At 73.7% G+C, this 56,791-nt stretch carries 47 protein-coding genes (1 of these 47 cut by a window edge); 22 read left to right on the top strand and 25 right to left on the bottom strand.

The window, feature by feature from the left end:
• Window positions 1–162, top strand: the end of a protein-coding gene (locus ACZ4QV_RS26945; RefSeq protein WP_361156913.1) for a TetR/AcrR family transcriptional regulator. Its footprint begins 525 nt before the window's first position; the window shows 162 of its 687 coding nt (coding positions 526–687); its start codon lies beyond the left edge, outside the window; its stop codon occupies window positions 160–162.
• Here the strand turns inward: ACZ4QV_RS26945 and ACZ4QV_RS26940 are convergent.
• Window positions 141–1,184: a helix-turn-helix transcriptional regulator gene (locus ACZ4QV_RS26940; RefSeq protein ID WP_361156911.1), complete on the bottom strand. Its 1,044-nt coding sequence runs from the start codon at window positions 1,182–1,184 to the stop codon at window positions 141–143. The two genes, ACZ4QV_RS26945 and ACZ4QV_RS26940, sit on opposite strands and share 22 nt — an antisense overlap.
• Window positions 1,185–1,303: 119 nt before the next feature.
• Here ACZ4QV_RS26940 and ACZ4QV_RS26935 point away from each other — a divergent pair, with 119 nt between their 5' ends.
• Complete coding sequence (locus ACZ4QV_RS26935) at window positions 1,304–1,726, top strand: VOC family protein (RefSeq protein WP_361156908.1); 423 nt, start codon at window positions 1,304–1,306, stop codon at window positions 1,724–1,726.
• Here the strand turns inward: ACZ4QV_RS26935 and ACZ4QV_RS26930 are convergent.
• Complete coding sequence (locus ACZ4QV_RS26930; RefSeq protein WP_361156906.1) at window positions 1,708–2,805, bottom strand: citrate synthase 2; 1,098 nt, start codon at window positions 2,803–2,805, stop codon at window positions 1,708–1,710. The genes ACZ4QV_RS26935 and ACZ4QV_RS26930 overlap by 19 nt on opposite strands.
• A gap of 604 nt (window positions 2,806–3,409) precedes the next feature.
• Here ACZ4QV_RS26930 and pdxH point away from each other — a divergent pair.
• Together pdxH and ACZ4QV_RS26920 are read left to right on the top strand one after the other, a co-directional pair.
• Window positions 3,410–4,039, top strand: coding sequence for a pyridoxamine 5'-phosphate oxidase (gene pdxH, locus ACZ4QV_RS26925; protein ID WP_467763553.1), 630 nt, complete (start codon window positions 3,410–3,412; stop codon window positions 4,037–4,039).
• 706 nt (window positions 4,040–4,745) lie between these two features.
• On the top strand, window positions 4,746–6,086 hold the full coding sequence (locus tag ACZ4QV_RS26920) for a PAS domain-containing protein (protein WP_467763552.1): 1,341 nt from the start codon (window positions 4,746–4,748) through the stop codon (window positions 6,084–6,086).
• Window positions 6,087–6,183: 97 nt separating this feature from the next.
• On the opposite strand, the gene ACZ4QV_RS26915 is transcribed toward ACZ4QV_RS26920, so the two are convergent.
• Window positions 6,184–6,942, bottom strand: coding sequence for an SIS domain-containing protein (locus ACZ4QV_RS26915; protein WP_361157145.1), 759 nt, complete (start codon window positions 6,940–6,942; stop codon window positions 6,184–6,186).
• 371 nt (window positions 6,943–7,313) lie between these two features.
• Here ACZ4QV_RS26915 and ACZ4QV_RS26910 point away from each other — a divergent pair, with 371 nt between their 5' ends.
• The 3 genes from ACZ4QV_RS26910 (at window position 7,314) to ACZ4QV_RS26900 (ending at window position 10,962) form a co-directional block, all read left to right on the top strand.
• On the top strand, window positions 7,314–8,006 hold the full coding sequence (locus tag ACZ4QV_RS26910; RefSeq protein WP_467763517.1) for a metal-dependent transcriptional regulator: 693 nt from the start codon (window positions 7,314–7,316) through the stop codon (window positions 8,004–8,006).
• A 969-nt stretch (window positions 8,007–8,975) separates the two neighbouring features.
• Window positions 8,976–9,848, top strand: coding sequence for an alpha/beta fold hydrolase (locus ACZ4QV_RS26905; protein WP_361157143.1), 873 nt, complete (start codon window positions 8,976–8,978; stop codon window positions 9,846–9,848).
• Window positions 9,849–9,981: 133 nt separating this feature from the next.
• Window positions 9,982–10,962 (top strand): NAD-dependent epimerase/dehydratase family protein, encoded by a 981-nt coding sequence (locus tag ACZ4QV_RS26900; protein ID WP_467763516.1) that lies wholly within the window; start codon window positions 9,982–9,984, stop codon window positions 10,960–10,962.
• 436 nt (window positions 10,963–11,398) lie between these two features.
• Here ACZ4QV_RS26900 and ACZ4QV_RS26895 read toward each other — a convergent pair whose 3' ends face one another.
• The 4 genes from ACZ4QV_RS26895 to ACZ4QV_RS26880 all read right to left on the bottom strand — a co-directional run bounded on the left by ACZ4QV_RS26895 (window position 11,399) and on the right by ACZ4QV_RS26880 (window position 15,776).
• Window positions 11,399–12,136, bottom strand: a complete 738-nt coding sequence (locus tag ACZ4QV_RS26895) for a hypothetical protein (RefSeq protein WP_467763515.1) — start codon at window positions 12,134–12,136, stop codon at window positions 11,399–11,401.
• A gap of 197 nt (window positions 12,137–12,333) precedes the next feature.
• Complete coding sequence (locus ACZ4QV_RS26890) at window positions 12,334–13,998, bottom strand: transporter (protein ID WP_361156894.1); 1,665 nt, start codon at window positions 13,996–13,998, stop codon at window positions 12,334–12,336.
• Window positions 13,995–14,786 (bottom strand): ABC transporter ATP-binding protein, encoded by a 792-nt coding sequence (locus tag ACZ4QV_RS26885; protein WP_361157140.1) that lies wholly within the window; start codon window positions 14,784–14,786, stop codon window positions 13,995–13,997. The genes ACZ4QV_RS26890 and ACZ4QV_RS26885 overlap by 4 nt, the downstream gene beginning before the upstream one ends.
• Window positions 14,787–15,104: 318 nt before the next feature.
• A complete protein-coding gene (locus tag ACZ4QV_RS26880) occupies window positions 15,105–15,776 on the bottom strand; it encodes a bifunctional DNA primase/polymerase (protein WP_031001746.1) in 672 nt (223 codons plus the stop codon).
• 659 nt (window positions 15,777–16,435) lie between these two features.
• Between ACZ4QV_RS26880 and ACZ4QV_RS26875 the strand changes: the two genes are divergently transcribed.
• Window positions 16,436–17,827, top strand: coding sequence for a transcriptional regulator (locus ACZ4QV_RS26875; RefSeq protein WP_361156891.1), 1,392 nt, complete (start codon window positions 16,436–16,438; stop codon window positions 17,825–17,827).
• Between the two features lie 122 nt (window positions 17,828–17,949).
• Here the strand turns inward: ACZ4QV_RS26875 and ACZ4QV_RS26870 are convergent, their stop codons facing one another.
• Entirely contained in the window at window positions 17,950–18,606 is a 657-nt protein-coding gene (locus ACZ4QV_RS26870) for a hypothetical protein (RefSeq protein ID WP_467763514.1), read from the bottom strand.
• A 180-nt stretch (window positions 18,607–18,786) separates the two neighbouring features.
• On the opposite strand from ACZ4QV_RS26870, the gene ACZ4QV_RS26865 reads away from it, so the two are divergent.
• Window positions 18,787–20,226: a hypothetical protein gene (locus ACZ4QV_RS26865; protein WP_467763513.1), complete on the top strand. Its 1,440-nt coding sequence runs from the start codon at window positions 18,787–18,789 to the stop codon at window positions 20,224–20,226.
• 85 nt (window positions 20,227–20,311) lie between these two features.
• Here the strand turns inward: ACZ4QV_RS26865 and ACZ4QV_RS26860 are convergent, their stop codons facing one another.
• From ACZ4QV_RS26860 to ACZ4QV_RS26830, 7 genes are read right to left on the bottom strand one after another with little or no spacing between them, the layout of a single operon-like run.
• Window positions 20,312–21,394, bottom strand: a complete 1,083-nt coding sequence (locus ACZ4QV_RS26860) for a FecCD family ABC transporter permease (RefSeq protein ID WP_361634029.1) — start codon at window positions 21,392–21,394, stop codon at window positions 20,312–20,314.
• Window positions 21,391–22,452: a FecCD family ABC transporter permease gene (locus tag ACZ4QV_RS26855; protein WP_467763512.1), complete on the bottom strand. Its 1,062-nt coding sequence runs from the start codon at window positions 22,450–22,452 to the stop codon at window positions 21,391–21,393. The genes ACZ4QV_RS26860 and ACZ4QV_RS26855 overlap by 4 nt, the downstream gene beginning before the upstream one ends.
• Window positions 22,449–23,078 carry a dTDP-4-dehydrorhamnose 3,5-epimerase family protein gene (locus tag ACZ4QV_RS26850; protein WP_361156882.1) on the bottom strand — a complete coding sequence of 210 codons (630 nt, stop codon included), beginning with the start codon at window positions 23,076–23,078 and terminating at the stop codon, window positions 22,449–22,451. Before ACZ4QV_RS26850 ends, ACZ4QV_RS26855 begins: the two co-directional genes overlap by 4 nt.
• A complete protein-coding gene (gene rfbD, locus ACZ4QV_RS26845; RefSeq protein WP_361585047.1) occupies window positions 23,066–23,953 on the bottom strand; it encodes a dTDP-4-dehydrorhamnose reductase in 888 nt (295 codons plus the stop codon). The genes ACZ4QV_RS26850 and rfbD overlap by 13 nt, the downstream gene beginning before the upstream one ends.
• Window positions 23,950–24,966: a dTDP-glucose 4,6-dehydratase gene (gene rfbB / locus ACZ4QV_RS26840; RefSeq protein ID WP_361156876.1), complete on the bottom strand. Its 1,017-nt coding sequence runs from the start codon at window positions 24,964–24,966 to the stop codon at window positions 23,950–23,952. The genes rfbD and rfbB overlap by 4 nt, the downstream gene beginning before the upstream one ends.
• A 53-nt stretch (window positions 24,967–25,019) precedes the next feature.
• The gene (locus ACZ4QV_RS26835; protein ID WP_361156874.1) at window positions 25,020–26,087 is read right to left on the bottom strand and encodes a glucose-1-phosphate thymidylyltransferase; all 1,068 of its coding nucleotides are present in this window, start codon (window positions 26,085–26,087) and stop codon (window positions 25,020–25,022) included.
• Window positions 26,084–29,656 (bottom strand): ABC transporter ATP-binding protein, encoded by a 3,573-nt coding sequence (locus ACZ4QV_RS26830; RefSeq protein ID WP_467763511.1) that lies wholly within the window; start codon window positions 29,654–29,656, stop codon window positions 26,084–26,086. Before ACZ4QV_RS26830 ends, ACZ4QV_RS26835 begins: the two co-directional genes overlap by 4 nt.
• Window positions 29,657–29,903: 247 nt before the next feature.
• Here ACZ4QV_RS26830 and ACZ4QV_RS26825 point away from each other — a divergent pair, with 247 nt between their 5' ends.
• Genes ACZ4QV_RS26825 through ACZ4QV_RS26815 form a run of 3 tightly spaced genes read left to right on the top strand, consistent with a single transcriptional unit; the run spans window position 29,904 to window position 33,452 of the window.
• The gene (locus ACZ4QV_RS26825; RefSeq protein WP_361585040.1) at window positions 29,904–31,067 is read left to right on the top strand and encodes a nucleotide disphospho-sugar-binding domain-containing protein; all 1,164 of its coding nucleotides are present in this window, start codon (window positions 29,904–29,906) and stop codon (window positions 31,065–31,067) included.
• Window positions 31,064–32,431, top strand: coding sequence for an enterochelin esterase (fes, locus tag ACZ4QV_RS26820; protein ID WP_361585037.1), 1,368 nt, complete (start codon window positions 31,064–31,066; stop codon window positions 32,429–32,431). The genes ACZ4QV_RS26825 and fes overlap by 4 nt, the downstream gene beginning before the upstream one ends.
• Window positions 32,432–32,471: 40 nt before the next feature.
• Window positions 32,472–33,452, top strand: a complete 981-nt coding sequence (locus ACZ4QV_RS26815) for an ABC transporter substrate-binding protein (RefSeq protein WP_361156863.1) — start codon at window positions 32,472–32,474, stop codon at window positions 33,450–33,452.
• 171 nt (window positions 33,453–33,623) lie between these two features.
• Here the strand turns inward: ACZ4QV_RS26815 and ACZ4QV_RS26810 are convergent, their stop codons facing one another.
• Window positions 33,624–34,973 (bottom strand): ABC transporter substrate-binding protein, encoded by a 1,350-nt coding sequence (locus tag ACZ4QV_RS26810; protein ID WP_361585034.1) that lies wholly within the window; start codon window positions 34,971–34,973, stop codon window positions 33,624–33,626.
• A 180-nt stretch (window positions 34,974–35,153) separates the two neighbouring features.
• Between ACZ4QV_RS26810 and ACZ4QV_RS26805 the strand changes: the two genes are divergently transcribed.
• Together ACZ4QV_RS26805 and purU are read left to right on the top strand one after the other, a co-directional pair.
• Window positions 35,154–35,603 carry an SCO4402 family protein gene (locus ACZ4QV_RS26805; protein ID WP_467763510.1) on the top strand — a complete coding sequence of 150 codons (450 nt, stop codon included), beginning with the start codon at window positions 35,154–35,156 and terminating at the stop codon, window positions 35,601–35,603.
• 108 nt (window positions 35,604–35,711) lie between these two features.
• On the top strand, window positions 35,712–36,584 hold the full coding sequence (purU, locus tag ACZ4QV_RS26800) for a formyltetrahydrofolate deformylase (RefSeq protein ID WP_361156859.1): 873 nt from the start codon (window positions 35,712–35,714) through the stop codon (window positions 36,582–36,584).
• Between the two features lie 38 nt (window positions 36,585–36,622).
• Here the strand turns inward: purU and ACZ4QV_RS26795 are convergent, their stop codons facing one another.
• Window positions 36,623–38,122, bottom strand: a complete 1,500-nt coding sequence (locus tag ACZ4QV_RS26795) for a zf-HC2 domain-containing protein (protein ID WP_467763509.1) — start codon at window positions 38,120–38,122, stop codon at window positions 36,623–36,625.
• Window positions 38,119–38,730 carry a sigma-70 family RNA polymerase sigma factor gene (locus ACZ4QV_RS26790; protein WP_361156857.1) on the bottom strand — a complete coding sequence of 204 codons (612 nt, stop codon included), beginning with the start codon at window positions 38,728–38,730 and terminating at the stop codon, window positions 38,119–38,121. Before ACZ4QV_RS26790 ends, ACZ4QV_RS26795 begins: the two co-directional genes overlap by 4 nt.
• 396 nt (window positions 38,731–39,126) lie before the next feature.
• Between ACZ4QV_RS26790 and ACZ4QV_RS26785 the strand changes: the two genes are divergently transcribed.
• Window positions 39,127–39,501 (top strand): STAS domain-containing protein, encoded by a 375-nt coding sequence (locus tag ACZ4QV_RS26785; protein WP_031001764.1) that lies wholly within the window; start codon window positions 39,127–39,129, stop codon window positions 39,499–39,501.
• A 161-nt stretch (window positions 39,502–39,662) separates the two neighbouring features.
• On the opposite strand, the gene ACZ4QV_RS26780 is transcribed toward ACZ4QV_RS26785, so the two are convergent.
• Both ACZ4QV_RS26780 and ACZ4QV_RS26775 read right to left on the bottom strand, forming a co-directional pair.
• Window positions 39,663–40,778 (bottom strand): sensor histidine kinase, encoded by a 1,116-nt coding sequence (locus ACZ4QV_RS26780; RefSeq protein ID WP_361585322.1) that lies wholly within the window; start codon window positions 40,776–40,778, stop codon window positions 39,663–39,665.
• Window positions 40,779–40,882: 104 nt separating this feature from the next.
• Window positions 40,883–41,536 (bottom strand): response regulator transcription factor, encoded by a 654-nt coding sequence (locus ACZ4QV_RS26775; RefSeq protein ID WP_361585029.1) that lies wholly within the window; start codon window positions 41,534–41,536, stop codon window positions 40,883–40,885.
• Window positions 41,537–42,103: 567 nt separating this feature from the next.
• On the opposite strand from ACZ4QV_RS26775, the gene ACZ4QV_RS26770 reads away from it, so the two are divergent.
• Complete coding sequence (locus ACZ4QV_RS26770; protein ID WP_361585026.1) at window positions 42,104–43,141, top strand: M64 family metallopeptidase; 1,038 nt, start codon at window positions 42,104–42,106, stop codon at window positions 43,139–43,141.
• Here ACZ4QV_RS26770 and ACZ4QV_RS26765 read toward each other — a convergent pair.
• Window positions 43,083–44,201: a hypothetical protein gene (locus ACZ4QV_RS26765; protein WP_467763508.1), complete on the bottom strand. Its 1,119-nt coding sequence runs from the start codon at window positions 44,199–44,201 to the stop codon at window positions 43,083–43,085. The two genes, ACZ4QV_RS26770 and ACZ4QV_RS26765, sit on opposite strands and share 59 nt — an antisense overlap.
• Window positions 44,202–44,532: 331 nt before the next feature.
• Here ACZ4QV_RS26765 and ACZ4QV_RS26760 point away from each other — a divergent pair, with 331 nt between their 5' ends.
• From ACZ4QV_RS26760 to ACZ4QV_RS26750, 3 genes are all read left to right on the top strand, one after another.
• Window positions 44,533–46,206, top strand: a complete 1,674-nt coding sequence (locus ACZ4QV_RS26760) for a serine/threonine-protein kinase (protein WP_467763507.1) — start codon at window positions 44,533–44,535, stop codon at window positions 46,204–46,206.
• Window positions 46,207–46,433: 227 nt separating this feature from the next.
• Entirely contained in the window at window positions 46,434–48,098 is a 1,665-nt protein-coding gene (locus tag ACZ4QV_RS26755; RefSeq protein WP_361156843.1) for a succinic semialdehyde dehydrogenase, read from the top strand.
• A gap of 72 nt (window positions 48,099–48,170) precedes the next feature.
• On the top strand, window positions 48,171–50,015 hold the full coding sequence (locus ACZ4QV_RS26750; protein ID WP_361585017.1) for a GMC family oxidoreductase: 1,845 nt from the start codon (window positions 48,171–48,173) through the stop codon (window positions 50,013–50,015).
• A gap of 31 nt (window positions 50,016–50,046) precedes the next feature.
• On the opposite strand, the gene ACZ4QV_RS26745 is transcribed toward ACZ4QV_RS26750, so the two are convergent.
• Entirely contained in the window at window positions 50,047–51,072 is a 1,026-nt protein-coding gene (locus ACZ4QV_RS26745) for an LPXTG cell wall anchor domain-containing protein (RefSeq protein ID WP_361585014.1), read from the bottom strand.
• 902 nt (window positions 51,073–51,974) lie between these two features.
• Entirely contained in the window at window positions 51,975–52,331 is a 357-nt protein-coding gene (locus ACZ4QV_RS26740; protein WP_467763506.1) for a chorismate mutase, read from the bottom strand.
• A 272-nt stretch (window positions 52,332–52,603) separates the two neighbouring features.
• Between ACZ4QV_RS26740 and guaA the strand changes: the two genes are divergently transcribed.
• From guaA to ACZ4QV_RS26725, 3 genes are all read left to right on the top strand, one after another.
• Complete coding sequence (gene guaA / locus ACZ4QV_RS26735) at window positions 52,604–54,190, top strand: glutamine-hydrolyzing GMP synthase (RefSeq protein ID WP_361156835.1); 1,587 nt, start codon at window positions 52,604–52,606, stop codon at window positions 54,188–54,190.
• Window positions 54,191–54,315: 125 nt separating this feature from the next.
• A complete protein-coding gene (locus ACZ4QV_RS26730; protein WP_361156832.1) occupies window positions 54,316–54,900 on the top strand; it encodes a Uma2 family endonuclease in 585 nt (194 codons plus the stop codon).
• An 88-nt stretch (window positions 54,901–54,988) separates the two neighbouring features.
• Window positions 54,989–55,156 (top strand): NAD(P)-binding domain-containing protein, encoded by a 168-nt coding sequence (locus ACZ4QV_RS26725; RefSeq protein ID WP_361156829.1) that lies wholly within the window; start codon window positions 54,989–54,991, stop codon window positions 55,154–55,156.
• Here ACZ4QV_RS26725 and ACZ4QV_RS26720 read toward each other — a convergent pair.
• On the bottom strand, window positions 55,101–55,730 hold the full coding sequence (locus ACZ4QV_RS26720) for a TetR/AcrR family transcriptional regulator (RefSeq protein ID WP_361585006.1): 630 nt from the start codon (window positions 55,728–55,730) through the stop codon (window positions 55,101–55,103). The genes ACZ4QV_RS26725 and ACZ4QV_RS26720 overlap by 56 nt on opposite strands.
• Window positions 55,731–55,834: 104 nt before the next feature.
• The gene (locus tag ACZ4QV_RS26715; RefSeq protein WP_361585003.1) at window positions 55,835–56,632 is read right to left on the bottom strand and encodes a maleylpyruvate isomerase family mycothiol-dependent enzyme; all 798 of its coding nucleotides are present in this window, start codon (window positions 56,630–56,632) and stop codon (window positions 55,835–55,837) included.
• Between the last annotated feature and the right edge of the window lie 159 nt (window positions 56,633–56,791).

Below are 56,791 nucleotides of genomic sequence, written 5' to 3'. Positions count from 1 at the left end.
GGGCTCGGTCTCGCCACGCTCCTCACGGACGACAAGCCGCGCCGGGACCGCGTGGTGACGCAGTGGGCGCGCATTCTGGACACGGTGCTGAACGGGGACGGGCCGCCGTCGGGGGACGGCCGGCCGCCGTCGGGGGATGGTCAGCCGCCCTGGCCGGGCTGATCGTCGGCGTCCGCGTACGCGCCCAGACGGCGGGCCAGCGCGCGGACGAGGTCCCGCAGTTCCGTGGGGCGTTCGATGACGAACGGCCGGTCCAGCGCGGCCAGTACGGGCGGAATCCAGTCCAGCCGCTCGGCCCGGATACGGACGTGGACCCAGCCGGACCCGTCATCGGACCCGTCGCCGGACCCACCGTCCCACCCGCCGGCGGGCCCGGCCTCGGACAGCGCGGCGATCCCGGCCGGGAGCCGGTCGCGGAGGTGCCCGACGGTGGCCCGGACGCGCACCGACACGTCGTGGGTCCACGGCGTACGGGCGAGATGGTCGAGGACGGTCGCCGCCGGATCGAAACCGTCCGGGACGTCGAACGAACCGGTCAGCAGGCGGACCGAGGTGATCCGGTCCAGCCGGAAGATCCGCAACTCCCCGCCGTCCCGTCCTGCCCCGGTCAGGTACCACCGCCCGGAGTGCGCCACGAGCCCGTACGGCAGGACCGTACGGGCGCTGTCGTCGCCCGCGCGGTCGGTGTACGCGAACGCCACCGGCCGCTGCCCGCGTACGGCCTCGGCGAGTTCGAGCAGCACCGCCGCCCGCGGAGGCGCGGCGGGACGGGGACGGTCGGTGAAGTCGGCCGTCTCCAGCAGCGCTTCCAGCCGCCGCCGCAGGGTCACGGGCAGCACCCGCCGCACCTTCGCCGCGGCACTCTCGCCGGCCGCCGCGGAGGCCCCCGAGACGGCTCCCGGCCCGCCGCGCTGCCCGGAGAGGAGACCGAGCAGCACGGCCAGGGCTTCCTCGTCGGTGAGCATCAGCGGGGGCATGCGGTAGCCGGGGGCGAGCCGGTAGCCGCCGTAGCGGCCGCGCACCGCGTCGACGGGGATGTCGAGGTCCAGCAGGTGGGCTACGTAGCGGCGGACGGTGCGCTCGTCGACGCCGAGGCGGGCGGCGAGGTCGGGAACGGTACGGGTGCCGCCGCCCTGAAGGAGCTCCAGCAGGCCGAGCACCCGGGCGGTGGTCGAAGTGGTCACGTTCGCAAGTCTTGCGTCTATACCGGGCGGAAGCTGTCCGGTATTGCTCCTAGCGTGGGCGATGCCCGGCGACGCCCGTCGTTCCGGGCACCTCTCCCTCCCCGCCAGGAAGCAGCACCATGAACTTCGTCTCCCTCCGCGTGATCACCGACGACGTCGCCCGCCTCGTCGCGTTCTACGAGCGCGTCACCGGCGTCCCGGCAGCGTGGGCCACCCCCGAATTCGCCGAACTCGTGACGCCGGCGGGCACGCTGGCGATCGCCGGCAGCCGCACGGTGGCGCTGTTCGGCGAAGGAAGCGCGCGGGCCGCCGCCAACCACACGGTGATCACCGAGTTCCGCGTCGACGACGTCGACGCGGAACACCGGCGTCTGGCGTCCCACGGCTGCACGTTCGTCCAGGAGCCGACGACCATGCCCTGGGGCAACCGCTCGCTGCTCCTCCGGGACCCCGACGGCAACCTGGTCAATCTCTTCACGCCGGTCACCGAGGACGCCGTACGGCGCCAGGAGCGCCCGGCCCGTCACACGGGCAGCGTGTAGCCCTCCACCGACTCCGGCCCGCGCGGGCCGGGGCCGACGTACGTGGCCGACGGCCGGACCAGGCGGCCCGTGCGCTTCTGCTCAAGGATGTGCGCGCTCCAGCCCGCCGTGCGGGCACAGGTGAACATCGACGTGAACATGTGCGCCGGGACCTCCGCGAAGTCCAGCACGATCGCCGCCCAGAACTCCACGTTCGTCGCCAGGACCCGGTCCGGACGCCGGTTGTGCAGCTCCTCCAGGGCGGCCTTCTCCAGCGCCTCCGCCACCTCGAAGCGCGGCGCGCCCAGCTCACGGGCGGTGCGCCGCAGCACCCGGGCCCGCGGGTCCTCGGCCCGGTACACCCGGTGGCCGAAGCCCATCAGCCGCTCGCCGCGGTCCAGCGCCTGCTTCACGTACGCCGTCGCGTCCCCCGTCCGCTCGATCTCCTCGATCATGCCGAGGACCCGGGACGGCGCCCCGCCGTGCAGCGGCCCGGACATCGCGCCGACCGCGCCCGACAGCGCGGCCGCCACGTCGGCGCCGGTCGAGGCGATGACACGGGCCGTGAACGTGGACGCGTTCATGCCGTGCTCGGCCGCCGAGGTCCAGTAGGCGTCGACCGCCGCGACGTGCTTGGGGTCCGGCTCGCCGCGCCAGCGCTTCATGAAGCGCTCGACGATCGTGCCGGCCTTGTCGATCTCCTTCTGCGGCACCATCGGCAGCCCCTGCCCGCGCGCCGACTGCGCGACGTACGACAGCGCCATCACCGCCGCCCGCGCCAGCTCGTCGCGGGCGGTCTCCACGTCGGTGTCCAACAGCGGTTTCAGGCCCCACACCGGCGCGAGCATGGCCAGAGCGGACTGCACGTCCACCCGGATGTCACCCGAGTGGACGGGGATCGGGAACGGTTCGGCCGGCGGCAGCCCCGGGTTGAACGACCCGTCGACCAGCAGCCCCCACACGTTCCCGAAGGAGACCTTGCCGACCAGGTCCTCGATGTCGACGCCCCGGTAGCGCAGCGCGCCGCCCTCCTTGTCCGGTTCGGCGATCTCCGTCTCGAACGCGACGACTCCTTCGAGTCCGGGTACGAAGTCGGACATCAGGCGGCTCCTCAAGATGTGGACGACATGCGGCTCATGACCAAGATGCCGTGCGTGCGAGATCTGTCAGGTCAGGCTGGTCGGGTCGGGCGTTTCGGGTGGTTCGGGCCGGCGGTGCGGTGGACGCCGTCCGGAAGTCCGCCGCGGTGACCGGCCGGCGGACGGCCCCGGCGGGACCACCGGCTCCGCGGGCCGCTCCGGGCGTCGGACGACGGGTCCGGGCGCCGGTCCGGTTACGCGGCCGCCCCTGCGGCTCGCGGTCCGTCCCGGTCACTCCCGTCATGCCCCGCGCGGGCGTTGGTCACCCGACCGGCACCCGTGGCTTCCCGCCCGGAGCACGTCACTTCGATCACTTCAGGGCGGACACGATATCCCGCACCGCCCGTGCGCCACAGTGGCGCGCGGCACGATTTTGGCCGGTCCGGTACGTGCCGGGAAGGGTGAGATCCGGCACACCGGACGATTCGCTTAAGCGAGGGTTACGCCACGTCGACCAAGGGCAGACTTCCCTGCCACCCGGCTGCCCCAACCGGCCCTCATGCTGCAAGATGTGGCCGTGCACTCCGCCGACACGCCCACCCCGGACCCGCTCGATCCCTCCGCCATGCGGGCGCAGTACCGCGCCGAGGGACTCACCGAGGCAGAACTCGCCCCCGGCCCGTACGACCAGTTCGCTCGCTGGTTCAAGGAAGCGGCCACCAGCGGACTGCACGAACCGAACGCGATGATCGTCTCGACCGCCGACGCCGCGGGCCGCCCCAGCTCAAGGACCGTACTGCTCAAGCGGTTCGACGAGCACGGCTTTGTCTTCTTCACCAACTACGGCAGCCGCAAGGGCCGCGACCTGGCGGAGAACCCGCACGTCTCGCTGCTCTTCCCCTGGCACCCGCTGGCCCGGCAGGTCGTCGTGACCGGCACGGCCGCCCGCATCGGCCGCGACGAGACCGCCGCGTACTTCCGTACCCGCCCGCACGGCTCCCAGCTCGGCGCCTGGGCCAGCGACCAGTCCACGCCGGTCGCCTCCCGCGCCGAACTGGAACGCGCCTACGACGATCTGGCGGCCCGCTACCCCGAGGGCGAGCAGGTACCGGCGCCGCCGCACTGGGGCGGCGTACGGGTCGTCGCGGAGACCGTCGAGTTCTGGCAGGGCCGGGAGAACCGCCTGCACGACCGGCTGCGGTACGAGCGCGAGGGCGCGGGGGCGAGCTGGTCGGTCGTACGGCTGGCGCCCTGAGGGGCCGTACGGCTCGCGCCTGAGGGGCGGCGGGTACGGCCTACGTGCCCGCGCGCCGAGAAGCGGCGGGTGCCGCCTACGCGTCCGGGTCCGGAGACGCAGACGACCCGCGGGCTGCTTCCCCCGCGCCTGGGGCGCGAAGGGGCCGGTCGGACGAACCGGCAGCCCGCGGGTCGGGTGACTGCTTGGGATTGGCCGGCTGCACAGCTCTCTCCTGTGCTGGTCCGGCGCTGCACACTGAGTGCGACGACGGGCCGCTAGCCCGCAGCCACCTCACGCGTCCGGTGCGAAATCATCTGCCGAACCACCTCCCTTCTCGTGTGCCTCACACCCTAGGAACCGGTCCGGCGGCCGCACAACCGAATTTCGGCGGCAGGGATTTGAGGGATTTCCCCGAATGGGGTGTGGTCCGCGTCACGTTCCAGTTGAATGATCCGGCGTGCAGCACGTACGGCCGCGTTCGTAGGGGGTGCCAGTGGCTGCTTCGTCTTCGTCGTCCTCCTCCTCGTCCTCATCGTCGTCATCGTCATCGTCATCGTCATCGTCTTCTTCGTCGTCCTCGCCCTCGTCGCGCCGCTTCGCGCCCGTACCGCCCGGCGGGCAGGGCCGGGAAGCGGACCGGGACGGCCCGCCACCGGACGACGCGTGCGCGGACGGGTGCCCCGGAGCGGACCAGGACCCGCAGCCGGACAGCGACGACTCCGGCCTGCTCGCCGCCCTGCTGGACGGGATGGACGCCGCGCTGTGCGCCTTCGGCGCGGACGGCTCGGTCACCCACTGGAACCGCGAGGCGGAACGCATCCTCGGCTGGACGGCGGACGAGGCGGTCGGCCGCCAGGGACTGGCCGGCTGGGCGGTACGCAAGGAGGACGCCGACGAGGTGGAGGCCCGCCTGCTGGCGGCGACCCGCTCACCCGGGCGCCAGGTCCACGAGTTCGCGCTGCTGACCAAGGACGGGCGCCGCGTCCTGGTACGCACCCAGTCCTCCGCGGTGCTCGGGCCCGACGGCCGGGCGGCCGGCGTGTACTGCGCGTTCAGCGAGGTGCACACCCAGATCGACCTGGAACGGTCCATCGCGCTGAGCGAGGCGCTCTTCGTGGACGCCTCCTGGGCCGTGGTGCTGGTCGACGCCGACCTGCGGCCCGCGGTCGTCAACGCGCACGCCGCCCGCGCCCTGGGCATGGGCCGTACGGCCGTGCTCGGACGCCCGCTGGGCGACCTGCTGACCCAGGGCGTGGAGGAACTGGAGAGCGCCCTGACGCACGTCCTCGCCGAAGGCACCCCGCCCGCCGCCGCCGAACTGTGGGTGACCCTCCGGTCCGACGAGGCCGAACAGACCCGCCGGTGCTGGCGCAGCGGCTTCGTACGGCTGGCCTCGCCCCTCACGGAGGAACCCGTACCGCTCGGCGTGGGCTGGCTCTTCCAGGACGTCACGGACGCCAAGCGCACGGAACAGGAGAGCGCCCTGCTGCGCTTCCGCGCCCAGCAGCTGCACCGGGCGGGCCGGGCCGCGGGGGAGTGCGAGGACCCGACGGAGGCGGCGGCGGTCCACCTGGACTTCGCCCTCGCGGGGTTCGCCGACCACGGGCTGGTCGATGTGGTGCGGGGCGGGACCGGCGAGGACGGCGGCGCCGGTGAGGGGAGCGGCACCGGCGTCCCTCCGGAGAGCGCGCCCGCCCTGGTACGGGCCATCGCCTCACCTGCCGGCGCGCCCGGCCCCTCCGAGGCGGTCCCGCCGACCGGGATTCCGGTGGCCTACGGTGCGGGCCACCCGGCCGCGCTGGCGCTGGAACGGTGCGGCTCGGTACGGGCCGGCGCGGGCGCGGCCGTCGCGGAGGGCTGGGCCGCGGCCCGCAAGTGGCCGGACGGCACCGTGCACGGCCTGTGCGTGGTGCTGCGCAGCCGGGGGCGGACGCTGGGCGTGGTGACGTTCCTGCGCGGGCCCTCACGGCGGCCCTTCGACCGCGCGGACGCGGCGTACGCGGAGGACGTCGCCTCCCGGATCGCCGCGGCGCTGGATCTCGAGGGCGAGGTGGCGGGGGGCTGAGGGGTTGGTGGGGCCGGGGGTGCCTGGGGGCTGGTGGGGCCTGAGGGGCCGGCGGGGTCGGTGTTGGGCCGCCGTCCCCGCTTCCGTACCCCGTCCGCTACTGCCGGTAGTAGATCCGGTCCGCGTACTCCCGCATCACCCGGCCGTTCCAGTCGTGGCCGCCGTCCACGTTCCCGGAGCGCAGCAGCGGCGGGTCGATGCCGCGGTCGGCCAGGACGCCCGCGGCCGTCGCGACGACGGCCTGCATGACCGCGCTGGTGACGACCGTCGAGGCCGGGGCGAACGGCGCCTCGATGCCCGGCAGCGTCAACTCCGCGTCGCCCACCGGGATCTTGCTGTCCAGGACGATGTCGCAGTGGTCCCGCAGATATGTGCCGGAGACGTGCCGTGACCTGGTCTCCTCCGCGTACGCCACCGAGGTCAGCCCGATGACCTTCAGGCCCAGCGCCCGCGCGTTCATGGCCATCTCGACCGGCAGCGAGTTGCGGCCGGAGAGCGAGATGACGATCAGCACGTCACCGGCCTCCAGGGGGCTGGTGTCCAGGACAGCCCCGGCCAGTCCGTCCACCCGCTCCAGCGCGCTGCCGAGCGTCGCGGGCCGTACGTCGACGCCGACGACGCCCGGGACGGTGAGCAGGTTCATGAGGGCGAGGCCGCCGGCCCGGTAGACCGTGTCCTGCGCGGGGAGGGAGGAGTGCCCGGCGCCGAAGACGAAGACCCGGCCGCCGGCCTCGACGGTGTCGGCGATGAGCGTCCCGGCGGCGCCGATCCGCTCGTCCTCCTCGTCGCGCACCCGGCGCAGCAGGTCGATCGCGGCGTCGAAGTACTGCCCGGCCAACCGGTTGCTCTCGCCCATCGCCGCGGGGCCCCTCTCGTCGGTACTCATCGGTCTTGTACGTTGGTCCTCGTACGTTTGTCCTACGTTCTGACGCATCCGGCAGTACGAGCCGGCCGGGGTGCCGCGTGCCTGCCCTGGCGGGACGGCCGTGGCGCGGATCACGTTGCGGTCTGGACCAGTGCCCTGTCAATACGGTGTGCGCCACCGCTCGCGACCGGACGGACACCTTCCGGCCGCCGGGACGTCGCCCGGTTGCCGTCCCGCCGCGGGGCGGGTGCCGCCGTACCGGGGCTTCGGGAGGGTCCGGCCGGAGCGGACGCGGATCCGTTGTCAGTGGGATGCGTCAGAATTGAGTTCAGGGCCACCGCACGACACATCAAGGGGCACGCATGTCCGGACTGATCGACACCACGGAGATGTATCTCCGCACCATCCTTGAGCTGGAAGAGGAAGGTGTGGTCCCGATGCGCGCCCGGATCGCCGAGCGGCTCGAACAGAGCGGCCCGACGGTCAGCCAGACCGTGGCGCGCATGGAGCGGGACGGCCTGCTCACGGTCGCGGGCGACCGCCACCTGGAGCTGACCGAGGAGGGCCGCCGGCTGGCGACCCGCGTCATGCGCAAGCACCGGCTCGCCGAGTGCCTGCTCGTCGACATCATCGGACTGGAGTGGGAGCAGGTGCACGCCGAGGCGTGCCGCTGGGAGCACGTGATGAGCGAGGCGGTCGAGCGCCGCGTCCTGGAGCTGCTGCGGCATCCGACGGAGTCGCCGTACGGCAATCCGATCCCGGGTCTGGAGGAGCTGGGCGAGAAGGCCGAGGTCGACCCGTTCCTGGACGCCGGCATGGTGAGCCTGATGGACCTGGAGGCCGGCGCGGACGGCAAGACGGTCGTGGTGCGCCGGATCGGCGAGCCCATCCAGGCCGACGCCCAGCTCATGTACACGCTGCGGCGGGCCGGGGTGCAGCCGGGCGCGGTGGTCAGCGTGACCGAGTCATCCACGGGCGTCCTGGTCGGCAGCAGCGGCGAGGCGGCGGAGCTGGAATCCGAGATCGCCGCGCACGTCTTCGTCGCCAAGCGCTGACCTCCGTCCGCCCCCGCTCCGCCCGCCTGACCTGGCCCGACGGCCGCTCCGGAGTACTGCTCAACCGCTGTACCGACGGACGGAGTTGGCGGAACGCGAGCGGAGCGGCCGGTGGCGTGTCACGCTGGCGCTGAGCGTGTGCGCGAAGGCTTGCCGAGGGTCGCGCGGCGATGCCGTACGGACCCCTGCAGGCGTGCGCGCGCGACGACAGCGGGCTCATGACGTGTGGCGCCGGAGGCCCGGGGCGAGGCGGCTGGACGACGCACTGGGCGCGACCGCGCCTGCCGCCGCGGGCCCGGGTCGGGGAGGGGGCTCGGGTGAGGAGCGCTCCGCCGCGACCCCCGGTTCGGCCCCGGACGGTGCCCCTGGTCTCGAAGTGTCCGGTCTGGGAGCGCCTGACCCCGATGCGCCCGGTCCTGAAACGCCTGACCCCGATGCGCCCGGGCTTGAAGCGCCGGGTCACGATGCGCCCGGGCTTGAAATGCAGGGCTTTGCAGTGCCTGCCCCCGAAGCGCCCGGCCCCGGTGTGTCCGGCCTCGGAGCGCTTGATCGTCAGGTGCGCGAAAAGGTCGATGTGTGCGGCGACTTCGGGAAGTCGCGGGGGTGAAAGCGGCACTCCCGGGTGCTGCCGACCGGCCGGGGGCCGGGCCGCCCGCCGGCGGGCCGCCCGTCGGCGCCGCGGCGGCCGTGGCCCCGTGAACGACCAGGGCCCCGGCGCTGCGAGCAGCCGGGGCCCCGCCTCCCCACGTCCCCCCGCCAAGACCCGGAGCCCCGAGCTCTCAGGGTCTTTCCCCGTGGGCCCCCTTCCCGGTGGGGCCCGCCTCCCGCTACGTGTCTCCCCTCGGCGAGGACCGGCAATCCTTGGGTGTGGTCACCCGAACGAGGGTTATTGGGCGCAGGAACAGCGTATTCGAATAGGGGTTCGATAGTGTGGGGCTGCTCAAGGACCGAATGGGGGTGCCAGGGCTCGTGGTGCGGCGCATCGACGTGACGGGGACCGGCGGCGTCCGGCTCGCCGCCTGGGAGTTCACCGACCCGCCGAAGACCGGCCGGGGCGGGGAGGAGGGGGAGCGCGGCCCCGGTGTGCTGCTCCTCCACGGCCTCATGGGCCGGGCGTCGCACTGGGCCGAGACCGCCCGCTGGCTCGGCTCCCGCTGCCGCGCCGTCGGCCTGGACCAGCGCGGCCACGGCCGCAGCGAGAAGCCCCAGGACGGCCCGTACGACCGCGAGGCGTACATCGCTGACGCCATAGCCGCCATCGAGCAGCTCGGCCTGGCGCCCGCCGTCCTGATCGGCCACTCCATGGGCGCCCTGACGGCCTGGCAGGTGGCCGCCCGCCGGCCCGACCTCGTCAGCGCGCTGGTCGTCTGCGACATGCGGGCCTCCGCCCTGGGCGCGGCCTCGCAGCAGGAGTGGGCGGACTGGTTCGGCTCCTGGCCGGTCCCGTTCGCCACCCTCGCGGACGTACGCAAGTGGTTCGGCGAGGAGGACCCGACCCTGGAGCGGCCCCAGCCGGCCCGCGGCGAGTTCTTCGCCGAGATCATGGCCGAACGCGCGGACGGCTGGCGTCCGGTCTTCTCCCGCCATCAGATGCTCACCGCCCGCGAGACCTGGGTCCACGACGCCCATTGGGAGGACCTCGCACTGGTGCGGTGCCCCACGCTCGTGGTCCGCGGCCTGGACGGCGAACTGGGCCGCGCCGAGGCCCAGGAGATGGTCCGCGTCCTCCCGCACGGCGCCTACGCCGAAATCCCGGACGCCGGGCACTGGCTCCCCTGGGAGGCCCCCGAGGAGTGGCGAGGCGTACTGGGCCCCTTCCTGGAGTCCGTCCTCCCGCCCTGACCCCCCGTCACCGCCCGCGCCGGGTTTCCGTTCCCGCGCCCGTCCCTGCTCCCTCACCCACTCCCGCCCCTGCCGTCCCTCCCGCCCCATTTTCCGTGCCGGGCCCGCCGCGGTCTCGGTAGTGTCGGTGACCATGCGCCTTCTTGTGCTCGGTGGAACGTCCTTCGTGGGCCGCGCGATCGTCGAGGACGCCCTGCGTACCGGAGCCGAGGTGACCCTGTTCGGCCGGGGCCGCACCAACCCCGACCTGTTCCCCGGCCTGCCCCGGCTCATCGGCGACCGTGACACCGGCGACTACGCCGCCCTGCGCGAGGGCGGTTGGGACGCGGTCGTCGACGTCAGCGGTTACGTCCCGCGACACGTCGGACAGGCGATGGACGCCCTGGGTGACCGTGTCGGCCGGTACCTGTTCATCTCCAGCCACGCGGTCTACGAACGTACGGGCGTGGCCCCGGGGAGCGACGAGGACACCCCGCGCCGTCCGCCCGTACGCGACACCGAGGAGCTGAGCGAAGCCACGTACGGCCCGCTCAAAGTGGCCTGCGAGGACGATGTGACCGCCCGGTACGGGCCGCGGGCGACGATCGTACGGCCGGGCAAGGTGGCCGGACCGCACGACTCGATGGACACGTTCACGTACTGGGTACGCCGCGCCGCGCGCGGCGGCCGGGTGGCCCTGCCGGGCGACCCCGCGCAGCCGGTACAGGTCGTCGACTCGCGCGACCTGGCCCGCCTGGTGGTGCGGTTGCTCACCGACGACCGCCCCGGCGCCTTCCACGCGGTGGGCCCGGCCGAGCCGACGACACTCGGCGAACTGATCGAGTCCTGCGCACGGGCGGCGGGCACCGAGATCGACATCGTGCCGGTCCCTCCCGAGGGTGCGCCCCGGATGTTCCCGCTGGTCCGCGCGAGTTGGGCGACCCAGCAGCGCAGCGCGGCGCGCGCCCGGCAGGCGGGCATGCCCGCGACGCCACTGGAGGTGACGGCGGCCGACGTCCTGGCCTGGGACCGTGCCCGGGGCGAGCCCCCGCTCCGCCTCGGCTACACCCCCGAAGAAGAACAAGCCGCCCTCGCCGCCCTGCCCTCGACCCCGGCCCCGCCCGCCACGGCCTGAAGCCGGGGGTACCCCCACATCCGGGGCAGGCGCTGCGCACGCGCGGCACGATGGTGCCCCCGGCGCCACTACCGCGACCTCGTGGACCCGGATGTCAGACCCGGCTCGATCCGGTAGCGCAGCTCTTCGGCCTGCTGCCCGGCGCCTGCCACCGCCTTCATACGCTCCCGCGCATGAACTCCGCGTAGTCGGCCAGGAACGTCCCCTCGCGCGTGCGCAGCGATTCGAGGGGGCGTCACTCCTCTCATCGACGCCAGCGAACGTCAGCGTGACCTTCCGCTTTCCTTCCTCCGGGGTGAGTGCGCACAGGGCGTCGAAGCCCGGACGGTCCCCACGGCGCGGCGAACCCGCGATGCAGCGGGGAACACGTGGCGAGCGGCGACCCACCGTGCTCACACCGGCAGCGCGCTCCAGCGTTGCCTGAGTCGGGGGCGGGTCATCGTGAGGGGTCGAGTTCGCGTTGGACGTGGGCGGTCAGGGAGGTGTCGGTCAGCAGGGAGCCGTAGCCGGTGGCCGACCACAGGCTGTGCTCGTGCGGTACGTCGAAGTACGGGACGGGCCGGCCGGCCCGCTGGTCGGTGAGGGCGTCCGGCTCCCGGCGGGACCGGAGGTCCCGTATGCAGGTCGCGCAGGCGCCCACCTGGAAACGCTCGCCGTCGTCGGACGGGCGCCAGGGTATGCGCCGGGCCGCCGGGCCGTGCAGCGGGTGGAAGAAGCACAAGGGGAGCGGCGCCTTCGACCCGTCGAGGGCTGTGCGGCCCTCGTGGACGAGGGCGAAGACGCCTGCCAGGTCGGGGACTCCACTCGCCCGCTGCAAAAGTGCCTCGGCCGTGGCGCAGGACTCGCGGGCCCGACCCGTGGCCGCCGGGGCAGCCCGGTTGCCCTGCGCGTGCCCGGCCAGACGGGCGACTTCCTCAGCGGCACGCTCCCGTATCCCGGCCTCGTCGGCGCGGTGCACGGCGGCGAAGACCGCCCGGGGGATCGCCAACGGCTGTGCGAGGTCCCGCAGTCGCGAGCGGCGCCGGAGCAGGAGACCGACCGCCGCGACGAGCAGGAGCGGTCCGGCGGCGAGGAAGAGGAAGCGGAGAGGGGAGGCAGCCGTGGTGGTGGGGGAGGACAGGGCTGTGTGGAGGGCCGCTGTCGTGGTCGCGGACGTTCTTCCGGTCAGCCACATGCTTCCCCACCCCCGTTCACCGGCTGCGCCGGTGGCCGCGTCGACGGCCGTGGCGATGTCCGTGTCGACGCGTGTGTCGACGCGGCGATCATTTCGTCGCCGCGTTCCACGACGGTACCGGCCCGGCAAGTGCCGTGGGGAAGCCTGTGGACAACTTCGGACGGGCTGCGCCGACAGCGTCGGCGCAGCCCCGAGTCTCACCCCTTGCTGACCGCGCCCAGGATCTCCGGCAGGCGCCGCGCCACCAGCGGTGCCGCCACCCGCATGCCCAGGAGCGCGATGCCGACCCCGTACGCCGCTCCGACCGGCAGCAGCAGCCACAGCAGGCTGTGCAGGCCCGCCACGTGCAGCCAGATCAGCAGTCCGATCATCGGCGCGGCCAGTACGGCGCTCACCAGCATGCCGCCGAACAGGCTGAACCAGGCGATGGCGCCCTGGCCGGGGGCGACGTTCTTGTTGCTCTCGGCGGGAATCGAGTACGGGAACACCGCCGAGGCCATCGCGCCGGTCGCCACCAGGGCGCCGAGCAGGGCCAGCGACAGTCCGTAGACGTCGAAGAACGCCGACCACGGCCCGAGGAAGGCCGCCGCGCCGATCACGACCAGCGTCACGAACGGCACGCCGACCAGGGCCAGGCCCAGCCCGCGCGCCCGCAGTTCCAGGTAGGCGTCGCGGGGCGTGGAGATCGTCGAGGCGACCATCCAGAACGCCGAGGTGTCCTGCCCGAACTGGTTGTACATCTGCATGCCCAGCAGGGCCGGCGCCGAGAACGCCGTGTAGATGCTGCCGCCGCCCTGGATGGCGGAGATGAACGGGACGAGCAGGCCCACGGCGAACGCCATCGCCCACGACATCTTGGACTTCGGGTCACGCCACGCGTAACGCATCATCCGCAGGACGACGGTGCCCGTACGGCTCTCGGGCAGCAGCCGCTGCAGGCCGCCGCCCGAGGAGCGTTGCTTGCGCGCGCTGTCCTTCTCGACGGCCTGGAGGGTGGAGGAGTCGGGCGAGGTCATCAGCGTGGTCAGGGTGCGCTGCCACCACCACAGCAGCAGGCCGAGCGCCACGGCGGCCAGCGCCAGGCCCAGGACGGCACGCCCGTACGAGCCTTCGCTCGCCGCCTGGACCGCGTCGACGGCCGAGGCGGGCGGCACCCAGCGCAGGATGTCGGAGACGGGTTCCAGTGCGGACAGCCCGGCGCCCGAGCCGAACAGTTTCTGCGTGCCGACGTTCACGCCCTGTGCGCCGATGGCGACGAACAGGCCGCTCAGTACGGCGAGGTCGCGGCCCCGGCGGCTGGTCAGCAGCCGTACGTTGGCGGTGGCCACGGCGCGCGCCAGCGCCACGCACACCAGGACGACCAGGACGACGGCGAGGACACCGACGACCGCGGCGCCCGCAGTGTGCGCCAACATGATCGCCGAGCCGACGGCCACCGCCAGGGTGAAGACCGGGCCGATGCCGACCAGCGACGTGATCAGCAGCGAGACGATGAGCGGCCGGGGCCGCAGCGGCAGCATGACCAGCCGGGTCGGGTCGAGGGTCTCGTCGCCCGAGGGGAAGAACAGCGGCATCGCCGCCCAGCCCAGTGTCAGTACGGCGGCGAGCAGCACGCCGAGCGCGCCCGCGTGGTCGACGCCGCGCAGGGCGATCAGGCCGAGCAGGACACCTGCCGCACACAGCAGGGACATGACCAGCGACGCCACATAGGCGACGGTCCGGCCGGACGACTGGCGCAGGCCGTTGCGCAGCAGGGACAGCTTGAGCCGTACGAAGACCGGCGTCAGCGACGTCGCCGGGGCCGCGTGCGGGGCGCCGGGCGGCGCCCCGGCGGGTGTCGTGGAGGTGGCGGAGGTGCTCATCGGGCGGCCCCGCCGCCCAGCCAGTCCAGGTCCTGTCCGGCCGCGCGGCCGTTGGCACCGACCAGTTCGAGGAAGGCGTCCTGGAGGGACGGCGCGTCGCCGCGCACCTCGGCGGTCGGGCCGTCCGCCCGGATACGCCCGCCCGCCATCACCGCCACCCAGTCGCACAGCGACTCCACCAGCTCCATCACATGGCTGGAGAAGACGACGGTGGCCCCGGAGGAGGTGTAGCGCTCCAGTACGCCGCGGATGGTCTGCGCGGACACCGGGTCGACGCCCTCGAACGGCTCGTCCAGGAAGAGCACCTCCGGATTGTGCAGCAGCGCCGCCGCCAGCCCGATCTTCTTGCGCATACCGGTCGAGTAGTCGACGACGAGCTTGTTCTGCGCGCCGGCCAGGTCCAGTACCTGCAGAAGCTGGTCGGCGCGCTTGTCGACCTCCGCACCGGGCAGCCCCCGCAGCCGCCCGATGTACGCCAGGAGTTCGCGGCCGGACAGCCGCTCGAACAGGCGCAGCCCTTCGGGCAGTACGCCGATACGGGACTTCACCGCGACCGGGTCGTGCCACACGTCGTGGCCACCGATCTCCACCTGCCCGGCGTCCGGGCGCAGCAGGCCGGTCACCATCGAGAGGGTGGTGGTCTTGCCCGCGCCGTTCGGGCCGACCAGGCCGATGAACCGGCCCGCCGGCAGCGTGAGGTCGATCCCCGCCACGGCGATCTGTTCCCCGTACTTCTTCCACAGCCCTTGGATTCGCACGGCGGGCGGAACCGTACCGTCCGCCCGGATGGACGGACCGTCCGGTGGTGTGCGCGCCTTCGCCGTCTGGTCGATGTTCTCCGGTTCGTTGGCCACCGGCCTGCCCTTCGACGTCCCCGCGGGGGCTGGTCGTGCCCCCGTCCGTTCATCACACGATACGTGCGGGTGTGCGACGGGACCGGTACGTCCGAACGGCCGCGTGTGCGGCGTGGAGGGAGGGGCGCGCGGTTCTGTGCAGGGGCGTGCGCGGCGCGACAGGCGCCCGGCGCACACGCGCGGTGCACGGGGGCGGGGCGGCGGAGCGGCGGGTACGGCAGGCGCGCCCCGTACGGTTCCGCCGCTCCGTCCTCACCGTCCGCGTGCCGCCGCGGCCTCCCGCCCGCAGGCGTACGCCAGAGGGCTGATGAGTTCGTCCGCGTCCGGCAGCCACCGGTTGGCGGCGGTGGGCTCACGTACCCACTGCACCGCCCCGTGCGCCCCCACGCGCGTCGGCGGCGCGGCGACGTAGTCGCCCTCGCCCCGTGCGACCAGGTCCAGCGACGCGGGCGGCCAGCCCAGGTGGCGCACCAGGTCGGGCACCTTGACCGCGGCGCCGGGGAGGACGAAGAAGAGCATCCGGCGGCCCGGGGTGCGGGTCACCGGCCCGAGCGGCAGGTCCATCCGCTCCATCCGGGCCAGGGCCAGGCAGCCGGCCGTCTCGGGCACGTCGAGCGCCTCGAACGTACGGCCTGTCGGCAGCAGGATCGAGGCGCGCGGATTCCTGCTCCACAGGCGGCGGGCGGCCGTCGCGCTGCCCGTGGCGTGGCCGGCCCAGCCCGGTACGGCGGGGTGCGCGCCGGGCGCGGCGCAGTCGGCCGCGCCGCACGAGCAGCGCGGCACTTCGCCCTCGTCCTCCAGCCATGCGCCGGGCAAGACGTCCCAATGCCGCTCTTCCGCGTAACGCACCGCAGTTTCGATCAACAGCTCGCCACGCTGCTCGGGGACCTGAGAGGCTCCTGTGACTCCGATGGTGTCTTCCACGTGGTGGACAACTTTCCCCGTCACCAAGGGTTACGGCCGACATGTGCACCACCCCGGCGCATCGTTCCCGCACGTGGGGCGCATGGATGCATGGCTGGGGGCGCGTGCGGGGCAGCGCCGGGAGAACGGGTAGCCACCTGCGTGACGGGCGGAGAGGCCGCCCGGCGGCAGGCCGCGGCACAGCCGGCACGGACCCCGGAGCGAACGCCGGGACCGCACGGCGCGGCGGCGCCGCGAGCAGGACGCGGGTACCGCACGGCGTACCCCGGTTCGGCCGATTCCCCGGAACACCGTTCCACCGAACGTTCGGACGTCGAACACGGAACACCGAAGACCGCACACGGAACACGAAACACCGAACACGAAACACCGAACACGGAACACGAAACACCGACGACCGAACATCGAAGACCGGAGCAGCAGGAGCCGAGACCGTGAGGCAGTACCCGGGACCGGAGCGACAGGACGTGCCGGACACCGCAATCCGGCGGAGCGATCCGCCGGCCGGCCGACCCGATCGCCACAACCCGGAAATGTCAAGGCTTCGGCGGACATGACGCACATCCGAGATATCCCGGATATCCGGCATATGCGTGGGGAATTGGTCCACGGGTACGGCGTTCGCTGGTGAACGCGCAGCAGTAATCAGGGGGTGCAGTATGGCCGCCAGGCCACTCGTCGCGCGGCAGCCGAACGAACGGCTGCAGGCGCTCATCCAGGAAGCCGCCTGTTCCAACGCCGGACTCGCCCGCCGCGTCAACATGTGCGGCGCCGAACACGGCCTCGACCTGCGCTACGACAAGACCTCCGTCGCCCGCTGGCTGCGCGGCCAGCAGCCGCGCGGCCGGGCCCCCGCCATCATCGCGGAGGCGCTGGGCCGCAAACTCGGGCGGACGGTCACCATCGACGAGATCGGGATGGCCGACGGCAAGAACCTCGCGTCCGGTGTGGGCCTGCAGTTCTCGCCCACCGTCCTCGGTGCCATCGAGCAGGTCTGCGAGCTGTGGCGCAGCGACGTCGGCCGGCGCGACTTCCTGAGCGGCTCCACCGTGGCCGCCTCCGCGCTGGTCGAACCGAGCAGGGACTGGCTCATCACCAGTGCCGACCCGCAGGTCGCGCGCAACGCCGGGGCGCGGGTGGGCATCTCGGACGTCGAAGCCGTACGGGCCATGACCACGGCCCTGGGCGAGCTGGACCACCGCTACGGCAGCGGCCATGTCCGGCCGGTCGTCGTCCACTACCTCAACAGCGTCGTCTCCGGGCTGCTGGCCGGCTCGTACCGCGAGTCGGTCGGCCGCGAACTGTTCGCGTCGGTCGCCCGGCTGACGGAACTGGGCGGCTACATGGCCGTCGACACCGGCCAGCCGGGGCTGGCGCAGCGCTACTACATCCAGGCGCTACGGCTGGCGCAGGCGGCCGGCGACCGCGGGTACGGCGGCTACGTGCTGGCCGCCAGCATGAGCCACCTCGCCGCCTCGCTCGGAAACCCCCGGGAGATCGCGCAGCTCGCGAAGGCCGCGCAGGAAGGAGCGCGGGGACACGTCACGCCGCGTGCGGAGGCGATGTTCTTCGCGGCGGAGGCGCGCGGGCACGCGTTGATGGGTGACGCGCGCGCCTTCCAGGTCGTGGCGGGCCGGGCGGTGGGCGCCATGGAACGCGCCGTCGGCTCCTCCGGGGCCGGCGACGACCCGGTGTGGATCTCGCACTTCGACGAGGCGTACCTCGCCGACGAACTCGCGCACTGCCATCGTGACTTGGGCCAGGCGGGCGCGGCGCGCCAGCGCGCTCAGGAAGCGGTGGACGGGCACCCCGAAGGACGGGCGCGGCGGCGCGCCATCGGGCTGGTGCTGCTGGCCAGCGCGCAGGTGCAGCAGCGCGAGATCGAGCAGGCGTGCCACACGGGCACCCAGGCCATCGAGTTGCTGAGCGGGCTGCGGTCGAACCGCGGCGCGGAGTATCTGGAGGACTTCCAGTTGCGGCTGGAGCCGTACCGGGACGAGCCGGTGGTGCGGGAGTTCGGTGCCCGGCTGGAATTGCGGGCAGCCGCGTAGCGGATTCGCGGCCCGCGGCAGCCGGGGGAGGGCCTGTCGGCGCCCGGGCCGCCTCGTCCTTCTCCGCCGGGCGGACCGCGCAGGGTCCGCCCGGCGGGCCCTCCCGAACTGCCACAGGGGCCTCAGAAGGGCCTGGAAGGCCCTTGTGGGGCGTTAAGGGTGGGTGGTGACCAGGGGACATGGTCGAACGAGACTGCGACCCGGTAGCGTGAGCCGACGCTTCCGTAAGTCAGCAGATCGTAGGAGTCCCGGTGACGCAGAGCGGACAGGGCAACGACCCGCACTATCCTGCGGGCGAGCCCGCGCGAGAGGGCGTTGTGCTGCCCGCTCACGGTGATCCGTGGGTCCCCGGCCAGCAGGCCGCACCGCCCGCGGGCCAGCCTTGGGGGCAGCCCTGGGGGCCCGAGCAGCAGCAGACGCCGGGCGCGCAGCCGGTGCAGGGACAGCCGGTTCAAGGCCAGCCGGTGCAGGGACAGCCGGTTCAAGGCCAGCCGGTGCAGGGACAGCCGGTGCAGGGACAGTCGATACCGGGGCAGCCGGTTCAGGCTCCGCCGGTTGCGGGGCAATTGGGGCAGGGGCCCTCGTACGGCGGTCAGCAGGCGCCCGGTCAGCCGCACGGTCAGCAGCAGCCGCAGTACGGTCAGCAGCAGTCGCAGTACGGCCAGGAGCAACCGTCGCCGTACGGCCGGCAGCAGCCGCCTCCCGCCCAGCAGCAGCCGTACGGGCAGGAGCCTTTCGCCCAGTACCCGCCTGCCCAGCCGATGCCCCCGGCGCCCCAAGCTCCTTCAGGCCCTCCGACGCCGCCGCCCGCGCAGCCGCCGCAGCAGCAGCCGTTCCAGCAGCATGAGCCCCCGGGCGCCGCGCCTATGCCGCCGCCCGCGCAGCCCCCGCAGAACCCGGGGCAGCAGCCGGACCAGGGCCCTGCCCCGGACATGGAAGCGACCGCGCTGATGTCCCCGATGTCCGGAGTGTCCCCGCTCGGCCCGCAGCCCGGGGGCCAGCAGGGCCAGTCCGGCCACCCCGGCCAGCAGGGCCAGCCCATCCAGCAGGGCCACCCCGGCCACCCTGGACAGCAGCCCCGGCCCGGCCAACTCGTCCCCGCGACGCCGCAGGCCGGTGCGCCGATGCCGCCCGCCGCCGGTGACCCGGAGTCGACCGCGCTGCTGCGGCCCATCGGCGCACAGCAGCCGCAGCAGGGCCAGACAGGTGGCGGCACGCAGGGCGGGCAGCCCGGCCCGATGCCCGGTGCCGCGCCGATGCCGCCGGCGGCCGGCGGTCCTGCGGGCGGCCGTCCCGAGACGCCCGGTGAGTCCACCCGTACGCTGCGCGCGATCAAGCCGAACGGCCCGCGGCCCGACGCGGCCCGATCCGCCCAGCCCGCCCCATCCGCCCAGCCGGCGCCGCCCGGCGCCGACTCCGAGGCCACCCAGTTCCTACCGCCGATCGGTCCCGGCACTCCGCCGCCCGGCGCCCCCTTCGGCGCACAACCCGCAGGGCCGGCACACCCCGGCGCCCCCGGCGACCGCCCGACCCCGGCCGAGTTCGAGGGCCTCTTCCGTTCCGGCCCCGGTGGCGCCGCCCCGGCCGCAGCGCCGGGCGCTGTCCCGGACGCCACCGCGCAACTGCCCCGCTTCGACGAGCCGGAGCAGCAGCCGGGGCCGTACGGTCAGCAGCCCTTCGGCGGCCGCCCGCAGTTCGACCAGTACGCGCCGCAGGCGGACCACGGGCCGGACGGCGGCGGACGGCGTCGGCGTTTCGCGCCCGCCGCGATCATCGGTGTCGCCGTCGTGGCCCTGGCGGGCGCCGGGCTCGGCGTCGGCTGGGCGCTCAGCGGGGGCGGTGACGACGGGCCCGCCGAGAAGAAGCAGGAGTCCGGCGGTGCGTCCGGCGCCGCGAAGGACGAGGCGGACGGCAAGGACACCAAGCCGTCACCGTCCGCCGACCCGGTGGCAGCGCAGGCGAAGGGTCTCGACGCGCTGCTGAAGGACAGCAACAACAGCCGTGCCGCCGTGATCGGCGCGGTCAAGAACATCAAGTCGTGCGACAACCTCGACGCGGCGGCCAAGGACCTCCGGGACGCCGCGAAGCAGCGCAACGACCTGGTGAGCCGACTGGCCGCGCTCCCCGTCGACAAGCTGCCCGGCAGCGGTGAGCTGACCGCCTCGCTCAACGAGGCGTGGAAGTCCTCCGCCTCGGCCGACAACCACTACGCGGCCTGGGCCGGGCAGGTGAAGGGCAAGAAAGGCTGCCCCAAGGGCAAGGCCCGGGGCGGCAAGGAGCCCGCCCAGGGCAACGCGGACAGCGGCCGGGCCACGAAGGCCAAGCAGCAGGCGGCGAAGCTCTGGAACCCGATCGCGCAGAAGTACGGCCTGACGGAGCGCCGCCCGGAACAGCTCTGACGGGCGGCCCCCGGCCCGTCAGCGGCCGGCGCGGACCGGTCGGCCCCTCACGGACAGGCCGGCCCCTCACGGACCGGCCGGACCTTCACAACTTCCCCGACCTCCTCTCCAGGAACAGCAGCCACGCCAGGTACACGCCCCCGCCCACCCCCGTGATCACGCCCACCGGCAGGATGCCCGTACCGGAGACGCGCTGCGCCGACCAGTCGGCGAGGGTGACCAGGACGGCGCCCATCCAGGCGGCGGGCAGCACGTTGGGACCGGGGGAGCGGGTGAGGCGGCGGGCCAGTTGGGGTGCGGCGAGCGCGACGAAGGGGATCGGTCCGGCGGCGGCGACGGCGAGTGCCGTCAGGCCGGTGCCGGTGGCGAGGAGGGCCAGGCGGCTGCGTTCGGGGGCGACGCCGAGCGCGGCCGCGGTGTCGTCGCCCATCTCCAGCAGGGAGAGCCGCCGGGCCAGCGCCAGGACGGCGGGTGCCAGGGCGACGACGCCGAGGGCGGCCACGCTCACGTCGGGCCAGCCGCGGCCGTTGAGGCTGCCGATCATCCAGGTGGCGGCTTCGGCGGCCTTGCCGATGTCGGCCCGTACGTACAGGTAGCTGGTGAGCGAGCCGAGGACCGCCGAGCCGCCGATGCCGACGAGCACCAGGCGGTAGCCGTGCACGCCGCGCTTCCAGGCCAGCAGGTAGACGGCGGCGGCGGTGGCCAGTCCGCCGGCCACCGCGCCGAGGGCGATCTGCGCGGTGCCGGCCTCCAGGAGGATGACGGAGACGAGGGCGCCGGCCGAGGCGCCGCTGCCGAAGCCGATGACGTCGGGGCTGCCCAGCGGGTTGCGAGCCAGCGACTGGAAGACCGCGCCGCTCATGCCCATCGCGAATCCGGCCAGCAGCCCGTCCAGCACCCGGGGCAGCCGCAGGTCGACCACGACGAAGTCCGCGCCGGGCGGCCCGTCCCCGAAGAGGGTGGCGACGACTTCGCCGGGGCTGAGGCGGTAGCTGCCCATGCCCAGCGACAGGACGGCCACCAGGGTGCCGGTCAGCGCCAGTGCCGCGCAGACCAGCAGGGCGCGGCGGCCCAGCCGCAGGGACAGTCCGCCTCGGGTGCGCAGGACGGTGGGACGGGGCGTCGTGCGGCGCGCGGGGGAGGTGCGGGAGGTGCGTACGGCGGTCATAGCTGGGCCACCTTCCGGCGGCGGACGAGGTGGATGAAGAGCAGGCCGCCGAAGAACGCGGTGACGACCCCGACCTCGATCTCGGCCGGCGGCACCAGCACCCGGCCGATGATGTCCGACCCCAGGAGCAGGACCGGCGCGAAGACGGCGCAGTACGGGAACAGCCACCGGTTGTCGGGGCCGCAGAAAGCCCGTACCGCGTGCGGGATCATCAGGCCGATGAAACCGATCGGCCCGCACACGGCGGTCGCGGCGCCGGACAGCAGGGTGATGGCGACGATGGACAGCACCCGGGTGCGGCCCAGCCGGGCGCCGAGCGAGCGGGCGGTGTCCTCGCCCAGGGCGACCGCGTTCAGCGGGCGGGCCACCGCCAGCGCGAGGACGGCGCCGGCCAGCAGGAACGGCAGCGCGGTCAGCAGCAGGTCGCCGCGGCGGCCGGTGAGGGTGCCGATCGACCAGTGCCGCATGGTCTCCAGGGCACCCAGGTCCGTCAGTTGCAGGCCGTTGACGTAGCCGAAGAGGGCGGCGTTGACCGCGGTGCCCGCCAGGGCCAGCCGTACGGGGGTGGCTGCCCGGCTGCCGCCGAGGGCGTTGACCAGGACGGCCGCCACACCGGCGCCGGCCAGCGCGAACCACAGGTATCCGGTGAAGGAGGTGATGCCCAGCACGCTGATCGCGGTGACCACGGCGGCCGAGGCGCCCGCGTTGACTCCGAGGAGGCCGGGGTCGGCCAGCGGGTTGCGGGTGAGGGACTGCATCACGGCGCCGGCCAGGCCGAGGGCGGCGCCCGCCGCGACGCCCAGAGCGGTACGGGGCAGCCGCAGTTCCCGCACGATCCGGTCGTCGGCCGTCCCCGTCGACTCGAACAGGCCGTGCCACACCTGGTCGAGGGGGATGGCCTTGGCGCCCACGGCGATGCTCACCAGGACGACGACGGCCAGCAGCGCCAGTCCCAGCAGCAGCCCGCCGGCCCGCAGTACGCGGCGTCCCGCGGGCGGTGCGGGCTCGGCTTCCGGGGCGGGGGCTCCGGTGCGCGCCGCGGTCGCCGTCGTCGTCACGCCGCGCTGCCTTCCCGTTCGGCGGTCCGTTCGGCGGCCCGGACGGTTGCCCGATGACGTACGCACTCCTCGTACGACGGCAGCAGCCCCTGCCGCTCGGCCTCCTCCAGGGTGGGCGCGGCGGCGTCCTTGGCGGACAGCAGCGGGGTGACCCCGGCGGGCCAGTCGATGCCCAGGGCCGGGTCCAGCGGGTGGACGCCGTGTTCGCGCTGCGGCTGGTAGCCCGTGGAGCAGAGGTAGACCACGGTGGCGTCGTCGGACAGGGCCATGAAGGCGTGGCCGAGCCCTTCGGAGAGGTAGACCGCGCTGAGCCCGTCCTCGTCCAGCGGTACGGCCTCCCAGGCGCGGTAGGTGGGGGAGCCGGTCCGCAGGTCCACCACCACGTCCAGGACGGCACCGCGTACGCAGGTGACGTACTTGGCCTGGCCGGGCGGCACCTCGCTGAAGTGCACGCCGCGCAGCACACCGCGGCGGGAGACGGAGCAGTTGGCCTGCGCCAGTATCGGGGTGCGCCCGGTGGCGCCGGTGAACTCCGGCTGGGTGAACCACTCGTGGAAGGAGCCCCGGTCGTCCCGGTGGACGAGGGGTTCGCGGACCCAGGCTCCTTCGATGCTCAGCGGGCGCATGAGACGGCTCCTTCCAGTGCGGCGGTCACCCGGGTGAACTCGGCGGCGAGCGCGTCGCGCCAGTGCCGGGGCGCGGGCAGCCCGGCGGCGGCCCAGCGGTCGTGGCCCAGCACGCTCCAGGCGGGGCGGCGGGCGGGCCGGTTCAGGGTGGTGCTGTCGGTGGGCCGGACGTGGTCCGGGTCGGCTCCGGCCAGCCGGAAGACCTCGCGGGCCAGTCCGTACCAGGTGGTCGTGCCGCCGGTGGTGGCGTGGAAGACGCCGGGGCGGGCGGGCCCGCGCCCGAGGGCGAGCAGCCGCCCGGCGACGTCGCGGGCCGGAGTGGGCTGGCCGGTCTGGTCGTCCACGACGTCCACGGTGGCGCCGCGCACGGCGCGTTCGGCCATGGCGCGGACGAAGTTGCGGCCGTGGGCGCCGTAGAGCCAGGCGGTGCGGACGACGGTGCCGGTGTGCGGCAGTTCGGCCAGGACGGCCTGTTCCCCGGCGAGTTTGCTGCGGCCGTAGGCGGTGCGGGGCCCGGTCGGCGCGCCTTCGGTGTACGGGGTGGTGGCGTCGCCCGAGAAGACGTAGTCGGTGGACACGTGCAGCAGCCGGGTGCCGGTGCCGGCACAGGCGCGGGCCAGTCCGCGCACCGCGTCGGCGTTGATGCGGTGCGCCTGTTCCTCGTGGGTCTCGGCGCCGTCCACGTCGGTGTACGCGGCGCAGTTGACGACCACGGCCGGGCGGACGCGGCGCAGGGCGGACGCCACGGCGCGGGTGTCGGTGAGGTCCAGGGTCCGGCGGTCCAGGGGGAGCGCGCACACGCCTTCGGCGGCCAGCATGCGGGAGACCTCGCGGCCGAGCATGCCGCCCGCGCCGGTGATCAGCCAGCGGTTCACCGGGCGGCACCCCCCAGGGCAGGTGCGGCGGTGGTGCCGTCGGCCGGGGGCGCCCACCGTTCGGGACGGTCGCGGTACCAGGCGACGGTCTCGGCGAGTCCGTCGTCGAAGGAGCGCCGGGGGACGTAACCGAGTTCGGTACGGATCTTCGTCCAGTCCACGGAGTAGCGCCGGTCGTGGCCCTTGCGGTCGGTGACGTGGTCGACCCGGTCCCAGTCGGCGCCGCAGGCGGCGAGGAGGCGTTCGGTGAGGTCCTTGTTGCTGAGTTCGGTGCCGCCGCCGATGTTGTAGACCTCGCCGGGCCGACCGCCCTCCAGGACCAGGCGCAGCGCCCGGCAGTGGTCGTCGACGTGCAGCCAGTCGCGGACGTTGAGCCCGTCGCCGTACAGCGGGACGCGCCCGCCCGCCAGCAGGCGGCTGACGAACAGCGGGACGACCTTCTCGGGGTGCTGGTAGGGGCCGTAGTTGTTGGAGCAGCGGGTCACCGAGACGTCGAGGCCGTGGGTGCGGTGGTGGGCGAGGGCGAGCAGGTCGGAGCCGGCCTTGCTGGCGGAGTAGGGCGAGTTGGGCGCCAGGGGCTCGTGCTCGGTCCAGGAGCCTTCCGCGATCGAGCCGTACACCTCGTCGGTGGAGACGTGGACGAAGCGGGCGATGCGGTGGCGCACCGCGGATTCCAGGAGGACCTGGGTGCCCAGGACGTTGGTGGAGGCGAAGTCGGTGCCGCCCGCGATGGAGCGGTCCACGTGCGACTCGGCGGCGAAGTGCACCACCGCGTCGTGGTCGGCCAGCAGGTCGTCCACCAGTGGCCGGTCGCGGATGTCGCCGTGCACGAAGGTGTACCGCGGATCGTCCGCCACGGGCCGGAGGTTGGCGCGGTCGCCCGCGTAGGTCAGGGCGTCCAGCACGGTGACGACGTGCGGTCCGGTGCCGTCGCCGGGGCCTTCGGGGGTGAGCAGGGTGCGGACGAAGTGGGAGCCGATGAAACCGGCTCCGCCGGTGACGAGGATTCTCAAGGCGTCAGTCCAAGAAAAGGGAAAGGGGGCGGGGGCGCGCGGAGGGCCGGGGCTCAGGGCGCTATCTGCACCTGACTGTGGTCGCCGAGCACCAGGCGGTGCGCGCGGGGTGCGCGGGCGGCGCCGCTCATGCGGACCATGCGGCCGATGAGCGATCCCTCGATCCGGCCGGCGTTCTCGATGCGGGAGTCGCCCAGGACGATGGAGAACTCCACCTCGCTGCCGCTGATCAGGCATCCGTCGGCGACGGAGGTGGAGGGGCCGATGTAGGAGTCGCGGACGACGCTGCCCGCGCCGATGACGGCCGGTCCCACGATCCGGGACCGTACGACGCTGGCCCCGGCCTCGATGCGGACCCGGCCGACCAGTTCGCTGGCGTCGTCCACGTCGCCGAGGACGGCGGGCGGCAGGTCTTCCAGCACCGTGCGGTTGACCTCCAGCATGTCGGTGGCGTTGCCGGTGTCCTTCCAGTAGCCGGAGATGACCGTGGACTGGACGGTGCGGCCGGCGTCGACCAGCCACTGGAGGGCGTCGGTGATCTCCAGTTCGCCGCGCGCCGAGGGCTCGATGGCCCGTACGGCGTCGTGCACACCCGGCGTGAAGAGGTAGACGCCGACCAGCGCCAGGTCGCTGCGCGGGTTGCTCGGCTTCTCCTCCAGGCGCACGACGTCCCCTTCGGGGCTGAGCTCGGCGACGCCGAAGGCGCTGGGGTCGGGGACCTTGGTGAGCAGGATGCGGGCGTCGGGGCGGGTCTCGCGGAACTCGTCGACGAGTTCCGCGATGCCGCCGACGACGAAGTTGTCGCCCAGGTACATCACGAAGTCGTCGTCGCCGAGCCATTCGCGGGCGATCAGGACGGCGTGCGCCAGGCCGAGGGGCTGTTCCTGGGGGAGGTAGGTGACGCGGGCGCCGAAGCGAGAGCCGTCGCCCACGGCCGTACGGATCTCCGCCGCGGTGTCGCCGACGATGATGCCGATGTCGGTGACGCCCGCTGCGACCAGGGACTCGATGCCGTAGAAGAGCACCGGCTTGTTGGCGACGGGGACGAGCTGCTTGGCGGCGGTGTGGGTGATGGGCCGCAGCCTGCTGCCGGTGCCTCCGGAGAGGACAAGTGCCTTCATGAGCGGGTCATCCTTGGGTGAGGGGGGGCGGGTTCGGCGGCGGTCGCGTGGTGGTGCCACAGCCGGGCGTACAGGCCGTCGGCGTCGAGGAGCTGCTGGTGGGAGCCCTGCTCGGCGATCCGTCCGGCGTCCAGGACGACGATCCGGTCGGCCCGTGCGGCGGTGGCCAGGCGGTGGGCGACCAGGACGGTGGTGCGGCCGTCGGCGAGCCGGTCCCCGGCGTCCAGCACGGTGCGTTCGGTGGCCGGGTCGAGGGCGGCGGTGGCCTCGTCGAGCAGCAGCAGGCCGGGGTCGACGAGGTGGGCGCGGGCCAGTGCGACGAGCTGGCGCTGGCCCGCGGACAGGCGCTGGCCGCGTTCGCCGACGGGCTGGCGGAAGCCGTACGGCTGGGCGGCGACCGCGGGCAGCGCGCCCACGGCGCGCACGGCCGCCTCGACCTCCTGGTCGGTGGCGTCGGGCCGTCCGTAGCGGACGTTGTCGGCGATGTCGCCGGTGAACAGGTGGGCTTCCTGGGGGACGACGCCCAGCAGCCGCCGGTAGGCGGGCGGGTCGTAGGCACGGACGTCCACCCCGTCCACCAGCACCTGTCCCTCGGTCGCGTCGTGGAAGCGGGCGAGCAGCTTGACGACGGTGGACTTGCCGGCGCCGGTCGCGCCGACGAGCGCGACCGTCTCGCCGGGCTCGATGCGCAGGCTGACCCGGTCGAGCGACGCCCGCTCGGCCCCCGGGTATCGGAGGGTTACGTCGCGCAGTTCGATCGGGCCGCGCAGCCGGTCCGGTACGGGCGCGGGGTCGGCGGCGGATCGTACGGACGGCTCGACGCGCAGCAGTTCCATCGTGCGGCGCAGGCCGACGGACGCCTGCTGGTAGCTGTCGAAGGCGAGCGAGAGCTGCTGGATCGGCGAGAAGAACATGCCGAGGAAGAGGGTGAAGGCGACCAGCACGCCGGGGCTGAGGCCGCCGTCCGCGACCCGGTACGCGCCGAACAGCAGGACGGTGGCCTTGGCGAGTTCGGCGGTGAGGTTGACGCAGGGGAAGTACACGGCGGCGTAGCGCTGGGCGCGCAGCCGGGCGGCGCGATAGCTCTCGGAGAGCTTGCCGAACGCCTCGGCGGTCCGGCCCTCACGGCTCTGGGACTGGGCGACGCGCAGGCCCGAGACGTTCTCCTGGAGGCTGGAGTTGACCTCGCCGACGCGCTTGCGGGCATCGGTGTACGCGGTGGAGGACAGCCGCCAGAAGACGGCGGTGGCGACGGCGATCAGGGGGACGAGGGCGAGCGCGGTCAGGGCCAGCGGCAGGTCGACGGCGAGCATCGCCAGCACCGCGCCGCACAGGGTGGCCAGCGCGGCCACCGAGGTCAGCAGGTGGGTCTGGAGGAAGGCGGAGAGCGCGTCGATGTCGTTGACCATGGCGGTCATGATCTGGCCGCCGCGTTCGCGTTCGTAGAAGTCCAGGCCGAGCCGCTGGAGGTGGGCGAAGGTTTTCACCCGTAGCCCGTACAGCACCCGTTCCCCGGCCCGCCGGGTGATGCGCGCCTGGAGGGAGAGCACACCCCAGCCGAGGGCGACGACGAGCAGGGCGGTCAGGACGGTCGTGGCGAGCGCGCCGCCGTCGCCCGTGCCGACCCCGGCGTCCAGACCGTGCCGGACGAGGAGGGGCAGGGCGAGGGAGGCGAGGGAGTCGGCGACGACGAGCAGCAGGCCGAGGAGCAGGGCGGTGCGTACGGGGGCGAGCAGCCGCCGGAAGCGGGCGTCGGGGTCGGGGGCGCGCAGCCGGGCCTCGTCCAGGCGCGGGTCCTCGGTGGTCTCCTCGGCCGTGCTCCGGTCCGCGTCGGCGGGGGGCTCGGGCCAGAGGTCCGGGGTGACGCCCCGGTCGCCGGTGTGCGGGTCGGCGGTGACGCGTACGTCGAGGGAGTCGCCGGGCCCGGCCAGAAGCTCGCGGAACAGCGGGCAGCGTGCGGTCAGTTCGTCCTGGGTGCCGGTGTCCACCACGCGGCCGTCGTCCAGGACGGCGATGCGGTCGGCGAGCTGGAGGGTGGAGCGGCGGTGTGCGATCAGCAGGGTCGTACGGTCGCCGGTGACGGCGCGCAGGGTGCGGTGGATGGCGGCCTCGGTGCCGGCGTCCACGGCGGAGGTGGCGTCGTCCAGGACGAGTACCCGCGGGTCGGCCAGCAGGGCGCGGGCCAGCACCACGCGCTGCCGTTGCCCGCCGGAGAGCGTCAGTCCGCGCTCGCCGACCTCGGTGGCGTAGCCGTCGGGCAGCGCGGCGATGAACTCGTGTGCCTCGGCGGCCTCGGCGGCGGCCCTGACCTGCTCGTCCGTGGCGTCCGGACGGCCGTAGGCGATGTTGTCGCGGACCGAGCAGGAGAACAGGAACGGTTCTTCGAAGACCACACCGATGGTGGCGCGGAGGCCGGCGAGGGACAGTTCGCGGATGTCGGCGGCCGCACCGGGCGGGCCGACGTGCACGGAGCCGGCCTGCGGGTCGTAGAAGCGGGGGAGCAGCAGGGAGACGGTGGATTTTCCGGAGCCCGACGGGCCGACCAGGGCGAGTGTCTCGCCGGGCCGTACGGTCAGGGACGTGCCGTCGAGGACGGGGTCGCTGGGCGCGTATCCGAAGCGCACGTCGCGCAGTTCCAGGCCGACGGGGCCGTCGGGCAGGGCGACGGGGTTTTCCGGTTCGGTGATCTCCGGCCGGGCGTCGATGAGTTCGTTGACGCGTTCGGCGGCGGCGCGCGCCTGCTGGGCGGTGACCAGGAAGCTGGCGAACAGCCGGGCGGGCCCGGCCAGCAGCGCCATGTAGGCGGCGAAGGCGAGGAAGGTGCCCAGTCCGATGGTGCCGCGCAGCGCCAGCCAGCCGCCGAGGGCGAGGACACCGACCTGGCCGAGCGCGGGCAGCGCGGCGAGGGTGGCGGTGGCGCCGGCCTGGATGCGCGCCACGCGCATCCGCCGTCCGAACAGGCCGCGGGCGGCGCGTGCCAGCCGGTCGGTCTCACGGTCCTCCTGGCCGAAGCCCTTGACCACCCGTACGCCGGTGACGGCCTCCTCGACCTGCTCGGCGACCTGGGCGGCGCCGGCCTGTGCCGCGCGGGTGGCGGGGACGAGCCGGGCGCGGCTGCGGGCGGCGGCCCACGCGGTGGCGGGCACCACGGTCAGCGCGACGAGGGCGAGCGGGGCGCACAGCCAGAGCATCGCGCCGACGGCGACGAGGAAGAGGGCCGAGGTGCCGAGCGGGATCGGCAGCATCCCGAGCATGATCTGCACCTGGGTCAGGTCACTGTTGGCGCGGGAGACCACCTGGCCGGTGCGGAGCGCGTCCTGTTTGACGCCGTCCAGGCGCTGGAGGGAGTCGAACACCTGGGTGCGCAGCCGGTGCTGGACACCGAGGGCGAGTTTTCCGGCGGCGTAGCGGCGGGTGAACTCGGCGCCGAACTGGACGAGCGCCAGGCCCGCCATCGCGGCGGCGAGCCAGCCGATGCGGCCGGTGCGACCTGCCACGGCGTCGTCGACGCCGAGCCGGGCCAGCAGCGGTCCGACCGCTTCAAGTCCCGTGCCGAACACGGAACTCACGGCGACCGCGAGGAGGAGTCGGGGATGGTGCCGGCACGCGGCGCCGAGCCTGCGTATCCAGCCGGGGGACGTTGTTGACCTGCTGAGCACGTGGTTAGCTTAGGCTTGCCTAAGTGCTTGGTCGTCACTCGGAGTGTGTGACCTGGCACACATGCACTCGCGACCCACCCGTTTCAGTCGTCCCGCCGTACCACCCGTGACCCGAGAGCGTCTTGACGGACCGTCGGGGAAGAAAGCAGGTAGTTCGATGCGTGTCCTGTTCGCCGGGCCCCCCTTCTTCGGGCTGCTCTACCCGATGGTCCCGCTGGCCCAGGCGTTCCGCGCCGCGGGCCACGACGTCCTCGTCGCCACCTGCGGACGGGCCGTCGGCCACACCGTCTCCGCCGGGCTGCCGGCCGTCGACTGCGCGCCCGGCATCGACCCCGACGCCCTGTACGCGGCCATGGAGAAGGGCCGCCAGGGCAAGCCCCCGGCCCCGGGCGAGCAGCGCACCACCCCCAAGGGCAAGGGCTTCTCCTTCTTCAGCGAGGAGATGGCGGACACCATGGTCGACATCGCCCGTCAGTGGCGGCCCGACCTCGTCGTGCACACCCCCAACGGCGTCGTCGGCCAGCTCGTGGCCGCCGCCCTCGGCATCCCCTCGGTCGTGCACGCGGTCGGATTCGGCCACACCGGACGGCACGTCGCGATGATGAACGACGCCCTCGCCGACGGGTACGCCCGGCACGGCCTCACCGGCCCCGGCCCGGTCGCCGCCTGGCTCGACGTCACCCCGCCCGCCATGAGCGTCACCGCCGAACCGCACCGCCGCTACCTGCGCTACGTCCCGTACAACGGCGGCGGAGCGCTCCCGCGCTGGCTCTTCGAGGACCGCAAACGCCCCCGGATCGCGGTCACCCTCGGCACGGTCCGCCCGGTCGTGGACGGTGTCTCGCCCGTCGAGTGGGTCGTGGACGCCGCCCGCGTCACCGACGCCGAGTTCGTCCTCGCCCTCGGCGGCGCCGACCTGTCCGCGCTCGGCCCGCTCCCCGACAACGTCCGCCCCGTGGCGTGGACACCCCTGGGCGCGCTGCTCGCGGGCAGTGACGCCACCATCCACCACGGCGGCGCGGGCACCACCCTGACCGCCCTGGACTCCGGCCTGCCGCAGCTCGTCCTCGGCGAGGGCGCCGACCGGCCGGCCAACGCGGCGGCGGTCCGGCGGCGCGGGTGCGGTCTGGTGCCGGAGGACCCGGCCGCCCTCGCCGGGCCCGACCGCCCCGGGCGCGAACTGGTCCGCCGGCTCCTTGAGGACGAAGCGCTGGCCACCGCTGCCGGGGAGACGGCCGAGGAGATGGCCGTCATGCCCAGCCCTGCCGACGTCGTACCCCGGCTCGTCGAACTGGCCCTCTCCCAGGGAGTGAACAGATGACCCACGCGGACGGCATCCCAGCGACCGCCCGCACCGCCCCGGCAGTCCCCGCCGGGCCGCCCCGTACCCCCCGGCCCCACCCGGCCGAGACCACGGACAGCCCGCGGGTACGGCGCCTGGCCGCCGAGCTGGCCGCGGCCGGGTCGGCACAGGCCCGTGCCGCGGTGCTGGACCGGTTCTGGGACGAGGTGAAAGCCCGCGGCACGCCACTGGCCGAACCGCTCGACGCCGACCCCGACCACCGCGCCGTCACCTTCCTGTGGCGCGGCGACCCCGCGACCCGCCAGGTGCTGCTGATGGTCAACCGGCTGATGGACCGCTCCGACCTGGCCGCCAGCCTGATGCGCCACCTGCCCGGTACGGACGTGTGGCACCTGACCTACCGTCTGCGCGGCGACCACCGCGGCTCGTACCGCATCGCCCCCGACACCGAGGGCCGGGCGCCGGACGACCTCGGCGCGCTGGCCGCCACCGGTGTCGGCGACCCCCTCAACCCCCGCACGATAGCCACCCGCTGGCACGGTCCGCCCGGCTCCGTCTTCGAACTCACGCACGCCCCGCCCCGCCCGTGGACCCGCCCCGCGGGGCCCGGCGCCCCGCGCGGCACGGTACGGCGCCACCAGGTGACCAGCGCCGCGCTCGGCACGGAACGCGAGGTGTGGGTGTACGAGCCGTCGGCGCCCGGCGCGGGCCCCGGCGGGCGCACCGACACCCTCGTCCTGCTCGACGGCGACATGTGGTTCGGCCAACTGCACCTGGAGGACGCGCTCGACGGCCTCGTCGCCGACGGCGCGATCCCGCCGCTGACCGTGCTCGCCCCGCACGCCGTCGACAACGCCACCCGCGCCCGGGAACTCGGCGGCCACCCGGAGTACGTCACCTTCCTCGCCGAAGAGCTGCTGCCCTGGGCCGCCGGCCGGTTGCCGGTCGGCACGGATCCGGCGCGCACGGTCGTCGCCGGGCAGAGCCTGGGCGGACTCACCGCCCTGTACGCGGGGCACACGGCGCCGAAGCGTTTCGGCAACGTCCTGGCCCAGTCCCCCTCCCTGTGGTGGCGGCCCCCGGGCGAACCGGCCGAGGAGACCGCGTGGATCACCCGCCGCTACGCCGCGGGCGCACCGCGCGGCCTGCGGCTGCACCTGGAGGCCGGGCTGCACGAGTGGGGCATGCTCGAACAGACCCGTGACCTGCGCCAGAAGCTCCGCGCCGACGGTCACACCGTCACCGGCTCCGACTACAACGGCGGCCACGACTACGCCTGTTGGGCCGTCGGCCTGGCCCAGGGGCTGATCGCCCTGCTCGGCCCCGGCACGCCACCCGGCCGACGGGACACCGCCGCGCCCCCGGCCACCGGCACCCGCTGACCTCCCCCGAACTTTTCCGCACACCCGAGGAGCATTTCCGATGCGTTACCGCCGATCCGCCGCCCTGCTCACCGTCGCCCTGGCCGGCGCCCTGACCCTCGCCGGCTGCGGGGACGGCGACTCCGGCGGCAAGGACGGCGCCGACACCAAGGCGGGCGGCTCCGGCACCCGTACCGTCACCGACGCCAACGGCAAGAAGGTGGAGGTGCCCGCCGCCCCGAAGAAGGTGGTCACGCTCAGCGAACCCACCCTCGACGCCGCCCTCGCCCTCGGCGCCCACCCGATCGGCGCCACCAGCGGCCGCGGCCAGTCCGGCGTGGCCGGCTACCTCGCGCCGAAGGCGAAGTCCGCCGAGATCGTCGCCAACGTCGCCGAACCCGACCTGGACAAGCTCGCCGCCCTGCGCCCCGACCTGATCCTGCTCGACGAGACGGTGGGCGCCAAGCGCGTCCAGGACAAGCTCGGCCGGATCGCGCCCACCGTGCTCACCGCCAAGCTCAACGCCCCCTGGCGGGACGCCTTCACCGCGACCGCCGACGCCCTCGGCAAGAAGGCCGACGGCCAGAAGTGGCTGGACGCCTTCGACGCGCGCCTGAAGACCGTGAAGAACGGGCTCGGGGACAACGCCGGGGCCGTCACCAGCGTCATCCGCTGGCAGAACGGCGCGCCCTCGGTCGTCGGCAAGGGCAAGGGCCACGTCGGCGACACTCTCGCCGCGCTCGGCCTGAAGCGGCCCCAGGGCCAGCAGGGCGAGAGCTCCGGCCACAGCGAGCCGGTGAGCCTGGAGCGCCTGGAGACCATCGACGGCGACTGGCTGTTCCTCGGCGCGCTCGGCGACCGGGCCGCGGGGGAGAAGGGACTGAAGGAGGCCACGGCCGTACCGAACTTCGGCAAGCTCAAGGCCGTCGAGAAGCACCACGTCGTAGTGATCGACGGTTCGGCGTGGAACAGCTCGGGCGGCCCGCTCGCCGCCGAGGCGGTCCTCACGGACGTCGAGAAGGCCCTGACGAAGAAGAGCTGAGCGGGTGGCCGTACGGGCGGGCGGCGGGGGCGCGCCGGCCGGTGCCCCTGAGCGGGGCGCGTCGGCCGGTGCCCCTGAGCGGGGCGCGTCGGACGTGCCTCAGCGGCATGTGACGGACGCGCCTCAGCGGGGCGCGCCGGATGTCCCTCAGCGGGCGGCTACGGACGCTCCTCAGACGTCCGCCCGCGGCTTCTCCAGTGTCCCGGCGACGTTCACGAAGCCCTCCTTCGCCGCCACGAGCTGCCCTTCCCGTACGACCTGGTAGGTCACCAGCGCGTTCACGGTGCGCGGGAAGTCCTGCACCGCGAGCATGTCCTCGGAGCGCCAGCGCAGCTTCGGCGTCAGCCCGCCCGTGTCCACGGCCTGTCCGCCGCGGTCCAGGGCCTGCTGCACGGTGTGGGCCGTGATGTCCTCGACGCCTTCCTTGCCCAGCCGTTCCACGATCGCGCGCAGCACGGTGTAGGCGATCCACGTCGTCTGGACGCCCGGGTCGGCGGGGTCGATGCGGTTGTCGCCGAAGGCGTGGTCGTGGATGACCTTGCGCATCGGGTTCCAGCGCGGGTCGCTCGCGACGGGGTACCAGCCCGTCAGGTACGCGCCCTCCAGCGGCCCGGCCCGGCCGCCCGTACGGTCCACCAGCGCCTGGCCGGCACTGCCCAGCACCGAGGCGATCCGTACCTTCGAGCCGTCGGGCTGGAGCCGGCGGAAGGAGTCGAAGAACGTGTCGGTGCGCTCGCCGAGGGCGGCCGTCACACAGCCGCCGGCGGCCTTGGCGCCGCCCGCCGCGCCCGTTCCGGCCGTGCCGGCGCCGACGCCGTCCAGCGCGCGCCGTGCCGCGTCGGCGTAGTCGGTGCCGTCCTCGGGCGCGCGGACGTCCTTCGCGGCGGCGCGGCTGCCGTCGGCCAGGCCCGCGCTGAGCAGGGCCGGCATCTGGTCGCCCTGGATGGTGTCCGGGCGCACCAGCGAGACCCGTTCGCAGACGCTCGCGAGCTGCCGTCCGTTGCCCGCCAGGAGGGCCGCCTGGCCGCCGTTGACCGGATACGACAGCGGACTGGCGAACTCCTCGTCGGAGACGCCGTAGCCGCCGAGGTAGGGGATGCCGTTCCGCTCCAGGGGCGAGATGAACGAGCGGCCGAACTGGCTGTACGAGCCGACGACCGCGACCGCCTTGGCCTCGACCGCCCGCTGCGCGCAGCCCGCGGCGGCCACCGAGTCGTTGTGGTCGTTGCAGGTGACGACCTTCAGCGGGTGACCGCCGAGGCCGCCCCGGGAGTTGACCCAGCGGGCGTACGCCTCGGCCATCGCGGGCATGCCCGGCATGTTGGTCGCCTTGGTGTCCACCGGGGCCCACGTCATGACGGTGAGCGGCTCCTTCTCCCCGGAGCCTCCCGGGGCGCCGGGGAGGGAGCCGCAGGCCGAGAGCAGTGACGCCAGGACCGCCGTGCAGGCCGTCGCGGCGGTGGCTGCCGCGAGGGCGCGGGGGAAGGGGCGGGGGGAGGAGGGGCGTCGCCGTCCGGTCATGTGCACGGAGCATTCCGCTTCGCCCGGAACGTGTGAGTGACGCCGGAGCAACGGGTGGTGACGGCGCGGTGAACTCCGGGGGGCCGCCAGTGATCATCGGCGGAGAACGTACGATCGAATACTGTGCAAGGTTCGGAGAAGTCTTCCCGTCGCGGCCGTCGCTCGACCACCATGGGCGCCATGCCGCTGACCGACATGCCGTGGTGGCGCTGGCGCAGCAATGTGCGCTCCGCGCTGCACATGCTTTCCGACCCCGTCTTCCAGCGGGAGACCTGGCTGGCCGGTCTCCCGGGGTACGGGGACGTCACCGACGCCGTCTACCGGCTCGTCGAGGACACCTGGCTGGACAACTGGTCCGCCGAGAAGTACGTCGGCACGATCTTCCGCGACTCCCAGGAGGCGTCGCTGGTCGACGTCGCCGTCCTGCGGGTGCTGCGCATCATGCACCAGGTCGGCCCGGACGCCCCGGTGACCGCCTACCTGGAGCACCACGGCTGGCCGGAGGCGGTACGGGCCGCGCGCGACGCGCACGTACGGATGGCGGTGGCGGACGGCGAGGACCCGGACGCGCCGCCGCACTCGCTGGAGGTCCTGGCCATCATGACGCGGGGGCAGGGCGCCCCGGCCTGAGGACGCGGCGCGGGACCCCGCGGCCGAGAGGTTTCGTCCGCTCCCGCCCCCGCCGTCCGTCCCGCCGTGGGACGGACCACGGCCGGGAATGTGCGACCCTATGAGGTCATGAGCGACTCGCAGCCCAGTACCCCCGACCAGTACGTCCTCACCCTCTCCTGCCCGGACAAGCAGGGCATCGTGCACGCGGTGTCCAGCTACCTGTTCATGACCGGTTGCAACATCGAGGACAGCCAGCAGTTCGGGGACCACGACACCGGGCTCTTCTTCATGCGGGTCCACTTCAGCGCGGACGCCACGGTCAGCGTGGAGAAGCTGCGCGCCAGCTTCGCCGCGGTCGGCGACTCCTTCCAGATGGACTGGCAGATCCACCGCGCCGACGAGAAGATGCGCATCGTCCTGATGGTGTCCAAGTTCGGGCACTGCCTCAACGACCTGCTCTTCCGCTCCCGGATCGGCGCGCTGCCGGTCGAGATCGCGGCCGTGGTCTCCAACCACACCGACTTCGCCGAGCTGGCCGGCTCGTACGGCATCCCCTTCCACCACATCCCGGTGACCAAGGACACCAAGGCCGCCGCCGAGGCGCGGTTGCTGGAGCTGGTGCGCGAGGAGAACGTCGAGCTGGTCGTGCTGGCCCGCTACATGCAGGTGCTCTCCGACGACCTGTGCAAGGCGCTGTCCGGGCGGATCATCAACATCCACCACTCCTTCCTGCCGAGCTTCAAGGGCGCCAAGCCCTACCACCAGGCGCACGCGCGCGGCGTGAAGCTCATCGGGGCCACCGCGCACTACGTGACGGCCGACCTCGACGAGGGCCCGATCATCGAGCAGGAGGTCGAGCGCGTCGGTCACGGCGTCACGCCGGACCAGCTCGTGGCGGTCGGCCGGGATGTGGAGTGCCAGGCCCTGGCGCGCGCCGTGCAGTGGCACAGCGAGCGCCGCGTCCTGCTCAACGGCTCGCGCACGGTCGTCTTCGCGTAGCGACCGCTGCCCGTGCCCCCGGCGGGGCACGGGCACGCTCACAGCCGCGAGAGCGACGCCGTGGCGAACAGCACGTCGCGGATCGCCTCCGGCTCGCCGTGCTGCCCGGCGGCCGTCTCCTCCGGCGGCACGTGCCCGGCGGCCAACTGGCAGAACTCCATGCTGTCCAGCGCGATGTGCGCGACCGTGCGGTCCGGCGTGCCGAGGGCGCCCGGCGAGTCCAGGGCTATGTACCAGTGACCGCCGCCGCTGCCCTCGACCTCCAGATGCAGCGTACGGCCGGGCGCGCCCGCCTCGACCAGGCGCTGCGGCGGCGGCGCCAGCCCGGCCCGGCACCGGTAGGCCAGCGCGCGGGGCAGCAGCCGGGCCGCCAGGTCGACCATGAGGTGCAGATGCCCGGCGGCCGGGGCCTCGTACGGATAGTCCACCGCCTCGGCGATGTCACCCGCGTGCACCCAGCACTCGAAGGCGCGGTCCAGGAAGGCGTCGCGCAGCGGCAGCCGGGTGCCCCCGTACGGCACGGCCAGTCCGGTGACGCCGTGGCCGGCGAAGGACACCGTCCGGACCAGGGTGTGGCTCTGGTCGCGCCACGGTCCGCGGGTGGCGTGCGGGGCGCGGCCGTCGGCGATCGCCTGCCAGCAGGCTTCCGTACGGTCGTCGGGACCGGCCGGCCCGTGCGGGGCGGCGGCGCCCAGCGGGTCGCCGAGGCCGAGCGCGGTGGCGACCAGGCCGTCCACGGCCATCAGATGCCCGATGACCCCGGCCACGGTGGTGCGCCGCTCGGCGGGCCGCTCGTCCTCGAACCAGCGCAGCCGCACCGGAGCCTGCCACTCCGCCTCGCCCATGTCGCTGAGCAGCGCGTCCAGCTTGGCGGTCTCGGCGTCGTACGGGGCCGCCCACTCCGGAACGGGGATACGGGCCGGGCGCCGGCCCAGGCAGCCCTCCAGCACCCGCGAGCGCAACAGCGGGTCGAGGTCCAGCGGGTCGGCCGGATGCAGCAGGCCGACCGCGTCCCGCAGGCGCAGCGCCTCGTCCGCGCAGGGCGCGCAGTCCGTGAGGTGCTCCTCCACGGCGGCCGTCTCCTCGGCGGAGCAGGCGGCCAGGGCCCACGCGCCCAGCAGGGACTTCAGGACCCGGTGCGGGGGCGGTGCGGGCGCGGGCCCGGGTGGCGCGAGGGGGTGCGCGGACCCGTTCCCGGCGTCCGCGGGGGCGGTCGCCGGTTCCGGTGATGCGGACTCCGATGATGCGGGCTGCGGTGACGCGGGTGCCGGTGGTTCCGGGGCCGGTGGTTCCGGTGCGTGCGGTCGCGCCGTCGGCGACGGCGCGTCGGGCAGCGGCCCGTCGTCCTCGGCCGCGGTGCGCGGGGACGGTATACGGGGCCGGCCGCCGGAGCGGGACGCGCCGTCGGTGCCGGGGCCCTGCGGGGCGCCCGGATCGTGCGGGACGTGCGGGTCTCCCGGCTCGTGCGGGCCTCCTGGCTCGTGCGGGCCGTGGGGGTCGTCCGGATCGTGCCGGTCCCACTCCTCCGGGCCGTTCACCGCTGCCGTCCGGGTCCGGGGCCGCTCGGCGGGGACTCCGCCGGCCGCGCGGGCGGCAGGGCCTGATGGTTGTGCGCGGTGGACAGCAGTTGCAGGCCCAGCCGCAGCCGCCGCCGGGCCTCGTCCTCGGTGACGCCGAGGTCGGCGGCGGTCTGGCGGTAGTCGCGGCGCTGGAAGTAGGCCAGCTCCAGGGCGGCGCGCAGCGGGGCGGGCATGGACGTGACGATGTAGTCGGCGCGGGCGGCGGTGGAGGCGGCGCGGACCTGGCGCTCCAGCTCGGCGGGCTCGGGAGCGTCCTTGCCGCGGTCCCGGGCCGAGGCGGCCTCGGCCTGCCGCAGCCGGTGCACGGACTGGCGCTGGGCGAGCTGGGCCACCCAGGAGCGCAGCGAGCCCTGCTTGGGGTCGTAGGAGTCGGGGTTCTCCCAGATGTAGCCGAAGACTTCACGGGTGATGCGGTCGGCGGCGGTCTCGCTGCCGAGGACTCGGCGGGCAAGGCTGTGCACAAGCGAAGCGAACCGGTCGTACAGCTCACCGAGCGCGGCCGCCTCGCCGCGCGCCAGCCGCTGCTGCATCCGCCTGTCCCAGCGCGGTGGTGCGTCATGTCCCATCCGGCCCCCATCCCTCGCCGCCGCCGTGCCCCGCACTCCACCGTGCCATCGAATGTAGTGGCCCGGTCCGACATTGATGCCCCTTTGCGGCAAACCCGCCCTGCCGATGACCTACGGATGGTATGGAGACGGTCACTTTTGGTGGTAATGCCCGCTCAGGGTGGATCGAAGCGCAACCGTTCGCGCCCGTATCTGCCGATGTGTTATCCGTGTGTGACCGGTTCCCGGGGAAAGTTCCCCGCTCACTGGGCATAGCCTTGGAGAGGAACGGCCCGTTGCGCACAGAATTCTGAAGAGTTTCAGGGAAGAACGGCCGGGCAGTCGAGGCGGGAAGGGTGCATTCCGGTTGGTACCGGGGAGTGTCCCGTCCGCAAGCGAGCGAAAGGCTTCGAGCGCGTGTCGTTGAAGGTGGCAGAAGGCGAGCAGGGCCGCTGGGCCGTATTGCAGGTCTCCGGCGAGATGGACCTGGTCACGTCGCCGACGGTGCGCCAGCACGTGCACGACGCGGTCGCGGAGGGCCGTCGCAGTGTGGTGCTCGACCTCTCCGAGGTCCAGTTCTGCGACTCCAGCGGCGTCGGCGTGCTGATCGCCGCCCGTCGGCTGATGCGCTCCTGCCAGGGGCGGCTGCGGCTGATCCTGCCCGCGCAGGGCGCGGTGGACGGCTCGCACGTCAACCGGGTGCTCGCGGCGCTCGGCGTGCGCCGCCTCTTCGAGGTCTACCCGGACCTGAGCACGGCCGTCGACGAAGCGGCCGCCCCGCTGTCCGCGTAGTTCCACGAGACCCGCCGGGGCGGGGTCTTCCGGCGACCGCGCCCGGCGATCGATGATGGCGCAGAGTCGCATGTCGATTACTTACCGGGATCAAGTGTCGAGTCGGAGCCCTTCATTTCTGCTCCTGATCATTTCAACTCGCCACAAATCTGGCGGAATCCTCACCCCGCGTCCCGGGGGAATTCCGCCCGTACGAGAAATCCCCCGTCCGCCGTGTGCCCGGCCTCCAGCAGCCCGCCCAGGCTCTGGGCGCGCTCGCGCAGGCCGACCAGGCCGTGGCCGCCGCCCGGCAGCGCCGGGGCCGGTGCGGAGGCGTCCGGCGGCCCGTTGCGCACCTCCACCCGCAGCCCCCGCGGGGCCACCGGCTCCGCTCCCTCGGCGCTCCCCTCCGCCCGCTCCGCCCCCACCGCCGCGACCCGCACCCGTACCCGCGCGCCCGGCGCGTGCTTGCGTACGTTGGTCAGCGCCTCCTGGACGGTCCGGAAGGCGGCCCGTTCCACGGCCTTGGCCCCGGCCGCCCCGTCCGGCACCTCGTGCTCGTACACGACGTCCAGGGCGCTCATCTCGATCAGCCGCGGCAGTTCGGCCAGGTCCGGCTGCGGTGCCAGGTCCCGCGCGTCCGCGCTGCCGCCGCCGGCCGCCCGCAGGATGCCGACCATGTGCCGCAGCTCCTCCAGGGTCCGTACGGACAGCTCACGGATCGTCCGGGCCGACTCCCGCGCGGCGTCCTCCCCGGTGCTCACCTGCACCGCTCCGGCCTGCAGGCTGATCAGGCTGACCTGGTGCGCGACCACGTCGTGCATCTCGCGGGCCAGCCGCGCCCGCTCGGTGGCCAGCACCCGGTCCGCGATCAGCCGGTCCTCGCGGCGCAGGCTGCGGGTCAGGTCGTCGACCCGGGCGGCGAGTTCGCGGCGGGTGCGCACCAGCAGGCCCAGCGCGATGGGTGCGGCCGAGGTCACCGTCGCGTCGATCAGCACCTGCACGTTCTCGCGGTACGCGCCCGGGTCCAGGTCGGAGAGCGGGTACGGGAGGAAGTGCGCGGCGATCAGCAGCGCGGCGCAGCCGCCGAGCCGGGCGCGGCCGGGGCGGAGCGCGGCGAGGGTGTAGAGGGCGATCATCGGCGCGAACCAGATGTAGCCGATGTACAGGCCCGGCAGGGTGACGAGGAAGACGGCGAGCGGCAGCCGGCGCCGCAGCAGCAGCGCGGTGGCGGCGACCAGGGAGACGCCCAACTCCAGTCCCAGGTCCAGACCGTTGACGAGGAAGGCGTCCACCATGGACAGCAGCACCGGCACGACCAGGGGTACGGCCCGGGACGCGGTCCGGGACACGGCCTGGGGCACGGCCCGGCGTATGCCGTCGGTAAGGCCGCCGCGCGCGTTCACCGGGGACCGCCCGCGACGAGGCCCGCGCGGTCCGCGAGGATCGCCGCCTGGACGCGGTTGAGCCCGCCCAGCTTGCCCAGCAGCGCCCGTACGTGGTCCTTGACGGTGCTCGGTGCCAGGCCCATCCGCTCCGCGATCTGCGCGTTGCCCAGGCCCTCGCCGAGCAGGGCCAGCACCTCGGACTCCCGCGGCGTCAGCGCCCCTACGGCGCGGACCGCGGCGGCCTGGTCCTCGGCGGTGAGGAAGCCGCCGATCACGGCGCGGGTGACCCCCGGGTCGAGCACGCTGCCCCCCTCGGCCAGGGTCCGTACGGCCCGGACGAGTTGTTCCGGGTCGGAGTCCTTGAGCAGGAAACCGGCCGCGCCTTCGCGCAGCGCCGCGGTCAGGTACTCCTGCGCGTCGAAGGTCGTCAGCATGGCCACGGCGGGCGGTTCGGGCGCGGCGCGCAGGCCGCGCAGGACGGTCAGCCCGTCCACGTCCGGCATCCGGATGTCGAGCAGTACGACGTCCGCCGCGCTCTCCAGCACGGTGTCCACGGCCTCGCCGCCGCCGCAGTCCGCGACCATCTCGATGTCCGGGGCGGTGCCCAGGATCATCCGCAGCCCGGATCTGACCAGCCGCTCGTCGTCCACCACCGCGACACGGATCACCGGCCGCCCCTCTCTGCATCGCGTCCATGGGCCTGCCCGCCGCACACCGTGGCGACCCCCGCCGGACGGCGGGGGTCGGTGCACGACCTGCGGAGGATGCCGTGAGGTGGCGCCCGCGGGCAGAGTGCCTTTCATGCTGCACCACCGAGGAGGCCACGAGCGGCCGAGGCGGCGCAGCTCACAGTGACGGCCGCCGCGACCCCCACACGTGGCGGCCGTCGCCGTTGAGCGCCCTGGCGGACTTCGACCAGCCACCCGGCAACGTCCCGCTGGACCCGTTCCGTATCCGCGACCGGCCCGGCGTCGCTCACCTCCGGACAACTTCCGCCCCGCCCGTTGCCTCCCGTCACTGGCGCCTCTAGGTTGGCCGCGATCCGCCGCACGCCTGCCCGTTGGGCGCCGCGCGGGCCACCACCCCCTCGGAGCACGGCCCCCCGGGGCACGGCTCGGCATCGCTTCGGAGGCTTCTTCGTGCACAGACCCCGGCGTATCCCCACACCGCCCGGCACCTCCATACGGACGCGCATACGGACCCGGGCGGCCACCCGTCGCCGTACGGGCCTTCGCGTGGCCGCCGCCGCGGCCGGCCTCGCGCTCGTCGGCGGCATGGCGGCCACCGCCCCCGCCGCCGCGTCGGCTTCCCCCGCCGCGTCCGCGCCCCCGCCCGCGGACGCCCGCACCCAGCAGGTCGAGTACTTCACCCCGCAGGGGCACCCCCGGCACACCACCGTCCCGGCCGCCACGCCCGAGAGCCTGGTGAGCGCCCACCGCGCGCGCTCCGCCGCCGAGCTGGCCGCCGACGGCACCGTGACCTCGGTCGTGCGCAACGGCCCCACCGACAAGAAGGTCGACGTCGTCGTCATCGGCGACGGCTACACGCTCGCCCAGCAGAAGGACTTCCACGCCGACGCGAAGGCCAAGTGGGCGCAGGTCTCCGCCGTCGAGCCGTACGCCTCGAACCGCTCGCTGTTCAACGTCTGGACCGTGGACGCCGTCTCCAACCAGTCCGGCGTCTCCGGCGACCCGGCCAAGGGCGTGGTCAAGGACACCGCGCTGGACGCCCGCTTCTGGTGCGACGACATCGAGCGCCTGCTGTGCGTGGACACCGGCAAGGTCGAGTCGTACGCCTCCAAGGCCCCGGACGCCGACCTCGTGATCGTCCTCGGCAACTCCGCCAAGTACGGCGGCGCGGGCTACAACGGCATCACCTCGTCCGTCGGGTACGACGGTATCGCCACCGCCTCCTCCGACCACCGCGACTCCGCGCAGGTGGCGGTCCACGAGACGGGCCACTCCCTCGGGAAGCTGGCCGACGAGTACGTGTACGACACCAACGGCACGTACAGCGGCCCGGAGCCGGCCGCGCCCAACATCACCAAGATGAGCGTCGCGGAGATGAAGGCCAAGAAGGCCAAGTGGTACCGCTACCTCGGCCAGAACTCGCCGGACGGCGGCAAGGTCGGCGCCTTCGAGGGCGGCGGCTACCACCCGCGCGGCCTCAACCGGCCCACCGAGAACTCGATCATGCGGACCCTGGGCCGGGAGTTCAACCTGCCCGGCCGTCAGGCGATGATCGATGGCTTCCACCGCCATACGGGCCGCTGAGCCGGGACTCGTACGCACCATAGGCACTGAACGAGCGGCCGGTCGCCAGGACCACCACCGAGGTCGTGGCGGCCAGTTCGTACGCCGTGATCACCAGCGACGCCGCGCTCTCGCCCGTGACGAACGGGCCGCCGAAGAACCCGGTGACGGTCAGCAGGACCACCGTCCGCACGGTCAGGTACAGCTCGACCGCGGCGAACACCAGGAGCGCGCCGCGCACGTCGCGGTTGCTGCGGACGGCGAGCACGCCGAGCACCAGCAGGACGCTGACCGACGAGAGCGTGGTGAACTCGCCGGACTGCGAGAGCTGGACCATGCCGCCGGTCGCGGAGCCGTCCACCGCCCGGCGCAGATAGGTGCCCAGGCCGATGTGCTCCTCGGCCGTGCTCCATGCCGCCCAGACGAGCCGGGTCGCGCCCATGACGAGGAAGAGCACCCCGCAGATACGGGAGAGCCGGCGCCGCCACCAGGAGTCGGTGTCGGCGCACGACCGTTTTGTCACTCCTGTCCGGGTGTCGCCCTCTCCGGCTGCCCCGCCGCCCGCGGCGGCCCCGGCCGCTCCCGCCCGTTCGGTGGCCCGGAGCAGTGCCACGATCACGATCAGGGCGGCCGGCAGCCCCAGGGCCCGCGTCGCCAGTACCCAGCCGCCGAGCGGCTCCACGGCGTACAACTGCCGGTACCCGGCGTGGCACAGGCCGACGATCTCGCGCACGGACTGGGCGAGGATCACCCAGCCCAGCAGCAGAGCACCCGTACGCGCCACCCGCCGCAGGGCCAGCGCGCCCGCCGCGACCGCCAGCAGCGCGACGACCAGGGCCCATTCGCCGGGCCCGAGCGTCCACATGAAGAAGGAGGCACGCGGGTTGAAGAGCCCCTCGAAGAAGTCCCAGACGCTGCCCTCACCCTGGACGATGCCGTACACCGTCCACGCGGTCAGCGCGCCGCCGTAGACCGCGAGGGCGGCCCCCGCCGTGCGGTACGCGCGCTCGTGCCCGGCCGCCGCCCGCCCGGGGTCGGGACCGGGCCGGACGTCCACCGCACCGCCGTCCTGCATCACCATGTCCGACCCCCGATCCGCCGCGCCGTGCTCAGAGCCCGTGTGCCGCCGACTGCCTTCTTGCCGCTGCCCTGTTGCCTCTGCCGAGTGCTGCTGCCGCCTCACTGTGTCAAGGACGGCGGCAGAGGCGGCGGAGGTTCCCCCGCGTGTGTCGTGCGGCACTGCCGTACGCGGGGTCACCACGCCCCACCGCACACCGTCCGGCCAGGCTTCCCACTCCCTGCCCGCGGGCGCGCTCCGCAATCGTGCACAACCGACCCGTGCGCCTCTCGTCCACCCCGTGTCCCTCCGGACCTCCACCGCCGGCGCCCGGCCGTTGGGGCAAGATGGCCCCATGGGGAGCTTGCGGGGCGAGGGCCGGCTCATCGCCGGCCGCTACCGCCTGGGCGAACGGCTCGGCCGGGGCGGCATGGGAACGGTCTGGCGCGCCACCGACGAGATGCTGCGCCGCCAGGTCGCGGTCAAGGAACTGCACCTGGACGACGGCCCGGCCGGCGCGGACCCGGAGGCGGAGCGGGCGCGCGCGATGCGCGAGGCCCGGTCCGTCGCGCGCATCAAGCACCCGAACGTGATCGTCCTGCACGACGTCGTCGAACAGGACGCGCGCCCCTGGATCGTCATGGAGCTGGTCGACGGCGCCTCCCTCGCCGACCGGCTGGCCGGCGGCGGCCCGCTGGCGCCCCGCGAGGTGGCGCGCATCGGTCTGGCCCTGCTCGGCGCGCTGCGGGTGGCGCACGCGCGCGGCGTCCTGCACCGCGACATCAAGCCCGCCAACGTCCTGCTGGAGGAGGGCACCGGGCGGGTCGTCCTCACCGACTTCGGTGTCGCCCAGCTCCCCGGCAGCCCGACACTGACCGAGGCCGGCGGCTTCGTCGGCTCGCCCGAGTACACCGCGCCCGAGCGGATGGCCGGCCGGCACGCCGGACCGGCGGCGGACCTGTGGTCGGTCGGTGCACTGCTGTGCGCGGCGCTCAGCGGGCGTTCGCCGTTCCACCGCGACTCGCTGGGCGGCGTACTGAGCGCGGTCGTGCAAGACGAGATCGAACTGCCGGAACCGGCCCGCCCCCTCCTCGCCGTGGTCCGCGGCCTGCTGGAACGCGACCCGGACCGGCGGCTGGACATCCCGGGCACCGAACGGCTGTTGCGCGGCTACCTCCAGTCGGGCCGCGCCCCCGAGACACCACCGCCCGCTTCCGCGGCCGCGGCCCCCGGGCGCCCGGCACCCGCGCCGGAACCGGGCCGTGCGCACGGCGTCCCGATACCGGACGCCTTGGCGGACCGCGCGCTGGCCGCCGCGGCCCGCCCGCACACCGGACGCGCGCGCACCGTGTTCCTGGCAGGTCTGGCGGTGTGTGTGCTGGCGGGGGCGGGGGTGGGCCTCGCGGCACTGTTTCTGCGGGACGGGGACCGGGGCGGGGACCCGGACGGCAAGGGCGACGGACGCCGGGCGACGCAGTCTGCATCGCCATCGCCATCGCCATCGCCGCCGTCGCGGTCGCCGTCCCCGTCGCAGGAACGTTCGGGCACCCCTGGTACGGCTGACACCGCCCCACCGGGTTACACCATGGCGCGCGACCCACTCGGTTTCGCTCTCGCCGTCCCCGAAGGCGCCACCCGCTCGTACGAGGCACCCCGCGTCTTCTACTCCTCCGAGGGCAGGCGCTACCGGCTCGGCATCCTCCTCCGGAGACCGTCCCCCGCCGGGCCGCTGGACGCGATGCGCCGGGCCCACGCGGACGGCCCCGGCCTCTACCCCGGGTACCGCGACGGCACGGTCTCGCCCGCCACACACCGCGGCCTGCCCGCCGCCCGGTGGGAGTTCACCTGGGACGGCGGTCCGGAGGACGGCGGGCCCCGGCACACCTTCGACCTCGTCTGGGAGGAGGGCGGCAGGACGTACGACGTGTGGGTCTCGGCACCACTGGCCGAACGCGAGCGGGCGAAACGCCACTTCACGGTGGCCCTGCGGACGTTTCACCCGGTAGGCGCCGGCTCTCCGGCACGGTGACGGGGAGCTTCGCCGGCCGGCCCCGGCCTCTGCCGCACCGTTCGCCGCACCGCCCGGGGACCGCCCGAGTGCCACTCGCGCACCGTCCCCCGTTCCGCCCCGCCCCCCCGTAAGCCCCCAGCACAGCGCCCTTGTGGCCAGTGAATACTGGCGTGATTGTGCCCACCGCGGGAAAACTCGTTACCGGTGGGTACCCAAAGCGTCCGGCGCGTCATACGCTCGCCCGCATGACGGACTCGCAGGACACCGGAACCCGCTCCTCCGCACCCGTCGGCGCCGGGCCCGCCGCCGACCGGGACGCGCCCGCCGGCGGCAACCCCGTCGCCCGCGCCGCCGCCGGCACCCGGACCGCCGCCGACGTGGTCACCCCGCACCTGGTCACCCGCCTCACCCGCGGCGTGACCGGCACCGGCCGTACCGCCAACCACACGCCGTTCACCGGCGAGAAGCTGGCGGACCTGCCCGAGTCCACACCCGAGGACGTCGCCACCGCCTTCGAGCGGGCCCGCACCGCCCAGCGCGCCTGGGCCGAGGTCCCCGTACGGCAGCGCGCCGCCGTCCTGCTGCGCTTCCACGACCTGGTGCTCCGCCGCCAGGCCGAGGTGCTGGACCTGATCCAGTTGGAGACCGGCAAGGCCCGGCTGCACGCCCACGAGGAGATCCAGGCCGTCGCCATCGCGGCCCGCCACTACGGCCGCAAGGCACCGGCGTACCTGCGCCCCCGGAGCCGCACCGGTGTCGTACCGACCCTCACCAAGGTCACCGAACTGCGGCAGCCGCGTGGCGTCGTGGGGCAGATCGCGCCCTGGAACTACCCCTTCGAACTGTCCGTCGGTGACGCGCTGCCCGCCTTCGCCGCCGGCAACGCCGTCGTCATGAAGCCCGACACGGAGACCGCGCTGACCGCCCTGTGGGCCCGCGAGCAGCTCATCGAGGCCGGGCTGCCCCCGGAGGTCTGGCAGGTCGTCCTCGGCGACGGCCCGGTCGTCGGCCCCGAGGTCGTCCGGCACGCCGACTACGTCTCCTTCACCGGCTCCACCCGCACCGGCCGCGAGGTCGCCCAGGGCGCCGCCGCCCGCCTGGTCGGCGTCTCCCTTGAACTCGGCGGCAAGAACGCCATGCTGGTGCTGGACGACGCCGACGTCGACAAGGCCGCGGCGGGCGCCGTACGCGGCTGCTTCTCCTCCGCCGGCCAGCTCTGCATCTCCATAGAGCGGCTGTACGTCCACGCGTCCATAGCCGACGCCTTCATGGAGCGCTTCGCCGCCCGCACGAAGGCGATGCGCCTGGGCAACGCCCTCGCCTACGGCGCCGACATGGGCTCGCTGGTCGGCGAACGCCAGTTGGAGACCGTCACCCGGCACGTGGACGAGGCCGTCGCCAAGGGCGCCACCCTGGTCGCCGGCGGCCGCGCCCGCCCGGACATCGGTCCGCTGTTCTACGAGCCCACCATCCTCGACGGCGTCGAGTCCCCGATGGCCGTGTGCGAGGAGGAGACCTTCGGGCCGGTCGTCTCGGTCTACCGGTTCACCGACGAGGACGACGCCGTGGCGCGCGCCAACGCCACGCCGTACGGCCTGAACTCCAGCGTCTGGACCAGGGACGGCCGCCGCGGCCGCGCCGTCGCCGCCCGGCTGCGCACCGGCACCGTCAACGTCAACGAGGCGTACGCCGCGGCCTACGGCAGCGTCCAGTCCCCGATGGGCGGCATGGGCGACTCCGGCCTCGGCCGCCGCCACGGCTCCGAGGGCATCCTGAAGTACACCGAGGCGCAGACCGTCGCCCACCAGCGCCTCATGCCGCTCGCCCCGTCGTTCGGCATGGACGACGAGAAGTACGCGGCGCTCATGACCCGCAGCCTGCGCGCGATGAAGGCGTTCCGCCTCCGCTGAGACACGGGCGTCGCGACGCCGCGGAGCGCCGGCAGAAGCGCCCCAGGACCCGCCGAGATCGAGGGAGTGCCAGTGCCCCAGCACCACCATGCCCCACACCGGCCCGGACCGGCCGAGGACGGGCACGCCTACGACTACGACGTACTCGTCATCGGCTCGGGCTTCGGCGGCTCCGTCTCCGCGCTCCGCCTGACCGAGAAGGGCTACCGCGTCGGCGTCCTGGAGGCCGGGCGCCGCTTCACCCGCGCCACGCTGCCCAAGAACTCGTGGGACCTGAAGAACTACCTCTGGGCGCCCGCCCTCGGCTGCTACGGCATCCAGCGCGTGCACCTGCTCGGCAACGTCATGGTCCTGGCGGGCGCCGGGGTCGGCGGTGGCTCGCTGAACTACGCCAACACCCTCTACGTACCGCCGAAACAGTTCTTCGCCGACCAGCAGTGGGGGCACATCACCGACTGGCAGGACGAGCTGAAGCCGTACTACGACCAGGCGCAGCGGATGCTCGGCGTCCGCCTCAACCCGACCATGACGCCCTCGGACGTCCACCTCAAGGCCACCGCCGAGAAGATGGGCGTCGGCGACTCCTTCCACATGGCGCCGGTCGGCGTCTTCTTCGGCGACGGCCAGGACACCGACGGTACGGCGAAGGCCGCCCCCGGCACCGAGGTCCCCGACCCGTACTTCGGCGGCGCGGGCCCCGCCCGCACCGCGTGCACCGAATGCGGCGAGTGCATGACCGGCTGCCGGCACGGCGCCAAGAACACCCTCAACGAGAACTACCTCCACCTCGCCGAGCAGGCCGGCGCCGTCATCCACCCGATGACGTCCGTGGTCACCGTCACCGAGGACTCCCGCGGCGGCTTCGCCGTCGGCACGCTGCCCACCGACGACAAGCGCAAGGGCAAGGGCCGCACGTTCACCGCCCGCCGGGTGGTCCTCGCCGCCGGTACGTACGGTACGCAGACGCTCCTGCACCGGATGAAGGACAGCGGCCTGCTGCCCCGGATCTCCGGCCGGCTCGGCGAGCTGACCCGCACCAACTCCGAGGCGCTGGTCGGCGCGCAGACCGACGACCGCCGCTACCGCAGGGCACACGGCGCGCCGAAGGCCGACTTCACCCGCGGCGTCGCGATCACCTCGTCCATCCACCCGAACGACAGCACCCACATCGAGCCGGTCCGTTACGGCAAGGGCTCCAACGCGATGGGCAGCCTGTCCGTCCTCCAGGTGCCGATCGTCACCCGCGCGCCCCGCGCCCTGGCCTGGGCGGCCAACTGCGTACGCCACCCGCTCCTGCTGCTGCGCTCCCTGTCCAACCGCCGCTGGTCCGAGCGGACCATCATCGGCCTGGTCATGCAGTCGCTGGACAACTCCCTGACCACGTACCGCAAGCCGGGCGGACTCGGCAAAGGGCTGCTCACCGCGCGTCAGGGCCACGGCGCGCCCAACCCGCAGCAGATCCCCGAGGCCACCGAAGCGGCCACCCTGCTCGCCCAGGAGATCAACGGCTTCGCGGGCAGCAACGTCGGCGAGCTGATGGGCACCCCGCTGACCGCCCACTTCCTGGGCGGCTGCCCGATCGGCGAGGACGCGGACCACGGCGTGCTCGACCCGTACCACCGGCTGTACGGGCACCCCGGCATCTCGGTGGTCGACGGCTCGGCGGTCTCCGCCAACCTCGGTGTCAACCCGTCACTGACCATCACCGCCCAGGCCGAACGCGCCATGTCCTTCTGGCCGAACAAGGGCGAGGCGGACCCCCGCCCCGCGCCGGGCCGGGCCTATCAGCGGCTGTCGGCGGTGGCGCCGCACCGCCCGGCCGTGCCGGAGAAGGCGTTCGCGGCGCTGCGGCTGCCCCTGCTGCCCGTACCGGCGGTCCCGCCGAAGTCGCAGGTCACGGCTCCGGCGGAGAGCTGATCCGGGGCGCGTCCCGTCCCGGCTTCCGGGCTCAGGACGCGTCGGCGCCCTTGCGGCGGCGTACGGCGAACACCGCCCCCGCACCGAGGGCGACCGCCGCCGCACCCGACAGCGTGAGGCCCGGGAGCCCGGAGGACGCGCCGGTCTCGGCCAGCTTGCCGGTGACCGGCAGTTGGGCCTGCTGCTTCACGCCGCCGTGCGGCGCCGGGTGGTTGGGGCGGGTGCCGGGCCGCCCCTTGGAGTCCGGTACGTGGGGCGGCCGGGTGCTGCCGGCGGGCAGGATGTCGAACGGGTGGTCCGCGGCGTCCGAAGAGCCGCAGTTCAGGTCCGCGTTCAGGTACCAGCCGACGCTGACCGCGCCGCCGTAGCCGGCGGGGGTCTTCGCGTCGGCCTTCAACCGCAGCTTCGCCTCCGCGTACTCCCCGGGGCGCAGGCCGTCGGCACCGGCGATCGAGGCGAAGTAGCCGTCGCCTTCCTCGGAGCCCGCGACCGGCTTCCACCGGCCCGTCGCCGCGTCGAACCATTCGAGCGTCAGGTGCTCGGAGAGATCGTCGGAGGTCTTGTTGTCCAGGGCGAAGACCTGCGTGTACGCCTGTACGGACAGGATGTGCTCGGTGGAGGTGTTGGTGGCGCGGTAGGTGAAGTCCACCCATCCGGCCCCGGCGACGATCTTGCCGGGCAGGCCGCGGAGTTCGGCCTTGACCGACCGCTCGCTCGACCAGTCCTTGCACTCCGGGGTCGCGGAGGGCGTGGTCGGCGTGCCCGGCTCCGCGTTCTTCCCGGGGGCCACGCCCTTGGGCGGAGCCGGCGCAGCGGTCTTCGTCCCGCCCCCGCTCTGCGGCGGCCTGCCGCTCTCGCCGGGCGCGGGGGAGCCGGAGGTCTCGGTCGCGCCGGGCGTCGGTGTCGCCGTCGCGGTCGGTGTGGCGGTCGGTGTGGCGGTGGCCGTCGAGGCCCGCTCGGGCGTCTCGGTGGCGTACGCGGCGGGGGCCGCCAGCAGGGCGGCAGGGACTATGGCGGCCGTTGCGGTGACGGCGGCCAGGGCGCGGCGGAGTTGCATCGTGAAGACCTCTCGGAGCCGAAGTGCCGTGATCACGGCACCGGTTCGGGGTGGGCCGTCGCGGTGGGGCGCGGGATGGCCGGGCGATTGCAGATACTGACCGGCCGTGCGCGGAAAAGGTTGCACGGTCCGGCCTGAGCGCCGGAAGTTACGCCGGTGTCGCTCCGTAGTGCCCCGCATCCCGCCATAGCGAAGGGCCCCGGGACGCCGCCCGCGAGGGGGGTGCGGACGGCCGCGGGGCCCTTGGCTTTCGGCGCCGGCGTCAGGGCAGCGTCGGCGCCGAGGGGGCGGCGCCGGGGGGGGGGATGGCGCCGCTGGCTCTCAAGTTGTCCCGGGGGTGGGCACCCCCGCGCTCGCGGCCTCGGCCGCCTGCCGGCGCCGGTGGCTCCGGCGTCCGTGACGCCGTCGGCGGTCCGGACCGCCGACGGGTGCCGTCTCCCGTTCGGGGCACGGCGTGCCGCTTTCACGGCCCCGCTTCGGGCACGGTGTGCCGCTCTTGTGCATCGTGCTGGACGCGCCTCACCCGGCGCAACCGTTTCGACCGGATGCGGTCGGCCCCGGGCGTCCCCAGGACCGACCGCCCCATCGGATGTGACCGGGCTGCTGTCCCCTGCTGACCGGCCACAGCACCGTAGCGAGGTCCCACGACGCGGACCGCTCCAAGTCGGTCGGCGTCTCATCGCTCCGGTGGATCCGCCCACGGGCGGCGTCTACGCGTAGTCCTGCAGACCGCACCTGGCTGGCGTGGCATCCGGAACAACGAAGTTCGGCGGGGGCCGGTCACGGCGCCGTACGGGTGAGTCGCCGCCCACGGGTCGGATTCGGCTGCGGACGCCGCGGCCCCGGCCCTGGACGCCCGCGGCCCGGACCGGCCGCGGACCCGGCCCCGGACGGCCGCGGACTCAGATCCGGCCGCGGCACAGCTCCAGCAGCGTCATCGCGAGGGCGGTGCCGGGCCGGCCGAGCTGCCCCCGGTAGTGCTCCAGCACCTCCATCTCGCGCGACAGGTTCACCCGGCGCCCGCCGGAGCCGATGCGCTCGCGCTGGATCACGGCCGAGACGGCCATGCGTTCCTGCACGAGGCCGATGATCCGGCCGTCGAGATCGTCGATCCGCTCCCGGGCGTCCGTGATCACTCCGGCCGCCGCCTCGGTGCGCGCGCCGGTGTCGGGCTTCACCGTGGCCCTGCCCGTGGCCCGGCCCGCGGCCGTGGTCTCGGGAAGCGTCGCCGGGTCCGTGACCGCCTGGATACCGCTCATGTCCGTCACTCCTACGGATCATGACCCCACAGTCGCCGTCCGCACCGCCTACGGGCCCGCCGCCCGCGGAAAAACCGAGCGCCCCGGGCCTGTACCGGCCCGGGGCGCCTGGGAAGTCGCTCGTCAGTTGATCAAGCAGCACGACCATGGCAGCCGGACGGGCCGGTGCCATAGGTAAAGACGAAGGTCAGCTGCTTGTACATGGCGCTCAGTATGAGCCCGTTAGAATCGAAAGTCCAACCCCTGCACCACACCGCCGGAAGGCCGCCGAAGTGCCATCAGCGTCACCTGCTGCCGCCCCCGACGTCGTCCTGGTGGTCGACTTCGGCGCGCAGTACGCCCAGCTCATCGCCCGCCGCGTACGCGAGGCCCGGGTCTACAGCGAGATCGTCCCGTCCACCATGCCGGTGGCCGAGATGCTCGCCAAGAACCCCAAGGCGATCATCCTCTCCGGCGGCCCGTCGTCGGTCTACGCCGAGGACGCGCCCAGCCTGGACCGTTCCCTGTTCGAGGCCGGCGTCCCGGTCTTCGGCATGTGCTACGGCTTCCAGCTCATGGCCACCACCCTCGGCGGCACGGTCGACAACACCGGCGCCCGTGAGTACGGCCGTACCGACCTGCACGTCTCCAAGAACGCCTCGACCCTCTTCGAGGGCACCCCGGCCGAGCAGCCCGTGTGGATGTCGCACGGCGACGCCTGCTCCGCCGCGCCCGAGGGCTTCACCGTCACGGCCTCCACCGACATGGTCCCGGTCGCCGCCTTCGAGAACGACGAGAAGAAGCTGTACGGCGTGCAGTACCACCCCGAGGTGATGCACTCCACGCACGGCCAGCAGGTCCTGGAGCACTTCCTCTACCGGGGAGCGGGCATCGAGCCGGTGTGGACCACCACCAACGTCGTCGACGAGCAGGTCGCGGCCATCCGTGAGCAGGTCGGCAGCGCGCGGGCGATCTGCGGTCTGTCCGGCGGCGTGGACTCCGCGGTGGCCGCCGCCCTCGTCCAGAAGGCCATCGGCGACCAGCTCACCTGCGTCTACGTCGACCACGGCCTGATGCGCAAGGGCGAGACCGAGCAGGTCGAGAAGGACTTCGTGGCCGCCACCGGTGTCCAGCTCAAGGTCGTCGACGCCTCCGAGCGCTTCCTGAAGGCGCTGGCCGGCGTCTCCGACCCGGAGCAGAAGCGGAAGATCATCGGCCGCGAGTTCATCCGGGTCTTCGAGCAGGCCCAGGCGGAGATCGTCGCCGAGTCCGGCGCGGCCGGCGAGCCCGTGAAGTTCCTGGTCCAGGGCACGCTGTACCCGGACATCGTGGAGTCCGGCGGCGGCACCGGCACCGCGAACATCAAGTCCCACCACAACGTCGGCGGCCTCCCCGAGGACCTGGAGTTCGAGCTCATCGAGCCGCTCCGCCAGCTCTTCAAGGACGAGGTCCGCGCGGTCGGCGCCGAGCTGGGCCTGCCGGACGAGATCGTCCAGCGCCAGCCCTTCCCCGGTCCCGGCCTGGGCATCCGCATCGTCGGCGAGGTCACCAAGGAGCGCCTGGACCTCCTCCGCGAGGCCGACGCCATCGCCCGCGAGGAGCTGACCGCGGCCGGCCTGGACCGCGAGATCTGGCAGTGCCCGGTGGTCCTCCTCGCCGACGTCCGCTCCGTCGGCGTCCAGGGCGACGGCCGTTCCTACGGTCACCCGATCGTGCTGCGCCCGGTCTCCTCCGAGGACGCGATGACCGCGGACTGGACCCGCATGCCGTACGACGTCCTGGCCCGCATCTCCACCCGCATCACCAACGAGGTCGCCGACGTCAACCGCGTCGTCCTCGACGTGACCAGCAAGCCCCCGGGCACCATCGAGTGGGAGTGACCCCCTCGTAGGTCCCCGCACCAGGTCAACGCCGCAGCCGTCGCTCAGCAGTTTGAGCGGCGGCTGCGGCGTTCTTGGTGGGTACGCTGGCCGTACGGCCCAGAATCCCGTCCATGGGAGGACTCATGACCGCTGAGATCGCGCACCACTGGCCCGTGCCCCCGCCAGACGGTTACACCGTGGACGACCTGCTGACCCTGCCTGACCTCCCGCCGCATACGGAATTGCTCGACGGGAGCTTGGTGTTTGTGAGCCCACAGAGGTTTTTTCACAGCGTCGTGATCGATTCGTTGGTCAGCGGGCTGCGACGCACGGCGCCGCCAGAACTGACGGTCGCGCGCGAAATGACTGTGTTGATCGACGAACGCAACGGCCCCGAACCGGACATCACGGTAGTGCGGACCGCAGCGGTGCGTCACTCGGACCAGACGCATTTTCAGGTGCGGGACGTCCTGCTCGCCGTCGAAGTCGTTTCTCCGGAATCCGAGGCACGGGACCGCGACACCAAGCCGCACAAATATGCAAAGGCGGGTATCACGCACTTCTGGCGGGTCGAAAAGGCCGGGCCCGGTGGCCACCCCGTCGTGCAGGTCTTCGAGCTGGACGAGGAAACCCGCACTTACCGCTCCGTGCACACCTTCCGGGAGCAGGTAAAGCTGGGCGCCCCCTTCGACATCGACATCGACCTCACCGCGATCGTCCTCCCGTGAGCGTTGACGTGTGCCGGTGACACTCCCACCCGTTTCCGCATGACGGTAGAGGAGATCCGGCAGGCGAAAAAGGTGGAAGTGTCGCGCGATGGGCACCATCGGCTGCATCGGCCTCGGCATCATGGGCAGCCCGATGGCGGTCAACCTCGCCAAGGCCGGACACACAGTGGCCGGCTGGAACCGCAGCAGTCGCCGTCGGCTCAGCACGCGTCCGGGGTGTGCGCGCCGTAGCGGAGGCCGTCGACGAGGAGGGTGACCATCTGCTGGGTGGGGTCGTCGTCCTCGGCGGCGGGCAGGGTCAGGTTGGCCACGGCGCGCAGCAGGTCCTCGGGGTCCAGGTCCAGGTCGGAGCGGATGTGCCCGGCGCTCGCCGCGGCGTCGAGAAGAGCGCTGAGGACGGGCACGAAGCGCTCCTGGAAGTAGCCGGGCAGGCTGTCGAAGGCCGGGTCTCCCGAGTGGAGCGCGGAGCTGAGGCCGCGCTTCGTGGCGATGAAGCCCGCGAAGCGCTGGAGCCAGCGGGCGAGCGCGTCGACCGGTCCGTACTCGGCCATGAGGGACGGGGCCGCGTCGGCGCAGGCGTCGACCTCGTGGCGGAAGACCGCGGCGATCAGGTCGGCGCGCTGCGGGAAGTGGCGGTAGAGGGTGCCGGCGCCCACGCCTGCCTTGGCGGTGATCTGCCGTACGGGGGCGTCGACTCCCGAGGTGGCGAAGACGTCGGCGGCGGCGGTGAGCAGGGCGTCGGTGCTGCGCTGCGCGTCGGCGCGTACGCGCTTGGCGGGGCTCGCGGCCGGGGTGTCCGCGCCGGTCTGCTGCCGCGGGTCCTCGCTCATGAGCCTCCTCCGCCCCTGGAACACCGTTCCGTTTACGTCGGCGTCAGCGTAGCGCGGACGTCGGGAACCGGCCATGGGCGCCCTGCGTCAATGCCCCACCCACCTCACTGGAGCCAGAACCGCGTCCGCTCCAGCCACACGTCGAGCAGTTTCCGGTCGCCGATGGTCTCCACGCCCCCGGCGACGGCGGGCCGCCCGTAGAGGAAGAGCACCAGGTCGGTGACGGTGCCGCGGACGGCGACCGCGGCCTTCTCGTGGGTGGGGCGCCAGACGGGGGCCTCGCCGGTGAGGTCGACGAACCACTCCGCCTCGGTGTCCGTGGCGTGGAAGTGCAGCGTACGGCCGGGCCCGAGCAGGACGGGTGCGCCGGGCTGTTCCTCGGCGATCTCCTCGACGGCGTGGAATCCCATCCATTCGTCGAGGGCGTCGCGCGCCACGTCCGCGTCGAGGACGTACTCCCGGCCGGCGGCGAGAGCGGCGTCGGCCCGGTGGAGGGCGGTCTCGTGGGTCATCCGGCGGGCCCAGAAGGCGGGGGTGCCGCCGGGCGCCACGGTCCACACCGGCACGTCGGGACCGGCGGCCCGCAGGGTGTCCGACAGCCGGGCGGCGCCCTCGGCGAGTACGGCGCCCAGCGCGGCCGGGTCCTCGTCGGCGAGCTTCGGGGTCTCGTTGACCAGTTCGTCGGAGACGGGCTCCGTAGCCCGGGTGCCGACGATCGTCTCGACCCAGCGGTGGGCGCCGTTGACGTGGCGGATCAACTGGCCGAGGTTCCAGCCGGGGCAGGTCGGCACGGTGGCCGCCGGGTCGGTGTTCTTGACGGTGGACCGCAGTTGGTCGGCCTGGTGGACGATTTCGGCGCAGTAGCGGTCGTAACTCAGGGGAGTACCGGTCGTGGCAGCCATGGGGGGCACGGTAGTGGCCCTGCCCGCCGCTTCCGTAGTGAATTTCCGTGGCGGCGGGCCGGGCGGTGCGGCAGTGCGGTGGGGTCAGCCGATGGGGTTGACGAAGGTGGCGGGGTGGGTGGCGCTGCGCTGGTCGACGAGGGGGCCCCAGGGCCATTT

The sequence above is a fragment of the Streptomyces sp. NPDC026394 genome (genome assembly GCF_055567735.1).
Note: the sequence above shows the minus strand (reverse complement) of the source record. Positions and strands in the feature narration are given on the sequence as shown.

Excerpts from the sequence above, each read along its gene's own strand:
- pdxH (WP_467763553.1), top strand. The coding sequence starts at position 3,410 with ATGCGGGCGCAGTACCGCGCCGAGGGACTCACCGAGGCAGAACTCGCC.
- ACZ4QV_RS26720 (WP_361585006.1), bottom strand. The coding sequence starts at position 55,730 with ATGAGCGAGGACCCGCGGCAGCAGACCGGCGCGGACACCCCGGCCGCG.
- ACZ4QV_RS26725 (WP_361156829.1), top strand. The coding sequence starts at position 54,989 with ATGGGCACCATCGGCTGCATCGGCCTCGGCATCATGGGCAGCCCGATG.
- ACZ4QV_RS26805 (WP_467763510.1), top strand. The coding sequence starts at position 35,154 with ATGCCGCTGACCGACATGCCGTGGTGGCGCTGGCGCAGCAATGTGCGC.
- ACZ4QV_RS26745 (WP_361585014.1), bottom strand. The coding sequence starts at position 51,072 with ATGCAACTCCGCCGCGCCCTGGCCGCCGTCACCGCAACGGCCGCCATA.
- ACZ4QV_RS26895 (WP_467763515.1), bottom strand. The coding sequence starts at position 12,136 with ATGTGGCTGACCGGAAGAACGTCCGCGACCACGACAGCGGCCCTCCAC.
- ACZ4QV_RS26915 (WP_361157145.1), bottom strand. The coding sequence starts at position 6,942 with ATGGGCGAGAGCAACCGGTTGGCCGGGCAGTACTTCGACGCCGCGATC.
- ACZ4QV_RS26910 (WP_467763517.1), top strand. The coding sequence starts at position 7,314 with ATGTCCGGACTGATCGACACCACGGAGATGTATCTCCGCACCATCCTT.
- ACZ4QV_RS26760 (WP_467763507.1), top strand. The coding sequence starts at position 44,533 with ATGGGGAGCTTGCGGGGCGAGGGCCGGCTCATCGCCGGCCGCTACCGC.
- ACZ4QV_RS26715 (WP_361585003.1), bottom strand. The coding sequence starts at position 56,632 with ATGGCTGCCACGACCGGTACTCCCCTGAGTTACGACCGCTACTGCGCC.
- ACZ4QV_RS26890 (WP_361156894.1), bottom strand. The coding sequence starts at position 13,998 with ATGAGCACCTCCGCCACCTCCACGACACCCGCCGGGGCGCCGCCCGGC.
- ACZ4QV_RS26835 (WP_361156874.1), bottom strand. The coding sequence starts at position 26,087 with ATGAAGGCACTTGTCCTCTCCGGAGGCACCGGCAGCAGGCTGCGGCCC.
- ACZ4QV_RS26875 (WP_361156891.1), top strand. The coding sequence starts at position 16,436 with ATGGCCGCCAGGCCACTCGTCGCGCGGCAGCCGAACGAACGGCTGCAG.
- ACZ4QV_RS26930 (WP_361156906.1), bottom strand. The coding sequence starts at position 2,805 with ATGTCCGACTTCGTACCCGGACTCGAAGGAGTCGTCGCGTTCGAGACG.
- ACZ4QV_RS26780 (WP_361585322.1), bottom strand. The coding sequence starts at position 40,778 with ATGGTGGACGCCTTCCTCGTCAACGGTCTGGACCTGGGACTGGAGTTG.
- ACZ4QV_RS26810 (WP_361585034.1), bottom strand. The coding sequence starts at position 34,973 with ATGACCGGACGGCGACGCCCCTCCTCCCCCCGCCCCTTCCCCCGCGCC.
- ACZ4QV_RS26825 (WP_361585040.1), top strand. The coding sequence starts at position 29,904 with ATGCGTGTCCTGTTCGCCGGGCCCCCCTTCTTCGGGCTGCTCTACCCG.
- purU (WP_361156859.1), top strand. The coding sequence starts at position 35,712 with ATGAGCGACTCGCAGCCCAGTACCCCCGACCAGTACGTCCTCACCCTC.
- ACZ4QV_RS26765 (WP_467763508.1), bottom strand. The coding sequence starts at position 44,201 with ATGGTGATGCAGGACGGCGGTGCGGTGGACGTCCGGCCCGGTCCCGAC.
- ACZ4QV_RS26860 (WP_361634029.1), bottom strand. The coding sequence starts at position 21,394 with ATGACCGCCGTACGCACCTCCCGCACCTCCCCCGCGCGCCGCACGACG.
- ACZ4QV_RS26755 (WP_361156843.1), top strand. The coding sequence starts at position 46,434 with ATGACGGACTCGCAGGACACCGGAACCCGCTCCTCCGCACCCGTCGGC.
- ACZ4QV_RS26900 (WP_467763516.1), top strand. The coding sequence starts at position 9,982 with ATGCGCCTTCTTGTGCTCGGTGGAACGTCCTTCGTGGGCCGCGCGATC.
- fes (WP_361585037.1), top strand. The coding sequence starts at position 31,064 with ATGACCCACGCGGACGGCATCCCAGCGACCGCCCGCACCGCCCCGGCA.
- ACZ4QV_RS26865 (WP_467763513.1), top strand. The coding sequence starts at position 18,787 with ATGTCCGGAGTGTCCCCGCTCGGCCCGCAGCCCGGGGGCCAGCAGGGC.
- ACZ4QV_RS26790 (WP_361156857.1), bottom strand. The coding sequence starts at position 38,730 with ATGGGACATGACGCACCACCGCGCTGGGACAGGCGGATGCAGCAGCGG.
- ACZ4QV_RS26740 (WP_467763506.1), bottom strand. The coding sequence starts at position 52,331 with ATGAGCGGTATCCAGGCGGTCACGGACCCGGCGACGCTTCCCGAGACC.
- ACZ4QV_RS26850 (WP_361156882.1), bottom strand. The coding sequence starts at position 23,078 with ATGCGCCCGCTGAGCATCGAAGGAGCCTGGGTCCGCGAACCCCTCGTC.
- ACZ4QV_RS26815 (WP_361156863.1), top strand. The coding sequence starts at position 32,472 with ATGCGTTACCGCCGATCCGCCGCCCTGCTCACCGTCGCCCTGGCCGGC.
- ACZ4QV_RS26935 (WP_361156908.1), top strand. The coding sequence starts at position 1,304 with ATGAACTTCGTCTCCCTCCGCGTGATCACCGACGACGTCGCCCGCCTC.
- ACZ4QV_RS26730 (WP_361156832.1), top strand. The coding sequence starts at position 54,316 with ATGACCGCTGAGATCGCGCACCACTGGCCCGTGCCCCCGCCAGACGGT.